58 protein-coding genes and 2 pseudogenes (2 of these 60 only partly in view) are annotated in these 56,979 nt (G+C 64.9%); 42 read left to right on the top strand and 18 right to left on the bottom strand.

Annotation, left to right across the window (positions count from 1 at the left end; all coding sequences use genetic code 11):
* Both AOT83_RS10375 and AOT83_RS28150 read left to right on the top strand, forming a co-directional pair.
* Window positions 1-123, top strand: a pseudogene (locus tag AOT83_RS10375) (nitrilase-related carbon-nitrogen hydrolase); its annotated part reaches 774 nt to the left of the window's first position; the annotation flags it as partial.
* Window positions 124-222: 99 nt separating this feature from the next.
* Window positions 223-405: a hypothetical protein gene (locus tag AOT83_RS28150; RefSeq protein WP_030093635.1), complete on the top strand. Its 183-nt coding sequence runs from the start codon at window positions 223-225 to the stop codon at window positions 403-405.
* Between the two features lie 26 nt (window positions 406-431).
* On the opposite strand, the gene AOT83_RS10370 is transcribed toward AOT83_RS28150, so the two are convergent.
* Both AOT83_RS10370 and AOT83_RS10365 read right to left on the bottom strand, forming a co-directional pair.
* Window positions 432-743, bottom strand: a complete 312-nt coding sequence (locus tag AOT83_RS10370; RefSeq protein ID WP_057965995.1) for a hypothetical protein — start codon at window positions 741-743, stop codon at window positions 432-434.
* A 234-nt stretch (window positions 744-977) separates the two neighbouring features.
* Window positions 978-1,475 (bottom strand): DUF1990 domain-containing protein, encoded by a 498-nt coding sequence (locus tag AOT83_RS10365; protein WP_057965994.1) that lies wholly within the window; start codon window positions 1,473-1,475, stop codon window positions 978-980.
* A gap of 19 nt (window positions 1,476-1,494) precedes the next feature.
* On the opposite strand from AOT83_RS10365, the gene AOT83_RS28145 reads away from it, so the two are divergent.
* Complete coding sequence (locus tag AOT83_RS28145; RefSeq protein WP_057965993.1) at window positions 1,495-2,124, top strand: PaaI family thioesterase; 630 nt, start codon at window positions 1,495-1,497, stop codon at window positions 2,122-2,124.
* Window positions 2,121-2,534, top strand: a complete 414-nt coding sequence (locus AOT83_RS28140; RefSeq protein WP_030093631.1) for a TIGR02611 family protein — start codon at window positions 2,121-2,123, stop codon at window positions 2,532-2,534. Before AOT83_RS28145 ends, AOT83_RS28140 begins: the two co-directional genes overlap by 4 nt.
* On the opposite strand, the gene AOT83_RS10350 is transcribed toward AOT83_RS28140, so the two are convergent.
* A complete protein-coding gene (locus AOT83_RS10350; RefSeq protein WP_057966049.1) occupies window positions 2,517-3,251 on the bottom strand; it encodes a DJ-1/PfpI family protein in 735 nt (244 codons plus the stop codon). The two genes, AOT83_RS28140 and AOT83_RS10350, sit on opposite strands and share 18 nt — an antisense overlap.
* A 93-nt stretch (window positions 3,252-3,344) precedes the next feature.
* Between AOT83_RS10350 and AOT83_RS10345 the strand changes: the two genes are divergently transcribed.
* The 10 genes from AOT83_RS10345 (at window position 3,345) to pdxT (ending at window position 13,296) form a co-directional block, all read left to right on the top strand.
* The gene (locus AOT83_RS10345; RefSeq protein WP_078284541.1) at window positions 3,345-4,352 is read left to right on the top strand and encodes a helix-turn-helix domain-containing protein; all 1,008 of its coding nucleotides are present in this window, start codon (window positions 3,345-3,347) and stop codon (window positions 4,350-4,352) included.
* A gap of 91 nt (window positions 4,353-4,443) precedes the next feature.
* Entirely contained in the window at window positions 4,444-6,498 is a 2,055-nt protein-coding gene (gene thrS / locus AOT83_RS10340) for a threonine--tRNA ligase (RefSeq protein ID WP_030093628.1), read from the top strand.
* Complete coding sequence (locus tag AOT83_RS10335) at window positions 6,491-7,039, top strand: HIT domain-containing protein (RefSeq protein WP_057965992.1); 549 nt, start codon at window positions 6,491-6,493, stop codon at window positions 7,037-7,039. The genes thrS and AOT83_RS10335 overlap by 8 nt, the downstream gene beginning before the upstream one ends.
* A complete protein-coding gene (pgsA, locus tag AOT83_RS10330; RefSeq protein WP_057965991.1) occupies window positions 7,036-7,698 on the top strand; it encodes a phosphatidylinositol phosphate synthase in 663 nt (220 codons plus the stop codon). Before AOT83_RS10335 ends, pgsA begins: the two co-directional genes overlap by 4 nt.
* The gene (locus AOT83_RS10325; protein WP_081343743.1) at window positions 7,695-8,708 is read left to right on the top strand and encodes a phosphatidylinositol mannoside acyltransferase; all 1,014 of its coding nucleotides are present in this window, start codon (window positions 7,695-7,697) and stop codon (window positions 8,706-8,708) included. Before pgsA ends, AOT83_RS10325 begins: the two co-directional genes overlap by 4 nt.
* A complete protein-coding gene (locus tag AOT83_RS10320; RefSeq protein ID WP_030093624.1) occupies window positions 8,708-9,835 on the top strand; it encodes a glycosyltransferase family 4 protein in 1,128 nt (375 codons plus the stop codon). Before AOT83_RS10325 ends, AOT83_RS10320 begins: the two co-directional genes overlap by 1 nt.
* On the top strand, window positions 9,832-10,854 hold the full coding sequence (locus AOT83_RS10315; protein ID WP_030093623.1) for an NUDIX domain-containing protein: 1,023 nt from the start codon (window positions 9,832-9,834) through the stop codon (window positions 10,852-10,854). Before AOT83_RS10320 ends, AOT83_RS10315 begins: the two co-directional genes overlap by 4 nt.
* An 85-nt stretch (window positions 10,855-10,939) precedes the next feature.
* Entirely contained in the window at window positions 10,940-11,854 is a 915-nt protein-coding gene (gene pdxS / locus AOT83_RS10310) for a pyridoxal 5'-phosphate synthase lyase subunit PdxS (protein ID WP_030093622.1), read from the top strand.
* A gap of 9 nt (window positions 11,855-11,863) precedes the next feature.
* Window positions 11,864-12,718, top strand: coding sequence for an acyl-CoA thioesterase II (locus tag AOT83_RS10305; RefSeq protein WP_030093621.1), 855 nt, complete (start codon window positions 11,864-11,866; stop codon window positions 12,716-12,718).
* A gap of 8 nt (window positions 12,719-12,726) precedes the next feature.
* The gene (gene pdxT / locus AOT83_RS10300) at window positions 12,727-13,296 is read left to right on the top strand and encodes a pyridoxal 5'-phosphate synthase glutaminase subunit PdxT (RefSeq protein ID WP_057966047.1); all 570 of its coding nucleotides are present in this window, start codon (window positions 12,727-12,729) and stop codon (window positions 13,294-13,296) included.
* A 70-nt stretch (window positions 13,297-13,366) separates the two neighbouring features.
* On the opposite strand, the gene AOT83_RS10295 is transcribed toward pdxT, so the two are convergent.
* Window positions 13,367-13,894, bottom strand: coding sequence for a hypothetical protein (locus AOT83_RS10295; protein ID WP_057965990.1), 528 nt, complete (start codon window positions 13,892-13,894; stop codon window positions 13,367-13,369).
* A 79-nt stretch (window positions 13,895-13,973) separates the two neighbouring features.
* Here AOT83_RS10295 and AOT83_RS10290 point away from each other — a divergent pair, with 79 nt between their 5' ends.
* Window positions 13,974-14,729, top strand: a complete 756-nt coding sequence (locus AOT83_RS10290; RefSeq protein WP_030093618.1) for a YebC/PmpR family DNA-binding transcriptional regulator — start codon at window positions 13,974-13,976, stop codon at window positions 14,727-14,729.
* Here AOT83_RS10290 and AOT83_RS10285 read toward each other — a convergent pair.
* Entirely contained in the window at window positions 14,675-15,286 is a 612-nt protein-coding gene (locus tag AOT83_RS10285) for a phosphatase PAP2 family protein (RefSeq protein ID WP_109365239.1), read from the bottom strand. The two genes, AOT83_RS10290 and AOT83_RS10285, sit on opposite strands and share 55 nt — an antisense overlap.
* Before the next feature lie 172 nt (window positions 15,287-15,458).
* Here AOT83_RS10285 and AOT83_RS10280 point away from each other — a divergent pair.
* Window positions 15,459-15,920: pseudogene (locus AOT83_RS10280) on the top strand (methyltransferase); the annotation flags it as partial.
* Between the two features lie 89 nt (window positions 15,921-16,009).
* Here AOT83_RS10280 and AOT83_RS10275 read toward each other — a convergent pair.
* Window positions 16,010-16,582 carry a TetR family transcriptional regulator gene (locus AOT83_RS10275; protein WP_030093615.1) on the bottom strand — a complete coding sequence of 191 codons (573 nt, stop codon included), beginning with the start codon at window positions 16,580-16,582 and terminating at the stop codon, window positions 16,010-16,012.
* A 120-nt stretch (window positions 16,583-16,702) separates the two neighbouring features.
* Here AOT83_RS10275 and ruvC point away from each other — a divergent pair, with 120 nt between their 5' ends.
* The 9 genes from ruvC to AOT83_RS10230 all read left to right on the top strand — a co-directional run bounded on the left by ruvC (window position 16,703) and on the right by AOT83_RS10230 (window position 27,103).
* Window positions 16,703-17,260, top strand: a complete 558-nt coding sequence (gene ruvC, locus AOT83_RS10270) for a crossover junction endodeoxyribonuclease RuvC (protein WP_044103943.1) — start codon at window positions 16,703-16,705, stop codon at window positions 17,258-17,260.
* Complete coding sequence (ruvA, locus tag AOT83_RS10265; protein ID WP_057965989.1) at window positions 17,257-17,856, top strand: Holliday junction branch migration protein RuvA; 600 nt, start codon at window positions 17,257-17,259, stop codon at window positions 17,854-17,856. Before ruvC ends, ruvA begins: the two co-directional genes overlap by 4 nt.
* A complete protein-coding gene (gene ruvB / locus AOT83_RS10260) occupies window positions 17,853-18,923 on the top strand; it encodes a Holliday junction branch migration DNA helicase RuvB (RefSeq protein ID WP_044103942.1) in 1,071 nt (356 codons plus the stop codon). The genes ruvA and ruvB overlap by 4 nt, the downstream gene beginning before the upstream one ends.
* A 149-nt stretch (window positions 18,924-19,072) precedes the next feature.
* A complete protein-coding gene (gene yajC / locus AOT83_RS10255) occupies window positions 19,073-19,411 on the top strand; it encodes a preprotein translocase subunit YajC (protein ID WP_030093611.1) in 339 nt (112 codons plus the stop codon).
* A gap of 67 nt (window positions 19,412-19,478) precedes the next feature.
* Window positions 19,479-21,239 carry a protein translocase subunit SecD gene (gene secD / locus AOT83_RS10250; protein ID WP_030093610.1) on the top strand — a complete coding sequence of 587 codons (1,761 nt, stop codon included), beginning with the start codon at window positions 19,479-19,481 and terminating at the stop codon, window positions 21,237-21,239.
* A 17-nt stretch (window positions 21,240-21,256) separates the two neighbouring features.
* A complete protein-coding gene (gene secF, locus AOT83_RS10245; protein WP_057966046.1) occupies window positions 21,257-22,501 on the top strand; it encodes a protein translocase subunit SecF in 1,245 nt (414 codons plus the stop codon).
* The gene (locus AOT83_RS10240; protein ID WP_030093608.1) at window positions 22,501-24,177 is read left to right on the top strand and encodes an ABC transporter substrate-binding protein; all 1,677 of its coding nucleotides are present in this window, start codon (window positions 22,501-22,503) and stop codon (window positions 24,175-24,177) included. The genes secF and AOT83_RS10240 overlap by 1 nt, the downstream gene beginning before the upstream one ends.
* Window positions 24,174-24,707, top strand: coding sequence for an adenine phosphoribosyltransferase (locus AOT83_RS10235; RefSeq protein WP_030093607.1), 534 nt, complete (start codon window positions 24,174-24,176; stop codon window positions 24,705-24,707). The genes AOT83_RS10240 and AOT83_RS10235 overlap by 4 nt, the downstream gene beginning before the upstream one ends.
* 29 nt (window positions 24,708-24,736) lie before the next feature.
* Complete coding sequence (locus AOT83_RS10230; protein WP_030093606.1) at window positions 24,737-27,103, top strand: RelA/SpoT family protein; 2,367 nt, start codon at window positions 24,737-24,739, stop codon at window positions 27,101-27,103.
* A 25-nt stretch (window positions 27,104-27,128) separates the two neighbouring features.
* On the opposite strand, the gene blaMAB is transcribed toward AOT83_RS10230, so the two are convergent.
* Together blaMAB and AOT83_RS10220 are read right to left on the bottom strand one after the other, a co-directional pair.
* Window positions 27,129-27,998: an MAB family class A beta-lactamase gene (gene blaMAB, locus AOT83_RS10225; RefSeq protein WP_057965988.1), complete on the bottom strand. Its 870-nt coding sequence runs from the start codon at window positions 27,996-27,998 to the stop codon at window positions 27,129-27,131.
* A 1-nt stretch (window position 27,999) separates the two neighbouring features.
* On the bottom strand, window positions 28,000-28,920 hold the full coding sequence (locus AOT83_RS10220; RefSeq protein WP_030093604.1) for a peptidylprolyl isomerase: 921 nt from the start codon (window positions 28,918-28,920) through the stop codon (window positions 28,000-28,002).
* A 101-nt stretch (window positions 28,921-29,021) separates the two neighbouring features.
* Here AOT83_RS10220 and AOT83_RS10215 point away from each other — a divergent pair, with 101 nt between their 5' ends.
* From AOT83_RS10215 to AOT83_RS10205, 3 genes are read left to right on the top strand one after another with little or no spacing between them, the layout of a single operon-like run.
* A complete protein-coding gene (locus AOT83_RS10215) occupies window positions 29,022-29,693 on the top strand; it encodes an MBL fold metallo-hydrolase (RefSeq protein WP_057965987.1) in 672 nt (223 codons plus the stop codon).
* A complete protein-coding gene (hisS, locus tag AOT83_RS10210) occupies window positions 29,690-30,964 on the top strand; it encodes a histidine--tRNA ligase (RefSeq protein ID WP_057965986.1) in 1,275 nt (424 codons plus the stop codon). Before AOT83_RS10215 ends, hisS begins: the two co-directional genes overlap by 4 nt.
* A 5-nt stretch (window positions 30,965-30,969) precedes the next feature.
* Window positions 30,970-31,392, top strand: coding sequence for a hypothetical protein (locus AOT83_RS10205; RefSeq protein WP_030093601.1), 423 nt, complete (start codon window positions 30,970-30,972; stop codon window positions 31,390-31,392).
* Window positions 31,393-31,396: 4 nt separating this feature from the next.
* Here AOT83_RS10205 and AOT83_RS10200 read toward each other — a convergent pair whose 3' ends face one another.
* On the bottom strand, window positions 31,397-31,747 hold the full coding sequence (locus AOT83_RS10200; protein WP_057966045.1) for a gamma-glutamylcyclotransferase family protein: 351 nt from the start codon (window positions 31,745-31,747) through the stop codon (window positions 31,397-31,399).
* 43 nt (window positions 31,748-31,790) lie between these two features.
* Entirely contained in the window at window positions 31,791-32,222 is a 432-nt protein-coding gene (locus tag AOT83_RS10195; RefSeq protein WP_030093592.1) for a VOC family protein, read from the bottom strand.
* Between the two features lie 101 nt (window positions 32,223-32,323).
* Here AOT83_RS10195 and AOT83_RS10190 point away from each other — a divergent pair, with 101 nt between their 5' ends.
* Both AOT83_RS10190 and AOT83_RS10185 read left to right on the top strand, forming a co-directional pair.
* Window positions 32,324-32,692, top strand: a complete 369-nt coding sequence (locus AOT83_RS10190; protein ID WP_057965985.1) for a cupin domain-containing protein — start codon at window positions 32,324-32,326, stop codon at window positions 32,690-32,692.
* A gap of 77 nt (window positions 32,693-32,769) precedes the next feature.
* Window positions 32,770-33,777: an Rv2578c family radical SAM protein gene (locus tag AOT83_RS10185; protein ID WP_057965984.1), complete on the top strand. Its 1,008-nt coding sequence runs from the start codon at window positions 32,770-32,772 to the stop codon at window positions 33,775-33,777.
* Between the two features lie 16 nt (window positions 33,778-33,793).
* Here the strand turns inward: AOT83_RS10185 and AOT83_RS10180 are convergent, their stop codons facing one another.
* Window positions 33,794-34,681 carry a neutral zinc metallopeptidase gene (locus AOT83_RS10180; protein WP_030093590.1) on the bottom strand — a complete coding sequence of 296 codons (888 nt, stop codon included), beginning with the start codon at window positions 34,679-34,681 and terminating at the stop codon, window positions 33,794-33,796.
* A 160-nt stretch (window positions 34,682-34,841) separates the two neighbouring features.
* Between AOT83_RS10180 and AOT83_RS10175 the strand changes: the two genes are divergently transcribed.
* From AOT83_RS10175 to AOT83_RS10165, 3 genes are all read left to right on the top strand, one after another.
* Entirely contained in the window at window positions 34,842-36,344 is a 1,503-nt protein-coding gene (locus AOT83_RS10175; RefSeq protein WP_234797135.1) for a carboxylesterase family protein, read from the top strand.
* Between the two features lie 102 nt (window positions 36,345-36,446).
* Entirely contained in the window at window positions 36,447-38,237 is a 1,791-nt protein-coding gene (gene aspS, locus AOT83_RS10170) for an aspartate--tRNA ligase (RefSeq protein WP_030093588.1), read from the top strand.
* 5 nt (window positions 38,238-38,242) lie between these two features.
* Entirely contained in the window at window positions 38,243-39,151 is a 909-nt protein-coding gene (locus AOT83_RS10165) for a DUF389 domain-containing protein (protein WP_030093587.1), read from the top strand.
* Here the strand turns inward: AOT83_RS10165 and AOT83_RS10160 are convergent.
* Genes AOT83_RS10160 through AOT83_RS10150 form a run of 3 tightly spaced genes read right to left on the bottom strand, consistent with a single transcriptional unit; the run spans window position 39,148 to window position 41,545 of the window.
* Window positions 39,148-39,825 (bottom strand): haloacid dehalogenase type II, encoded by a 678-nt coding sequence (locus tag AOT83_RS10160; protein WP_030093586.1) that lies wholly within the window; start codon window positions 39,823-39,825, stop codon window positions 39,148-39,150. The genes AOT83_RS10165 and AOT83_RS10160 overlap by 4 nt on opposite strands.
* Window positions 39,826-39,836: 11 nt before the next feature.
* Entirely contained in the window at window positions 39,837-40,559 is a 723-nt protein-coding gene (locus tag AOT83_RS10155; protein ID WP_057965983.1) for a TIGR03943 family protein, read from the bottom strand.
* A complete protein-coding gene (locus tag AOT83_RS10150; protein WP_057965982.1) occupies window positions 40,556-41,545 on the bottom strand; it encodes a permease in 990 nt (329 codons plus the stop codon). The genes AOT83_RS10155 and AOT83_RS10150 overlap by 4 nt, the downstream gene beginning before the upstream one ends.
* Window positions 41,546-41,602: 57 nt before the next feature.
* On the opposite strand from AOT83_RS10150, the gene AOT83_RS10145 reads away from it, so the two are divergent.
* The 5 genes from AOT83_RS10145 (at window position 41,603) to AOT83_RS10125 (ending at window position 50,136) form a co-directional block, all read left to right on the top strand.
* Window positions 41,603-42,049 (top strand): nitroreductase family deazaflavin-dependent oxidoreductase, encoded by a 447-nt coding sequence (locus tag AOT83_RS10145; RefSeq protein WP_030093583.1) that lies wholly within the window; start codon window positions 41,603-41,605, stop codon window positions 42,047-42,049.
* 122 nt (window positions 42,050-42,171) lie between these two features.
* The gene (locus AOT83_RS10140; RefSeq protein ID WP_057965981.1) at window positions 42,172-45,498 is read left to right on the top strand and encodes a transglutaminase family protein; all 3,327 of its coding nucleotides are present in this window, start codon (window positions 42,172-42,174) and stop codon (window positions 45,496-45,498) included.
* Between the two features lie 90 nt (window positions 45,499-45,588).
* On the top strand, window positions 45,589-48,192 hold the full coding sequence (locus AOT83_RS10135; RefSeq protein ID WP_030093581.1) for a circularly permuted type 2 ATP-grasp protein: 2,604 nt from the start codon (window positions 45,589-45,591) through the stop codon (window positions 48,190-48,192).
* Window positions 48,189-49,118 carry a transglutaminase family protein gene (locus tag AOT83_RS10130; protein WP_057966043.1) on the top strand — a complete coding sequence of 310 codons (930 nt, stop codon included), beginning with the start codon at window positions 48,189-48,191 and terminating at the stop codon, window positions 49,116-49,118. The genes AOT83_RS10135 and AOT83_RS10130 overlap by 4 nt, the downstream gene beginning before the upstream one ends.
* A complete protein-coding gene (locus tag AOT83_RS10125) occupies window positions 49,111-50,136 on the top strand; it encodes a putative zinc-binding metallopeptidase (protein ID WP_057965980.1) in 1,026 nt (341 codons plus the stop codon). The genes AOT83_RS10130 and AOT83_RS10125 overlap by 8 nt, the downstream gene beginning before the upstream one ends.
* Here AOT83_RS10125 and AOT83_RS10120 read toward each other — a convergent pair whose 3' ends face one another.
* The 3 genes from AOT83_RS10120 to AOT83_RS10110 are packed head-to-tail and all read right to left on the bottom strand — an operon-like array spanning window position 50,137 to window position 52,278.
* Entirely contained in the window at window positions 50,137-50,385 is a 249-nt protein-coding gene (locus tag AOT83_RS10120; RefSeq protein ID WP_046253928.1) for a F0F1 ATP synthase subunit C, read from the bottom strand.
* Complete coding sequence (locus AOT83_RS10115; protein ID WP_057965979.1) at window positions 50,375-51,658, bottom strand: glycosyltransferase; 1,284 nt, start codon at window positions 51,656-51,658, stop codon at window positions 50,375-50,377. The genes AOT83_RS10120 and AOT83_RS10115 overlap by 11 nt, the downstream gene beginning before the upstream one ends.
* On the bottom strand, window positions 51,655-52,278 hold the full coding sequence (locus AOT83_RS10110; RefSeq protein WP_057965978.1) for a TetR/AcrR family transcriptional regulator: 624 nt from the start codon (window positions 52,276-52,278) through the stop codon (window positions 51,655-51,657). The genes AOT83_RS10115 and AOT83_RS10110 overlap by 4 nt, the downstream gene beginning before the upstream one ends.
* Before the next feature lie 138 nt (window positions 52,279-52,416).
* On the opposite strand from AOT83_RS10110, the gene AOT83_RS10105 reads away from it, so the two are divergent.
* Both AOT83_RS10105 and AOT83_RS10100 read left to right on the top strand, forming a co-directional pair.
* On the top strand, window positions 52,417-53,565 hold the full coding sequence (locus tag AOT83_RS10105) for a hypothetical protein (RefSeq protein WP_057965977.1): 1,149 nt from the start codon (window positions 52,417-52,419) through the stop codon (window positions 53,563-53,565).
* A gap of 203 nt (window positions 53,566-53,768) precedes the next feature.
* Window positions 53,769-54,179 (top strand): hypothetical protein, encoded by a 411-nt coding sequence (locus tag AOT83_RS10100; RefSeq protein WP_232785237.1) that lies wholly within the window; start codon window positions 53,769-53,771, stop codon window positions 54,177-54,179.
* Between the two features lie 17 nt (window positions 54,180-54,196).
* Here the strand turns inward: AOT83_RS10100 and AOT83_RS10095 are convergent, their stop codons facing one another.
* Entirely contained in the window at window positions 54,197-55,060 is an 864-nt protein-coding gene (locus AOT83_RS10095; protein WP_057979800.1) for a hypothetical protein, read from the bottom strand.
* 418 nt (window positions 55,061-55,478) lie between these two features.
* On the opposite strand from AOT83_RS10095, the gene AOT83_RS10090 reads away from it, so the two are divergent.
* Window positions 55,479-56,321, top strand: a complete 843-nt coding sequence (locus AOT83_RS10090; protein WP_057965975.1) for a DUF3097 domain-containing protein — start codon at window positions 55,479-55,481, stop codon at window positions 56,319-56,321.
* 31 nt (window positions 56,322-56,352) lie between these two features.
* Window positions 56,353-56,979, top strand: partial view of a replication-associated recombination protein A gene (locus AOT83_RS10085; protein ID WP_044103938.1) — the 5' end (the start) only. Its footprint extends 729 nt past the window's final position; only the first 627 of its 1,356 coding nucleotides appear in the window; the start codon lies at window positions 56,353-56,355; its stop codon lies off the right edge, out of view.

Raw genomic sequence — 56,979 nt, 5'->3', positions numbered from 1 at the left:
GAGCATCCGGTCGACATCGCGGGCGGCAACGGTCACATTGTGGACTACTACGGGCACGTCATCGGGCAGGCGTCCTCGGGAGCGAACGCGATTATCGCGGCGCCGGTGGATGTCGAGGCTCTGCGCCAGTTCCGCGCCATGAATCTGAACTCAAATTGGCTCAAAGATATTCGGACAGAACTGTTCCGGCGCATGTACGACCGACCGATCCATCCGGCAAATCTGTGGCTGCACCGGGAGCCGGGCCGCCACGCCGAGGTTGACGATATTTATCGATCCAACATCGCCAGGCTTGTTGACGCGGGAACATATACCGAACCGGCTCATCGGTTTCCGGGCGCTCGTCATCTGCCGGGGCCCGGAGATGGCGATATGGACGCGGTCCTGGCGAACTGGTCGCCGTAGCACGGCGCGCACAGTCCCGAAATCGTTTACTGCAGAACGGTCGTGGTGTTCGTGCCGTAGGGAACCTGCGGGTTGGTGCCCAGTGGAGTGCGCGGGTTGGCGCCCTCATGGGTGGGCTCGTGAAATCCTCGGTCGTACAGATTGGTGCCGGGCTGAGTGCAGGCCCCGCCAACGCGCGGTGCACTGCCCGCGCACGCGGTCCGGCAGCTGTGGTTGTACGGCGTCTCGCCGGCCGAACACACCGGGAGGTCTGCAGCCGCCACCGGGGCTATGAACATCGCGACCGAGGCGCCCAGGGCTCCGGCGAACAGCGCGATGCCAGCGGGCAGGGAAACCATGAGGCTCAGAGCTCCTAAAAAAGCATGAATCGAAGTTGAACAAAAGGTTACACATCATAACGATTCGAATGCTCAGAAGATTTGCTGAACAATGCGTCTGTTTGATTCCTGGCGCTAAAAGACCAAGACACGCCCGCTTATTCGACGCGCCAGCGATGTAGCTGCATCGGCCAGTCAGCTAATATGTAGGTTACCGGGGGAGGGTTATGTGTATAGCAACTGGTCGCGCGGCATTCACAGCGCGTGCAGGTAGCGCTGAGTTACCACACGTTGTAGCTGCTTGACCACCAGATTGCCCACCCGGACCCACCAGTACGACGGCCTGGAGAATGCGGTTATCTCTACGGAGACAACGTCATTGGATGGATCAAAGCACACGATGAAGACCTCTTCGCCGGTTTCCGGGTGTCCTCGAAGCGTCCCGTATGCGAAACCGTGCCGATTTGGCTCGTCTACCACGTACACGATGCGGCACAGCGCCCAGAACGGCCACAGCCGCGTCATCACGTTCACGCCGACGGCGGCCTCCGGTGCCGACGTCTGAACCGGCAGCCCGATCCCACGTTGGATACCGAATCGCATGAGGCTTGCGGCAGCCTCGTCGAACCGCGCCCTACCCGTTCCGATCTGCCGAGATTCGCGTACATGGTGATATCCGGCGGGTAACTCGGTGGCCGTCGCGCCGATCTCGGAGTAGGTGAACGGGAGCTGGCTCAGCCGTGCAATATCCACCCCAATAACGTAGGGGAGTATGACCACCGAGGAAGCAGTAACAGCGCATGAGGGTGGCGGGTTCAATCTGCCCGACCCCACCCTCAAGGGCGGCCCCGACTACGGCCGTTTCATCGATGCACTGCGGACTCTGCAGGATCGCGCTCGCGCCGCCCTTCCACCCGATGAGGTGATTACCAATCTGGCCAACCAGCTCGAGGCCATGAACGAGCTGCTGGACCCGTACGAGGTTTCGGAGTGGGACTCGCCCTCGGGCCGTCGCACCGATCTTCCGCTGCGTGGAAACATCCTGCTGGTCCCGATGACAATCGATAGCTTCGACAACGGAGTGCTCACCGGCACAGCCACTTTCGGGCGCTACCACCTGGGGCGAAACGGGGCGGTGCATGGCGGATGCCTCGGCCTGCTCTTCGACACGATCATCGGCACCGGCACGATGCTGCTCACGGACCTACGCAAGCTGCGTACTGCGTACCTGAACATCAACTACCGCAAGGTCACGCCGATCGAGAAGGAGCTGCAGTTCGACTGCACCCTGGACCGCGTCGAGGGCCGCAAGGTGTACCTGACCAGCAGATTGCTCGACGGCGACGATGTGCTCGCCGAGGCCGACGCTCTCTTTGTGAAGCTCAATCCCGGTCAGCCGTGAGCGGCGGTACCCGTCGGTGGGCCCGATGGCGCGACGGGGTGCGGGACCGTCCGGCACTGAACGTCTTCTACCGCATGGCGGTTGCGATCATCGGTCTGGCAGTGCTGGGTGCGGGCATCATTGCAATCCCCTATCCGGGGCCCGGCTGGGCGATCGTCTTCCTCGGCCTGGCGATTCTTGCCTCCGAGTTCTCTTGGGCAAGAAAGCTTCTTCACGCAGTCAGGGCCCGGTACGACAGGTTCATGGCCTGGTTTTCCACTCAACCTCAGTGGTTGCGGGGGATCGGGGTGCTGTTCACCGCGGCGTTGGTGGTGGTCACGCTGTGGGTGTTGGGTGCGGTCGGCTGGGTCGCCGCGCTGGTCGGAATCGAGGCGCACTGGCTGAAGAGCCCGCTAGGGCTTGGCGGCTGACCTCCGCCTCACCCGGTCGATGACGGTCGCCCACAGCACCTTCGAGCCCGCCACGGCCTCCGCGCCGGCATCGCGTGCCGAGATCATGCCCTTCATCATCAGCACCGCGTCTGCCTTGTTGCGGGTCGAGGCCTTGCTGATGTGGCCGGTATCGAATGGCGGCCGCGGGTCGTACTCGATGCACAGCTGAGTGGCCTCGGCGCGCGGCCGTCCGGCGATCTCGCCGACGAGCCACAGACCAAGATCGAGCCCTGCGGACACCCCTGCGGCGGTAATCACCTTGCCGTCTCGGACGATTCGCTTGTCCCGCTGGGGATTGGCCCCAAAGGTCGTGAGCACCCGCTGCCCGGCCCAATGGCAGGTGGCGTCCTTTCCCCGCAAGATCCCGGCGGCACCGAGAATGAGCGACCCGCTACATACCGATGCGGTCCACGTCGTGCCCAGGTGAACCTTCCGCAGCCAGGTGAGAACGCCGTCGTCGGCGGCGGTGCTCATGGTGGCCGGTATCGAGCCGCCGATCAGGACGATGTCCGGTGCCGGGGTCTCCTGGAAGGAATGCGTCGCGCCGACCGCCAGGACACCGCTATCGGTCACTATCGGCCCCGGCTCGTGCCAGACGAATCGAAACTCGGCATCGGGCAGCCCCCTCAGCATTTCGTAGGGGCCTATGGCGTCGAGCGCCGTCATGCCCGGGTACGCCAGGATCGCTATCTGCATGATTGCCATGGTTGTCGACCGATCACGGCGGCAGAAGTGGCCAGATAGACAGTATCCAACGAGATATTGCCAACAACGAGTTACGCTCGCCGCATGCATTCCGTTCCGGGCTGTTCGGGCGAGCCTCACTCGGTGCTCTTGGGTCATTCGGGCGAGCCTCACTCGGTACTCGTCCTCGCCCTTCCCGACACCATCGGGTTCGACCTGGCGACCGCTGTGGAGGTGTTTCGCCGCGTGCACCTCGCCGACGGCACTCGGCCCTACCGGGTGCGGGTGTGCGGCACGGCACCGGTCGTCTCTGCCGGACCGTTCGGCATCGCCACAGATCTTGGGCTTGAGGCTCTTTCGAACGCCGACACGATCGTGGTGCCCGCGCGCAACGACGTGACCGCGCCCACGCCCGACGGCGTCATCGAGGCACTGCAGGCAGCGCACGCCCGCGGTGCGCGCATCGCTTCCATCTGCGCCGGAGCCTTCACGCTCGCCGAGGCCGGAATTCTGGACGGCAAGCGTGCCACCACGCACTGGCTCGCCGCTGACCTGTTTCGGCAGATGTATCCGGACGTACGCCTGGATGCCGATGTGCTGTACGTGGACGAGGGCCAGGTGCTCACCTCCGCCGGGGCTTCGGCCGGGCTCGATCTGTGTTTGCACATGGTCACGTGCGATCACGGCACGGCGGTCGCTGCCGAGGCGGCCCGGGTGGCCGTGGCGCCGCTGCACCGGGACGGCGGTCAAGCTCAATACGTCATCCGGAACCGTCAGCGCACCGAGGCAGGCCTCGGCGAGATGCTGGCGTGGATCGAGCACAACGCCCATCGAGAACTTTCCCTGGAGGACCTCGCGGTCCAGGCATCAACCAGCGTGCGCAGCCTCAACCGGCGATTTCGGGCCGAAACGGGACAGACGCCGATGCAGTGGCTCACCGGCGTGCGTGTCCGTCATGCCCAGCAGCTGCTGGAATGTTCGGCGGACTCCGTGGAGTGGATCGGGCGCGAGGTGGGGTTCGGTTCACCTGCGAATTTCCGGGAGCAGTTCCGTCGGCTCACCGGGGTCTCCCCGCTCGCTTACCGGAATACCTTCCGGGCGCGCTCGGCCTGAGTGCTCTCGGTGCCCATCGGCTGGGAAGGCGCTGGTGTGGACCGATAGCATGAGTTCGCAAACCCCCCGTCTCTGAAGTGGAGAACTGCTGATGACTGCGCCCAACCCGTCTTCCCCTGTGCCCCCTATCCGGGTGCCGGCCGGGACGACGGCGGGGACTGCGGTGCGCGAGGCTGGTCTGCCGGGCAAGGGCGAGGACGCCATCGTCGTCGTCCGGGTGGACGGTGGGTTGAAGGATCTGTCGTGGACTCCTGAGGTCGACACCGAGGTAGAGCCGGTCGCGGCCAACACTGAGGACGGGCGCAGCGTCATCCGGCACTCGGCCGCCCACGTGCTGGCGCAGGCAGTGCAGGACCTCTTCCCGAAGGCCAAGCTTGGTATCGGTCCGCCGATCACCGATGGCTTCTACTACGACTTCGGGATCGATCACGCCTTCACGCCTGAGGACCTGGCGGCCCTCGAAAAGAAGATGAAGCAGATCATCAAGGAGGGGCAACGCTTTTCACGCCGGGTGTACGGCTCGGTGGAAGAGGCGCAGGCGGAATTGGCCAACGAGCCGTTCAAGCTGGAGCTTGTCTCCGATAAGTCGGGCGCCGACGACCCCGAGGTGATGGAGGTAGGTGGCGACGAGCTGTCCGCCTACGACAACCTGAATCCCCGTACCGGGGAACGGGAATGGTTCGACCTGTGCCGTGGCCCGCACATTCCCACCACCAAACACATCCCTGCGTTCCGGCTCACCCGCAGCTCGGCCGCCTACTGGCGCGGCAATCAGGCCAACGCCAGCATGCAGCGCGTCTACGGCACCGCCTGGGAGTCGCAAGAGGCGCTCGACAAGCACCTCGAACTGCTGGAAGAGGCGCTGCGGCGCGACCACCGCAAGCTCGGTGTGGAGCTCGATCTGTTCAGCTTCCCCGACGAAATCGGTTCCGGTCTGCCGGTTTTCCACCCCAAGGGTGGCATCATCCGCAAGGAACTTGAGGACTACTCGCGCGCCAAGCACACCGCCGCCGGGTACGAATTCGTCAACACTCCGCACATCACCAAGGAAAACCTGTACCAGACCTCCGGGCACCTGGACTGGTACTCCGACGGCATGTTCCCGCCCATGCACATCGACGCCGAACTCAATGACGACGGCACCGTGCGCAAGCCGGGGCAGAACTACTACCTCAAGCCCATGAACTGCCCGATGCACCACCTGATCTACCGGGCGCGGGGCCGTTCATACCGTGAATTGCCTTTGCGGCTCTTCGAATTCGGATCGGTGTACCGATACGAGAAATCCGGTGTTGTGCACGGTCTGACCCGGGTGCGGGGCATGACGCAGGACGACGCGCACATCTACACCACCCGCGAGCAGATGCACGAAGAGCTGACGTCGCTGCTGCGGTTCGTGCTGGATCTTTTGTCCGATTACGGGCTCGACGACTTCTACCTGGAGCTGTCGACCAAGGACGAGACGAAATTCGTTGGATCCGATGAGGACTGGGAGCAAGCGACCAAGACCCTGGAACAGGTGGCGCTCGACTCCGGGCTGCAGCTGGTCCCGGATCCGGGTGGCGCGGCGTTCTACGGTCCTAAGATCTCGGTACAGGCCAAGGACGCGCTGGGCCGGTCCTGGCAGATGTCGACCATCCAGCTCGACTTCAACATGCCGGAGCGATTCGAACTGGAGTACACCGCTGCCGACGGAACCCGTCAGCGTCCGGTACTCATCCACCGCGCACTGTTCGGGTCTATCGAGCGGTTCTTCGGTGTGCTCACCGAGCACTACGCGGGTGCCTTCCCGGCCTGGCTATCGCCGGTGCAGGTTGTTGGTATCCCGATTGCCGACGCCCACGCGCCGTACCTGAGCGACATTGTCTCGCAGCTCAAATCGCAGGGCATTCGGGCCGAGATCGATGTCAGCGATGACCGCATGAACAAGAAGATCGTCAACCACACCAACCAGCGTGTGCCGTTCCTGCTGCTGGCCGGCGATCGTGACGTGGAGGCGGGCGCGGTGAGCTTCCGCTTCCGCGACCGTACCCAGGTGAACGGAGTGCCCCGTGATGAGGCCGTGGCCGCCATCATCGATTGGGTGAACAGACACGAGAACGTTTCTCCGACCGCCGAACTGATGAAGCTGGGGACCCGTGACTGACGAGGACTCGACCATCACCGACCGGGGAGTGGGCGACCCCGATCACCTGCAGCGGCTCTGGACCCCGCACCGGATGACCTATCTGGTGGAGGCGGTGAAGGCGAGTGGGGCGGAGTCCGCTCCGTTCACCGACATTCCCGAGATGGCCGACGAAGACGGTCTGGTGGTGGCGCGCGGGGAGCACGTGTACGCGGTGCTCAACCTGTACCCGTACAACCCGGGACATCTCATGGTGGTGCCGTATCGGCAGGTCGCCGAGCTCGAGGACCTCACCGAGAATGAGAGTCGCGAGCTGATGGCGTTCACCCAGAAGGCGATTCGGGTGATCAAAAAGGTGTCACGCCCGCACGGTTTCAACGTGGGACTCAACCTGGGCACGGCGGCAGGTGGATCGCTGGCCGAACATTTGCATCAGCACGTGGTGCCGCGCTGGGGCGGCGACGCCAACTTCATCACCATCATCGGCGACTCCAAGGTGCTGCCACAGCTCCTGCGGGACACCCGCCAGCTACTCGCCAGCGCCTGGGAGCAGCTGCCATGAGCGGCTTCTTGTCCCGGGAGACGTTCGCGAAGATCATCAACCCGCTTGCCGGCGCGGTGCTGCGCGCCGGATTCACCCCGGACACCGTCACCATCTTCGGGACCGCGGCGACGGTCGTCGCCGCGCTCACCCTTTTCCCGACGGGCCACCTGTTCTGGGGTGGCATGGCGGTCTGGCTGTTCACCATGTTCGACATGCTCGATGGAGCGATGGCGCGAGCCCGTGGTGGTGGCACCAGATTCGGCGCGGTGCTGGATGCCACATGTGATCGTGTGGCCGATGGCGCGGTGTTCGCCGGACTGCTGTGGTGGGCGGCATTCGGTTGGGGATCAACGTCTTTGGTCGTGGCCACACTGATCTGCATGATCACCTCGCAGGTGATCTCGTACGTGAAGGCGCGGGCCGAGGCCTCCGGGCTGCGTGCTGACGGCGGGCTGATTGAGCGCCCGGAACGGCTCATCATCGTGCTTGCCGGAGCGATCTTCAGCGGCGGGTTCGGGTTACCGGAACCGCTGCATGTAGCGATGTGGGTGCTCGCGATCGCGAGCCTGGTGACGGTGGCGCAGCGCATGCATGCGGTGCGCGCATCTCCCGGCGCACTTGATCTGCTGCCCAATTCCGATGCCGGACAGGACACCGCGGAGACGAATCAGTCATGAGTGTGTGGGGCGAACGTGCTGCTGACTGGGGGTATGCCGCCGGCTGGAATCTGACGCAGATGACGCCAGATCTGCTCGCCCGCGCCATATTCGATGTCGGTGCCATGGTGGGTGCCCGCAACGGTGGACCCGAACAGCTGCGTAAGAACCTGGCCCGCGTGCTTGGCGTGCATCCGCGCGAGGTGCCCGACCGGCTGATGATCGACTCGATGCGTTCCTATGCCCGGTACTGGCGTGAAGCATTCCGGCTGCCGTCGCACAACATGGAGCGCCTGGCGGCTCGTCTGGATAGTTCCCTGTTCGGTCGCCGGTATCTCGATGAGTCGCAGGCCCAGGGACGGGGCACGATCATCGCCCTGCCGCACAGCGGAAACTGGGATATGGCGGGGGTGTGGCTGGCCCAAACCTACGGGACCTTCACCACGGTGGCCGAGCGTCTCAAACCCGAGTCGCTGTACCGCCGGTTCCTGGATTACCGGGAAACCCTGGGCTTCGAGGTGCTCGCATCCAGCGGCGACTCCACCGGGCCGTACGAGACGCTGGCAACGCGGCTGCGGGAAAACCGCGTCGTCTGTCTCATGGCCGATCGCGATTTGAGCCGCAGTGGTGTCCCGGTCGACTTCTTCGGCGCAGAAGCTCGGATGCCCGCGGGCCCGGCCCGGTTGGCGATCGACACCGGAGCACGCCTGCTGCCGGCACACTGCTGGTTCGAGCCGCACGGTCAATGGGGCGTGCGGATCCAGGCGCCCATTGATACGTCATCGGGCGATGTCGCGGTCGTCATCCAGGCGCTCGCCGATGAGTTTGCCGCCAATATCGCCGAGCGTCCCGCGGATTGGCATATGTTGCAGCCGCTGTGGCTTGACGACCTGTCCGAAGAGCGTCGAACTAGGTTGCGGACCTCGCCGGCCCAACCGGCGCCGGAGAAGAATCTCGAGGCCGCCCCGGAATCGGACACTGATGGTCGGGCGGCCCCCCGGGAGACTGATCCCGTTGGTGGGCAGGCGTAATGCGCATCGGGATGGTCTGCCCGTACTCCTTTGATGTACCGGGTGGCGTCCAGTCCCATGTGGTGCAGCTGGCGGAGGTCATGAGGGACCGCGGACACCACGTCAGCCTGCTCGCACCGTCCTCGTCGGACGTTGAGCTGCCCGAGTTCGTGGTGTCCGGCGGTAAGGCCGTCCCGATTCCGTACAACGGCTCGGTGGCGCGGCTGCGGTTCGGCCCAGCCACCTATGCCAAGACCCGGCGCTGGCTGGTCGACGGCGACTTCGATGTATTGCACCTGCATGAACCGAACGCGCCGAGTCTGTCCATGCTGGCGCTCATGGTGGCCGAGGGCCCGATCGTCGCCACCTTCCACACGTCTACCACGAAGTCGTTGACGCTGAGCGTGTTTCAGGCGGTGCTGCGCCCGTGGCACGAAAAGATCGTCGGCCGGATCGCGGTCTCGGAGTTGGCCCGGCGCTGGCAGATGGAAGCACTCGGATCTGACGCGGTCGAGATTCCCAACGGCGTCGATGTCCGGTCCTTTTCCGGGGCGCCGATGCTGGAGGGCTACCCGCGGGCAGGTAAGACGGTGCTTTTCCTGGGCCGCTATGACGAGCCACGCAAAGGCATGGACGTGTTGATGGGCGCGCTGCCGAAGATCGCGGCCAGCTTCTCCGATGTTGAGATCCTGATCGTCGGTCGGGGCGATGAGGCCGAACTGCGCACGCAGGCAGGGCCGTTGGCGAAACATCTGCGCTTCCTCGGGCAGGTGGACGATGCCACCAAGGCCTCGGCCATGCGCAGTGCCGACGTCTACTGCGCCCCCAACATCGGCGGCGAGAGCTTCGGCATTGTGTTGGTGGAGGCGATGGCGGCGGGTACCGCGGTGGTCGCCAGCTCGCTGGACGCCTTCCGCCGTGTGCTCCTGGACGGCTCGGCGGGACGGTTAACACCCACCGGTGATGCGGATGCCTTGGCGGCGGCCATCATCGACGTGCTCGGCGACGACGAGGGGCGCGCGAAGCTGGTGACGGCAGGCACCGAGGCAGTGCAGCGGTACGACTGGTCGGTGGTCGCGCAGCAGATCATGCTCGTCTACGAGACTGTCACCGCGTCCGGTGCGCGTGTGAAGGTCGACAGTTGGTGACCTTCTCGGCGTTGACCGTCATCGTCATCGCCCTCATCGGCACGCTGGTCGCGCTGGGCCTGTTGTGGGCCTATCTGGTAGCCAACCGGCTGGACCGACTGCACGTGCGCAGCGACCTGTCCTGGCAGGCCCTCGATGCCGCGCTGGCACGCCGCGCCGTCGTCGCACGGGCGGTCGGAGATGCGCTCAAGGACGACCAACTGATCAAACTCGCCGCGAAAGCCGAGCGGGCCGAACGTGACCGGCGCGAGTATGCGGAGAACCAGCTGGCCTCAGCGTTGTCCACCGTCGACTCCGAGCGGCTGCGCCCCGCGCTGGTGGCCGAGCTCGCTGACGCCGAGACGCGGGTGCTGATCGCGCGGCGCTTCCACAACGACGCGGTACGCGACACTCTGGCCCTGCGGGTGCGCAGACCAGTGCGCTGGTTGCGTCTGGGCGGAACCGCGCCGATGCCAACGTATTTCGAAATCATCGACCGTCAGGGCGCGGGCACCGAAGACCCGGCCCTGGCCAACTTCCGCACCTCGGCGCGGATCATCCTGCTCGATGAGGATGGCCGGGTGCTGCTGCTGCGCGGCTTCGATCCGGCCGCCCCCAGCCCGGCAGTGCATTGGTGGTTCACGGTGGGCGGACAGACCTTGCCGGGGGAGAAGCTGTGCGACGGCGCGGTGCGCGAGCTGGTCGAGGAGACCGGATTATCGGTTCCCTCCGGGCGCCTGGTGGGCCCACTGTGGCGTCGGGTAGCCGTCTTCGACTTCAACGGAACCACCATCCGCTCCGAGGAATTGTTCTTCGTGCACCGGACCAAGAGGTTCGAACCGGCGACGGACGGCCGCACCAATTTGGAGCAGCGCTACATCACCGGGCACCGCTGGTGCGACGCCGAGGAGATCGCCGCACTCGCGGCCTCGGGGGAGCAGGTGTTCCCGAATCAGCTGGGAGAGCTGCTCGGAGAGGCCGCCACTGCCGCGGATGCGGTGGCCGCCGGTGGGCGCCGCGACCCGATCCTCATCGGGTGAGGCCGGTCACCGCACCTCCCGGGACAAAATCGCTGGTGTGGCCGCATTAGACTGGTGGCAGAAACCGACATCCAGGAGCCCTCAGTTGACTAGCACGACCAATGGAACGTCCCCCGAGACCGGAACCGGCACTGCGCGCGTCAAGCGCGGCATGGCCGAGATGCTCAAGGGCGGCGTCATCATGGACGTCGTTACGCCGGAACAGGCGAAGATCGCCGAAGACGCCGGTGCTGTCGCTGTCATGGCGCTGGAGCGCGTACCCGCGGACATTCGCGCGCAGGGCGGCGTGTCCCGCATGAGCGACCCGGACATGATCGACGGCATCATCAGCACCGTCAGCATCCCCGTCATGGCCAAGGCCCGCATCGGGCACTTCGTCGAGGCGCAGATCCTGCAGAGCCTGGGCGTGGACTACATCGACGAGTCGGAGGTGCTGACCCCGGCCGACTACACCAACCACATCGACAAGTGGAAGTTCACCGTGCCGTTCGTGTGCGGTGCCACCAACCTGGGCGAGGCGCTGCGCCGCATCACCGAGGGTGCGGCCATGATCCGTTCCAAGGGTGAGGCCGGTACCGGCGATGTGTCCAACGCGACGACGCACATGCGCAAGATCGGTGGCGAGATCCGTCGGCTCACCTCGCTGTCCGAGGACGAGTTATACGTTGCCGCAAAGGAACTGCAGGCACCGTACGACCTTGTGGTCGAGGTCGCGCGCGCCGGCAAGCTGCCGGTTACGCTGTTCACCGCCGGCGGCATCGCCACCCCGGCCGATGCCGCGATGATGATGCAGCTGGGCGCCGAGGGTGTGTTCGTCGGATCGGGAATCTTCAAGTCCGGCAACCCCGAGCAGCGCGCCGCGGCGATCGTGAAGGCCACCACCTTCTACGACGACCCGGATGTGCTGGCCAAGGTGTCGCGCGGACTGGGTGAAGCGATGGTCGGTATCAATGTGGAGGACATCGCGCAGCCGCATCGGCTCGCCGAGCGCGGCTGGTAAAACCATCTGATGGCCGATATCGAAGAGATCCTGACGCTCGAGCAGCTCGAAAAGGACATCTTCCGAGGCAACGTGACCCCGAGCAGCCTGCGCCGTACCTTCGGTGGCCAGGTTGCGGGGCAATCGTTGGTCTCGGCAGTCCGCACCGTCGAGCCTCAGTACCTGGTGCATTCCTTGCACGGATACTTCCTGCGGCCCGGAAATCCCAACGAGCCCACTGTGTTTCTCGTTGATCGGGTACGCGACGGCCGCTCGTTCAGCACCCGCCGGGTCACCGCGATCCAGGACGGGCAAGCGATCTTCAGCATGTCGGCCTCCTTCCAGACGCTGGACACCGGCATTGAGCATCAGGATCTGATGCCGCCCGTCCCGGCGCCCGAGGACCTGCCCGATGTGCAGGACGCGGAGGGGTCGTTCAGCCACGATCTCTTCCGGCAGTTCGCCGAATGGGACATCCGGATCGTGCCCGACGAGCTGATGGACCGGAACCCGCGGCTGGCCGCGCAGCAGCGGGTATGGTTCCGCTGCCGCAAGCAGCTTCCGGATGATCCGGTGCTGCACATCTGCGCGCTGGCCTACATGAGCGATCTGACGCTGCTGAGTTCTTCCAAGGTGCCGCACCGGGACGCGGTACTGCAGACCGCTTCCCTGGATCACGCGCTGTGGTTCCTGCGTCCGTTCCGTGCCGATGAATGGCTGCTGTACGACGAGACGTCGCCGTCGGCCGGATACGGACGCGCGCTGACTCAGGGCCGGATTTTCGATCGCGAGGGCCGGATGGTCGCGGCGGTGGTGCAGGAGGGGTTGACCCGGTACGAGCGCAACCCCGACGAGGCGTCGATCGCCAAGGGGAACATGGCGTGAGCCCGTTGATCGGCGTGCTGGCATTGCAGGGCGATGTCAGGGAACATGTTGCTGCTCTGGAAGATTCGGGTGCGGACGCGCTTGGCGTGCGCCGTCCCGAGGAACTCTCCAAGATAGACGGGCTAGTCATTCCCGGCGGGGAGTCGACCACCATGAGCAACTTGCTGCGCGTGTTCGAACTGCTGGACCCGCTCACCGAGCGTCTGCGTGGTGGTCTGCCGGTTTACGGGTCCTGCGCGGGCATGATCCTGTTGGCCAGCGAGATACTCGATACCCGCCCGGATGCGGTGGCGCTGGGCGCGATCGATATGACGGTGCGGCGCAATGCGTTCGGTCGCCAGGTGGACTCATTCGAGGGTGATCTGGATTTCGTGGGGCTCGATGGTGGGCTGCACGCGGTGTTCATCAGGGCGCCGTGGGTGGAGCGGGTCGGCAGCGATGTCGAGGTGCTGGCCACCGCGCAGGGGCATCCGGTCGCGGTGCGCCAGGGCAGCGCGTTGGCGACGTCGTTTCACCCCGAGGTCACCGGGGACCGGCGAGTGCACCAGCTGTTCGTCGACATGGTGCGCGAGGCCTGACGCCGAGCGCATACCAGGCGCAGCGATTCTGCTCGATTCACCTGCCTGCGGTATGCGCTCGACGCGGTGGTTACCAGCGCAGCATGGGCATCGGGCGTGACGGGTGCTTGAGCGTCCACTTTCCGGCGGTTCGCAATAAAAACCCGTGAAAACCGCCGTAGGGCAGTGCCTCGACCACCTCGCGCACATCGGCGCGTTCCAGTCCGGTCCAGGCGTACAGGCCGCGGAAAGCGTCGATCCGATCGCCCAGCCGGAAGGTCTCGACCCACAGATCGTCGGCCGACCTGAGCTTGTGGTGGTCGGCCACCATTGCCTTGAGACGATCGATGTCGGTGATACCGAACTCCGGTGCCAGCTGCTCGGCCAGTGCCACCGAGGGATCCAGATAGTCCCAGGTCCCCGCCGTCCAGATGCCGATATCGTGCGTCGCCCACGCCAGCGCGATCTCGGGCGGGGCTTGCGTCATGCCGAGAAGACGGAGCTGGTAGTTCATGCCCCGGTACAGGTGATTGCGGTAATCGGTGAGGCTGTCTCCGACGGTTGACGCGTATCGGTCCAGGACAGTGTCGACAATCGGGTCGGCTACCAGGACAGTCATGTGATTCACCCTAGGTGCGCGAGTACACTCGGGCAGCGCAGAAGTGCGACAGAACCTAGAGAAAGTAGTACAGGGGTACATGAGCGGCCATTCCAAGTGGGCCACCACCAAGCATCAGAAGGCCGTCAAAGACGCGCGCCGTGGCAAAGAGTTCGCCAAGCTGATCAAGAACATCGAGGTCGCCGCGCGTACCGGCGGCGGTGATCCGGCTGGTAACCCGACGCTCTACGACGCCATCCAGAAGGCCAAAAAGACCTCGGTGCCCAACGACAACATCGAGCGGGCCCGCAAGCGCGGCGCCGGCGAAGAGGCTGGCGGTGCCGACTGGCAGACCATCATGTACGAGGGCTATGGCCCCAACGGCGTCGCGGTGCTTATCGAGTGCCTGAGTGACAACCGCAACCGCGCTGCCGGTGAGGTTCGGGTTGCGATGACCCGCAACGGTGGCAGCATGGCCGATCCGGGATCGGTGTCGTACCTGTTTTCCCGCAAGGGTGTTGTGACGCTGGAGAAGAACGGTCTGTCCGAGGACGACGTGCTCACGGCCGTGCTGGAGGCGGGCGCCGAGGAGGTCAACGACCTGGGCGAGACCTTCGAGGTCATCTCCGAGCCCACCGACTTGATCGCGGTCCGGCAGTCACTGCAAGAGGCCGGGATCGACTACGAGTCGGCGGAGGCCAGCTTCCAGCCGTCGATGAGCGTGCCGGTCGATGTCGATACCGCCCGCAAGGTGTTCAAACTGGTCGACGCACTGGAAGACAGCGACGACGTGCAGAACGTCTACACCAACGTGGATTTGTCCGACGAGGTGCTCGCCGCGCTCGACGAAGACTGACCTGCAGCCCAGAACGCCAGGGTCACGACCGCGGTGGTGACCAGGACGGCACCGATAGTGTCGGTGAAGTAGTGATACCCGCAGGCGACCTGCCCGAGTAGTCCGAGCATGCTGACAATCGCTGCCGCGATGTACGCCCAGAGGGCGCCTCCGGCGACCAGCACCAGCATCCCCGTCACGGCCACCACGAAGGTGGTGTGGCCGCTGGGATACGCGAGGTATCCGCCCTTCTCGCGCCCGACGAGCATCTTGGTGGCCTGGGTGGTCCAGTTCGCGATGAAGGGGCAGACGAGGACAACTGTCGCGACCCGCCAACGCCGCCGATACAGCTCGAATCCGACGCACACCACGAGCACCGGAACCAGGAACACCCAATCGGTGAAGAACAGCAGCCAGCGTGGCTGCACCCCGAACGCGACCTGGGTCGCATCGAAAAACCACCTGTCGAACGGCGTTGAGCCTTTCCCCACGGAGAACCCGAGTATCAGCATCAAGATCACGCCGAGGGGAGGCCACCACTGAACCGTTTTCTCGCTGGGCAGTTTTCCGACAGACACTCCGACGACAGTAATCGGACCCAGACGGCGGGCCCGAATCGTGCCGATGGCCGGGAATCAAATGTCACTGGACGGCGTTACTGTGACGTCAACAACTGTTGGTCAACATCTGTTGACTTGAATGTCAAGCAGGCGTACATATAAGACATCCACGAGTGAGGGGAGGCCGGTCATGGCCACACAAACAGTCGCCCCGGCGCCTGAAACGACAACCCTGTGGCGCACTGCGCGCGCGGTGCTCGCGCTGCCGGTCACCGTGACGGTTCTGATTCCGTTGGTGATCCTCTACGGATCCGGCATGCAGGTGCCGTCGTGGATGTCGGATCAGATGTCGATGACGGCGACGGTGATCGGGACCCTGCTGGTGGCCGCCGGCCTGTTCCTGGTGACGCGCACCGTTATGCTCTTCCATCAGACCGGCAAGGGCTCCCTGGCGCCCTTCGATCCTCCGGTACGTCTCGTCGTGCTTGGTCCGTATCGCCACATGCGTAACCCCATGATCACCGGCGTCATCGCCATCCTGTTGGGTGAGGCGCTGGCGGTGAACTCCATGGGATTGCTCATCTACGCGGCCGTTTTCGTGGCCGTCAACGCGATCTACTTCCCGCTGGTCGAAGAGCGCGGCCTGCTGCGGCGGTTCGGCCGCGACTATGCGGAGTACGCACAGCACGTACCGCGGTGGGTGCCACGGCTGAGCCCGTGGACGCAGCCCGAGAGCGCGCGTTAAGGCGCCTCGCAATCGCAGTCACAATCCAGGTAAGCCTGGATGGTCGGCGCGATGAGTTCGATGATCTGTTCGTGCGTCATCGCGGGTACGTTGCCGAGCCGGATGACGTAACGGCACATCGCTAGGCCGATCATTTGGGTACCGATCAGCGCCGCGCGTTCCATGGCCCGATCCGCGGTCAATGACTCGATGACCGGAACCATCTGGCAGCTGAAAATCTCCTCCATGCGCGCCCGTGCGGACTCGTGGGACACCGCGGCCCGCAGCAACGCGACCATGGTGTCGTCGGCTTCCCATTGGGTGAGGAAGTGCTGGACCAAGCTCGCTCCGAGCTGATCACGCGGAATCTCGGCTAGTTCTTCGGGAAAATGTATGTCGAAGTTGGCCGCGGCGGTGAACAGTTTGGCCTTGTTGCCGTAGTAGCGCATGACCAGGGACGGGTCGATGCCCGCAGTTGCGGCGATGGCCCGTATGGTTGCCTTCTCGTAGCCGACGCCCGCGAAGTGTTCCTGGGCGGCCTCAAGGATGGCCGCGCGAGTGGCGTCCGATCGCCGAGGTTCGGTAGACATGCGCTGAGCTTAGGCCAACGGATGTTGACATTTGCAGAGCCCTCGCGTGTTGCTATGCCGAATGGGTGACCTCTCTCGATATGCTATCGAACAACTGTTCTACGGCGAGAGGGCTGGCGCGTGCGAGTGATGGGAGTCGACCCGGGGCTCACCCGGTGTGGTCTGTCCATGGTCGAGGCCTCCTCGGGTCGCAAGGTGGTGGCCCTGGATGTCGACGTCGTGCGCACTCCGGCCAATCAGCCTCTGCCGCAACGGCTTTTGGCGATCAGTGAGGTCGTCGAGCATTGGATGGACACCCACCGTCCCGACGTGGTGGCCATCGAGCGCGTCTTCGCTCAGCAGAACGTGTCGACCGTGATGGGTACCGCCCAAGCGGGCGGAATAGTCGCGCTCAGTGCCGCAAAGCGGGGCATTGAGGTGTATTTCCACACCCCGTCGGAGGTCAAAGCGGCCGTCACCGGCAATGGCCGGGCAGATAAATCCCAGGTGACCGCAATGATCACGCGCATCCTGCAGTTGCAGACGGCGCCGAAGCCCGCCGACGCGGCCGACGCCCTGGCCCTGGCAATCTGTCACTGCTGGCGTGCGCCCATGCTGGCGAGAATGGCGAAAGCGGAGGCCGCCGCCGAAGAGCAGCGGAAAGCCTTCGCGGCCCGGATGAAGGCGGTAGCCCGATGATTGCTTCGGTCAATGGCGAGGTCATCGACATCGCGCTCGATCATGTGGTGATCGAGGCCGCCGGAGTCGGATACCGCGTCAACGCCACCCCGGCCACGCTGTCGACGCTTCGGTGCGGCGCCCAGGTGCGGCTGATCACGGCGATGATCGTGCGCGAGGATTCGATGACGTTGTACGGCTTCACCGATACCGATGCGCGTGACCTGTTCCTGACGCTGCTCGGTGTCTCCGGTGTGGGGCCCAAGATCGCGATGGCCACGCTCGCGGTCTACGACGCATCGGCCCTGCGCCAGGCGCTGGCCGATGGCGATGTCAATGCGCTGACCCGGGTGCCGGGGATCGGCAAACGCGGTGCCGAGCGCATGGTGCTGGAACTGCGCGAGAAGGTGGCGGCGGCTCCCGGTGGCGCCACCGAGCTGGGCCGGGGCACCGCATCGCTGGTGCGCACCCAGGTCGTCGAGGCCCTCATCGGCCTCGGATTCGCCGCCAAACAAGCGGAACAGGCCACCGACACCGTTCTGGCTCAAGACAATTCCGAGGGAGACACCTCGACCGTGCTGCGGTCGGCGCTGACGTTGCTGGGTAAGACACGATGAGCCGCTTCGACGAGTTCGACGGCGCGGAGGACGACTTCGATGCCGGTCCCGAGATGTCTGGTGCGCTCACCGTCGGGGAGAACGATATCGACGCCGGACTTCGGCCCAAGTCGCTGCGGGAGTTCATCGGCCAGCCGCGCGTGCGTGAGCAGCTGGATCTGGTGCTGTCCGGTGCGAAAAATCGTGGCGGTACTCCCGATCACATCCTGCTGTCCGGACCGCCCGGGCTGGGGAAGACCTCGCTGGCGATGATCATCGCCGCCGAGCTGGGTTCTTCGCTGCGGGTGACCTCGGGCCCGGCGCTGGAGCGGGCGGGTGACCTAGCGGCGATGCTGAGCAATCTGGTCGAAAACGATGTGCTCTTCATCGACGAGATTCACCGCATCGCCCGGCCCGCTGAGGAAATGCTGTACCTCGCCATGGAGGACTTCCGGGTCGACATCGTCGTCGGTAAGGGCCCCGGTGCGACGTCCATCCCCCTGGAGGTGGCGCCCTTTACGTTGGTCGGCGCGACAACCCGTTCTGGGTCGCTGACCGGGCCGCTACGTGATCGCTTCGGATTCACGGCGCACATGGACTTCTACGAGTCCGAAGAGCTCGAACTCGTGCTGGCCCGATCGGCCGGAATCCTCGGCATTGAGCTGGGAGCCGACGCGGGCGTGGAGATTGCCCGGCGTTCGCGCGGCACCCCGCGCATCGCCAACCGATTGTTGCGCCGGGTCCGTGACTATGCGGAAGTGCGTGCCGACGGCGTCATCACCGTGGACGTCGCGAAGTCCGCTCTAGAGGTCTACGACGTGGACGAACTCGGGCTGGATCGCCTGGACCGGGCGGTGCTTTCCGCGCTGACCCGTAGCTTCGGCGGCGGCCCGGTGGGCTTGTCGACCTTGGCGGTGGCCGTCGGGGAGGAGTCGACCACCGTCGAAGAGGTATGCGAGCCGTTTCTGGTGCGCGCCGGGATGCTCGCGCGAACGCCGCGCGGGCGGGTGGCGACGGCGTTGGCGTGGACGCACCTGGGTCTTACCCCGCCGCCACAAGTGCTAGGGCAGGCCGGGCTGTTCGATTGAGACCACGCTTGAGTCCAGGACGCGCAGGTCCGGGGTTCGCGTCAATTCCACAGAGTCGGATGGCACACTGGTGACTTGTCGCGTGCTTGTTTCACGCTGACCCTGCCTGACCTCGTGAAGACCCAACGGAAAGAATCCCGAAAGCCGCCATGGAATCGATCATCGTCTTTTTGCCGCTCATCCTCGTTATGGGCGCGTTCCTCTTCTTCGCGAACCGGCGGCAGCGCAAAGCTCTGGACGCCACCATCGAGCTGCACGAGTCCCTGGCGATCGGTGACCGGGTGCACACCACCTCCGGCCTGCAGGGCACCATCGCCGCCGTCACCGACGACACCGTGGACCTGGAGATCGCGCCGGGTGTCGTGACGCGCTGGATGAAGCTCGCGATCCGCGACAAGATCGTCGATGAGGCCGAGGACGCCGATGACACCGCTGGCGAGGCATCGCGCGACGTCGAGAGCTCCGGGGTCGAGCTGACCAAGGAGTAACGGCTCCGCCGTTACTCACCCCTGAAAGCCTCCCGACCCGCCCTCGACAAGCAAGGAGACCGGACACGTGGCCTCGCCATCGGCCCCTGTGCACCCCGCGCGTTATTTAGCTGCCTTCCTGGTATTGCTGATTGGCGCTTACCTGCTGGTCTTCCTGACCGGCGACAAGCACGCCAAACCCAAGCTCGGTATCGACCTGCAGGGCGGAACCCGCGTCACGCTGACGGCGCGCACCCCTGACGGTTCCAAGCCGACCAAGGAAGCACTGACGCAGGCGCAGCAGATCATCAATGCGCGCGTCAATGGACTCGGCGTCTCCGGGTCCGAGGTCATCATCGATGGCGACAACCTCGTGATCACCGTGCCGGGTAACGACGGCAGCGAGGCCCGCAACCTCGGTCAGACCGCCAAGCTCTACATCCGGCCCGTCGTTCAGATGGTGCCGGCGCAGCCCAGGGAGAATCCCCAGCCCGGGGCCCCACAGGGCGGTCAGCCGGGCGGCACCGGCCAGGAGGCGACACCACCGGAGCCCGGCGGTGGCAAGCCCGCACCCGCGGCTCCTTCACCGAAACCGCAGCCGCGTCCGTATCCGGCACAAACCACTACACCGCCGCCGCCACCCCCACCGGCAACGCAGCCCGCGACCCCGAATGCCACAACATCTCCGGCCGCTCCTCCCGCCGATCTGCCGCCCAAGCCGGGCAGTGGTGAGGAACGCAAGCAGCTGATCGACTTCGAGAAGCAGATCAGACAGAGCGAGGATCCGCGGATCCAGATGCTGGCCCTCCAGGTCCAGTCCTCGCGCTGCTTCGACCCCGATGACCCGCTCGCGGGCAACGACGATCCGAACCTTCCATTGGTCACCTGCGGTGACGACAGCCAGGGCGGTAAGGCCGCCTACCTGCTGGACAAGTCGATCATCAGCGGGGAAGAGATCAAGGACGCCAGTTCCGGACTCGACCAGCAGCGCGGTATCTATGTGGTGAGCATGGAATTCAAGCCCACCGGCGCGAAGATCTGGGCGGACTACACCTCCGCGCATTGGCAGCAGGGCACCCAAACGGCATTCACGTTGGACTCCAAGGTGATCAGTGCTCCGGCCATCCGCGAACCCATCCCGGGCGGCAAGACCGAAATCAGCGGGCAGTTCACGTCCGACTCGGCCAAGCAGCTCGCCGCGGCGCTCAAGTACGGTTCACTGCCACTGTCGTTTGAATCCTCCGATGCCGAAACCGTTTCAGCCACACTCGGATTGACCTCGCTCAAGGCCGGTCTGATCGCGGGCGCCATCGGGTTGGCGATTGTGCTGCTGTACTCACTGATCTATTACCGTGTGCTCGGCATCCTGACCGCGCTGTCCCTGGTCGCCTCCGGCGCCATGGTGTTCGCCATCCTGGTCCTGTTGGGCCGATACATCTCGTACACCCTGGACCTGGCCGGCATCGCCGGTTTGATCATCGGCATCGGCACCACCGCGGACTCCTTCGTGGTGTTCTTCGAGCGCATCAAAGACGAGATACGAGAAGGGCGTTCCTACCGTTCTGCGGTGCCGCGCGGTTGGGCTCGTGCCCGTAAGACGATCCTGTCGGGTAACGCGGTGACCCTGCTGGCCGCCGTGGTGCTCTACGCGCTGGCCATCGGGCAGGTGAAGGGCTTCGCGTTCACCCTGGGCCTCACCACCATCCTGGACGTCGTGGTGGTGTTCCTGGTGACGTGGCCGCTTGTCTACCTGTCCTCCAAATCCACGACCCTGTCCAAGCCCGTGTACAACGGGCTCGGCGCGGTCCAGCAGATTGCCCGCGAACGTAAGGCGGCGGCACACGCATGAGCACCAGCAACGACACCGTGAGCAACGGCAACGGGACCGAAAAGGATGTCGTGGACGGCACGGACAAGGCCACCGCGACGGACGCCAAGTCCAGCGCGGTGGAAACCACCACTGCGGCACCAGAACACGGGTTCTTCTATCGCCTGTACACCGGAACCGGTGCCGTCGACGTCGTCGGCAAGCGCACCCTATGGTTCGCGATCAGTGGCGCGTTCATGGTGGTCGCGATCTTGTCGATCGCGATCAAGGGATTCGTCTTCGGTATCGACTTCGAGGGCGGCACCAAGGTGTCGTTCCCGAAGGGCCAGGCCACCGTCCAGCAGACCGAGGACGTCTTCAGCCAAACGTTGGGCCGCGACGCCGAATCGATCGTCGTCACCGGAACCGGTGACTCGGCCTCGATCCAGATTCGCACCGAGACACTCGACAACGAAGAATCGGCGAAGCTCCACAAGGCGCTCTTCGACCGGTTCGCGCCCAAGGGATCTGACGGCAAGCCGTCCATCAACGCCATCAGCGATTCGGCGGTATCGGAAACCTGGGGCGGACAGATCACCAACAAGGCGCTGTGGGCGCTGGGTGTGTTCCTGGTGCTGTCCGGTATCTACATCGCCGTACGTTACGAGCGCTACATGGCCATCGCCGCACTGGCCGCGCTGGTATTCGACCTGCTGGTCACCGCCGGTGTGTACTCGCTGGTGGGCTTCGAGGTCACCCCGGCGACAGTGATCGGTCTGCTCACGATCCTCGGATTCTCCTTGTACGACACCGTGATCGTGTTCGACAAGGTCGAGGAAAATACGCACGGGTTCCAGCACACGTCGCGGCGCACCTTCGCCGAACATGCCAACCTGGCCGTGAACCAGACCTTCATGCGTTCGATCAACACCAGCCTCATCTCGGTGATCCCGGTGCTCTCGCTTATCGTGGTGGCCATCTGGCTGCTGGGTGTGGGCACACTGAAAGACCTTGCGCTGGTTCAGCTTGTCGGCATCCTGGTGGGCACGTATTCGTCCATCTTCTTCGCGACTCCGCTGTTGGTGGCATTGCGTGAGCGCACCGAGCTGGTGGCGAGCCACACCAAGAAGGTGCTGAGCCGCCGTAAGCCGGACGCCGCACCCCTGGCCGATACCGGCTCGGGAACCAAGACGGTCAAGGCAGCGGCATCGGCTACCTCCGACACCTCGACAACCACGGTGCGACCCGCGAAACCCAGGCCCGGCGCCCGCCCTCAAGGTAAGCGGAACGTACGGCGGCACTGATGGATTCACGCAGTCCAGCACGGACCGGGGCAAGACGGATCGCTCGAATCGGCGCCATCGCGACCACGGTGCTACTGGCGGCGGGGTTACTGACCTCGTGTTGGACCTCGGCGGCGAAAACGCTTGACTACGCCGTCGATGGCCGCCTGACGACGTACAACGTCAACAGTGTCGCGGGAAATGCCTCGGCGGGGGCACAGGCCTTCAATCGAGTGCTCACCGGGTTCGGCTTTCACGGACCTGACGGTCAGGTGATCGCTGACCACGACTTCGGCAGCGTCGAGGTCGTCGGCCGCATTCCGCTGGTGCTCGACTACACCATCAACGAAAAGGCCGTCTACTCCGACGGCAAGCCGGTGACCTGTGAAGACATGGTGCTGTCCTGGTTTGCGCAATCCGGCAGGCTGCCCGACTTCGATGCGGCAAGCACGGCGGGATACGCCGACATCTCCACGGTGGATTGCAAGCCCGGGCAGAAGACCGCCCGGGTGACCTTCGCGCCGGATCGAGCCTTCACCGACTGGACCCAGTTGTTCGCCGCCACCACGATGTTGCCGTGGCATGTGATCGCCGACAAGCTCGGCGGGGGCGTGGACCTGATCGGCGCCATCTCCGCCAATGACGTTCCGACACTGCAGAAGATCGCCGAGTTCTGGAACAACCAGTGGAATCTCGGCTCCGATCTGGACCTCTCGAAGTTCCCCTCGTCGGGGCCCTACAAGCTCGACGGATACAACGACGATGGTTCGGTTGTGCTTGTCGCCAACGACAAGTGGTGGGGGAGCCCGCCGGTGACCAAGCGGGTCACGGTGTGGCCCAGCGGGATCGACGTGCAAAAGCGGCTGTCCGACGGTGATCTCGAGGTTGTCGACGTCGCTGCCGGATCAGCCGGGACGCTCACCGCGCCTGACGGGTTCGCGCGTACCGAGGAGCCCGGTTCCGGTGTAGAACAACTCATCTTCGGCGCCGGGGGATCGGTCGGAGCTCCCGACCTGCGCCGCGCGGTTGCACTGTGCACGCCGCGTGATGCCATCGCGGGAATCGCCGGGGTGCCGGTGATGAATGCGCGACTGGATACCAGCATCGGGGACTCGTTCGCCTCGGTGGAGGCTGCCGCCGAGGCGGGACGGTTCATGCGTTCGGACCCTGTCGCGGCCCGCGCTGCCGCGGCCAATCGTCCGCTGACGGTCCGGGTGGGATACCAGGCGCCCAACCCGCGCCGCGCGGCCATCGTCTCCGCCATGGCGCAGGCCTGCGAACCTGCCGGAATCACCGTGCAGGATGTCAGCTCGCCCGAGATCACCCCACAGTCGTTGCGGAACAACCAGATTGATGCGCTCCTCAGCTCCATCGGCGGAGCCCCCGGAAGTGGATCGACGGGTTCGTGGCTCATGGATGCTTACGCCCTGCGTTCCCGCGAGGGGAAGAACCCGGCGAACTATGCCAACGGCCAGATCGACGGCATCATCGCGGCCTTGGCGGTGACCACCAACGCCCGGGATCAGAGCAGGCTGCTCGCCGATGCTTCGGCGATTTTGTGGAATGACCTGCCGACGCTGCCGCTGTACCGGCAGCCGCGCGTACTGATCGCACCCAAGACGATGTACGCCGCCACCCCGAGCGTCACCCGGTGGGGCACCGGCTGGAACATGGACCGTTGGGTGTTGCCCGCGTGACCTCGGCCGACGCCGTGACGGCGCTCATCGACGGGCTGACCCGGAAGGTCGCCGACTTCCCCGAGCCCGGGGTCCAGTTCAAGGATCTGACGCCGTTGTTCGCCGACGCCGATGGCCTCTCGCAGGTCACCGATGCGTTGGCGCGGGCGGCCTCGGGTGCCACGCTCATCGCCGGTATCGACGCCCGGGGCTTCCTGCTCGGCGCGGCCGTGGCGATTCGCCTCGGGGTGGGCGTCCTGGCGGTGCGCAAGGCCGGAAAGTTGCCGCCGCCGGTGCATTCTCAGACCTATGAACTCGAGTACGGCACCGCGGCGCTGGAGATTCCCGCTGACGGGGTGGACCTGACCGGCCACCGCGTGGCGATCATCGATGATGTGCTGGCCACCGGGGGCACGCTCGCGGCGACGGTGAAGCTGTTGAGTGCCGCGGGAGCAGAGGTTGTCAGCGCCGGTGTTGTTCTGGAACTCGCTGGTCTGGGCGGCCGTGCGGTCGTGGCGCCGCTGCCATTAACTGCGCTCCGTGTGATCTGAGCGTTAATCTAGGCGGTAGGAGGTGAACCGTGGCTGACGAGCAAGCGCCCAGCGAGAATCAGGTCGCGGTCGAATCCCTGCCTGTCGTGAGCGATCCAGCCACACCGACCTCGGATTCGCTGCGGGTCAGCGGCACCATGAGCGCTTCGCGCCGGGTGCGGGCCCGGCTGGCCCGCCGGATGACAGCCCAGCGTGGCGCCGTCAGCCCGGTCCTGGAACCGCTGCTTGCCGTCCATCGCGAGTTCTACCCTAAGGCCGACCGTTCGGTGCTGCAGCGCGCATACGAGGTGGCAGAGAGCCGGCACGCCGAACAGTTCCGCAAGTCGGGCGATCCCTACATCACCCACCCGATCGCCGTGGCTAATATCCTGGCGGAGCTGGGCATGGACACCACCACACTGGTTGCCGCGATCCTGCATGACACCGTCGAGGACACCGGCTACAGCCTGGAGCAGCTGACCACCGAATTCGGCACCGAAGTTGCCCACCTGGTCGACGGCGTGACCAAGCTCGACAAAGTGGTGCTGGGCAACGCTGCCGAGGGCGAAACCATCCGCAAGATGATCATCGCGATGGCGCGCGACCCTCGAGTGCTGGTGATCAAGGTCGCCGACCGGCTGCACAACATGCGCACCATGCGATTCCTGCCGCCCGAGAAGCAGGCGCGCAAGGCCCGCGAGACGCTCGAAGTCATTGCCCCACTGGCGCATCGCCTGGGTATGGCCACGGTCAAGTGGGAGCTCGAAGATCTGTCCTTCGCGATTCTGCACCCCAAGAAGTACGAGGAGATCGTGCGGCTAGTCGCCGACCGGGCACCGTCGCGCGACACCTATCTGGCCAAGGTGCGCGCGGAAATCGTTGCCACGCTCAATGGTTCGCGAATCAGTGCCACGGTTGAGGGGCGCCCCAAGCATTACTGGTCGATCTATCAGAAGATGATCGTCAAGGGCCGTGACTTCGACGATATCCACGACCTGGTGGGTGTGCGGATTCTGTGCGACGAGATTCGTGACTGTTACGCCGCGGTCGGCGTGGTGCACTCCCTGTGGCAGCCGATGGCGGGCCGGTTCAAGGATTACATCGCACAGCCGCGTTTCGGTGTCTACCAGTCCTTGCACACCACTGTCGTGGGCCCCGAGGGCAAGCCGCTGGAGGTGCAGATCCGCACCCGCGATATGCACCGCACCGCCGAGTACGGCATTGCCGCGCACTGGCGGTACAAGGAAGCCAAGGGCCGCAACGCGGTACCGCAGTCACATGCGGCGGCCGAGATCGACGATATGGCGTGGATGCGTCAGCTACTCGACTGGCAGCGTGAGGCCGCCGACCCGGGCGAGTTCCTGGAATCGTTGCGCTACGACCTGGCGGTGCAGGAGATATTCGTCTTCACCCCCAAGGGTGATGTCATCACCTTGCCCGCCGGATCGACCCCCGTCGACTTCGCGTACGCGGTGCACACCGAGGTGGGACATCGCTGCATCGGCGCCCGGGTCAACGGACGGCTGGTGGCGCTGGAGCGCAAGCTCGAAAACGGGGAAGTGGTGGAGGTCTTCACCTCCAAGGCCGCCAACGCCGGTCCCTCACGCGACTGGCAGACCTTTGTGGTGTCGCCGCGCGCCAAGGCGAAGATCCGGCAGTGGTTCGCAAAGGAGCGCCGCGAAGAGGCGCTCGAGGCCGGTAAGGACGCGATCGCGCGTGAGGTGCGCCGTGGCGGACTTCCGTTGCAGCGCTTGGTCAATGGTGAGGGTATGGCCTCGCTGGCCCGCGAGCTGCGCTACCAGGACACCTCGCAGCTCTACACCGCGGTGGGCGAGGGGCATGTGTCGGCGCGGCATGTCGTGCAGCGACTGGTCGCTCAGCTCGGTGGTGTGGACAGTGCTGAAGAGGAACTGGCCGAACGGTCCACACCGTCGACCATGCCCATTCGCCAGCGGCGTTCCGATGATGTGGGCGTGGCCGTCCCGGGCGCACCGGGTGTGCTGACCAAGCTCGCGAAATGCTGCACCCCGGTGCCCGGGGATCAGATCCTTGGATTCGTCACGCGCGGCGGGGGAGTCAGCGTGCACCGTACCGACTGCACCAACGCCGAATCTCTGCAGCAGCAATCGGAACGGATCATCGAAGTGAATTGGGCGCCGTCGGCATCCTCGGTCTTCCTGGTCGCCATCCAGGTGGAGGCGCTGGACCGGCACCGGTTGCTCTCCGATGTGACGCGCGCCCTGGCCGACGAACGGGTGAACATCCTGTCGGCCTCGGTGACCACTTCGAATGATCGCGTGGCCATCAGCCGCTTCACCTTTGAGATGGGCGACCCCAAGCATCTGGGCCACGTTCTCAACGTGGTACGCAACGTCGAGGGCGTCTATGACGTCTATCGGGTGACGTCAGCCGCCTAACGCCCGTTATCGGCGCGCCAGACGGCTAGGCGCCGAATGCCTTGAGTGCGATGCGGGTGGCCGCCGCGATGGTCGGCTTGCCCTGAGTGGACTTCGGATCATCGGGGACCGTCAGCACGGCGACGACAATCGGCGCACGGCCGGTCGGCCAGATCACCGCGATGTCATTGGTCTCACCTTTGAATCCGCTGCCGGTCTTGTCGCCGACCGTCCATCCCGTCGGGACTCCCGCCCGAATCGACTGGTCGCCGGTGGTGTTGCGCTTCAACCAGTCGGTGAGCAGATCACGGCCCTGCGCATCGAGCCCCTCGTCGAGCACCAGCCTGCGCAGATTGGTCACCAGCTGCTGCGGGGTCGAGGTGTCCAGATCGCCGTCCGGGACGTTCAGCTGATCTTCGGTGCGATCCATGCGAGAGACGTTGTCGCCCAGGCTCCGAACGAATTTCTCCGTCTGCTTCGGACCGCCGAGCTGCGCGATCAACAGGTTGGCGCCGGTGTTGTCGCTGTAGCGCAGGGTTGCATCACACAGTTCCGAGACGGTCATGCCCTCGGCCACATGCTGGGACGTGATCGGTGCCCACTCCATGAGGTCGGACTGTGCGTACTGAATCCGCTTGTCCAGCAGCCCCGGTTCACTCAGGCGGCGGTGCAGGATGGCCGACACGATGAAGGTCTTCACGGTGGAGCACATCAGGAAGCGTTCATCTGCCCGGTGGCCCAGGGTGGCGCCCGAACCGGTATCCAGCGCGAACACGCCGACGCGTCCACCGAAATCCTTTTCGAGGGAGGCTAGTTCGGATGGCGAGGTTCGGCTTTCGGTGCTTCGTGAACAACCAACAGCCGCCAGAGCAACTGCCGACAATCCACCTACGAGTGCTGCGCGACGCGAGATCATGTCAGTCGAGCTGCAAATCGATGATCTTCACTTCTTGCGCGGGTGCGCCATCGCCCGCGCCACGTGGCCCGGGCTTGATCCCGTTCTTGGCGATCTTGGCGAGGGTGTCCATCCCGGTCTTATCGATGGTGCCGAACACCGTGTACTGCGGTGGCAGCTTCGAATCCTTGTAGACCATGAAGAACTGGCTGCCATTGGTCCCCGGCCCCGCATTGGCCATCGCCAACGTGCCGGCCGGATAGACAACGGCTTGCTGGGCGGCTGGATCATCGGCCTTGTACGCAGTGGTCGGGTACTCGTTGTCGAACTCGTATCCCGGACCGCCCGAACCGGTGCCCTTGGGGTCGCCACACTGCAGTACCGACAACCCGCCGCTGGTGATCCGGTGGCAGATGGTGTTGTCGAAGTAGCCGCCCTGCGCCAGGCTCGCGAAGCTGTTCACCGTGCACGGAGCCTTGGCGTTATCGAGAACAAGGCCGATATTGCCCTGGCTGGTCTTCATGCTGGCGGTGAGGGTCGGCGGATCGGTTGGGATCTTGCCGGACCGTGGCATCTGCTTCTCGATGGTCTTGGCGGGCGCATCTGCCGGCCGGTACTGGCAGTTGGCGCCCACCTCCGCGGAGGGTACGAACTTCGGAAGCGCGGGCCCGGTGACGGGCGGCTCATCGGGTGTCGGCAACGAAGAGGTTGGTGGCGCGTCGACCGTGGAGACCGGGGTGGTGGAGGTGTCCAGAGCCGCATCGGTCTTATCGCTCTTGCTGATGGCCAGCCACGCGGTGATGGCCACGGCCACGACGACGGCGACGACCGCGGCACCGCTGATCGCCCAGATCCGCTGCTTACGGGCGCGCTCTGCACGGTTCTCCAGCTGTCGCTCCAGCTTGCGCTTGGCAGTCTGGCGTCGCTGCTCGTTGGTCGGCACCGGGTTCTCCTTTAGGGCTTCCGTTGAAGAATTTGGGTCGCCAGAGAGTGTGCCAGCCACACCTGAGAGATGGGGCAGGACCCGCCGCCTAAGCTGGTCGGGTGCTGATCACCGGTTTTCCCGCGGGCATGTTCGCCACGAACTGCTATATCGTGGCGCCCCACGAGGGCGGCCCTGCCGTCATCGTCGACCCCGGCCAGGAGGCGATTCCTGGCGTCAAGGAGATCCTCGCCGAGCGCGACCTCACCCCTGAGGCGGTGCTGCTCACCCATGGGCATCTGGATCACACCTGGACCGCGCAGCCGCTCGCCGATGAGTACGGGATTCCCGTCTACATCCACCCCGGCGACCGCGTGATGCTCGCCGACCCGCTCGCCGGCATCGGTCCGGGGCTGGCTCAGTTCATCCAGGGCATGGAGTTCACCGAGCCCAAGGAGCTCGTCGAGATCGGTGATGGGGACAAGCTCGAGCTCGCCGGGATCACGCTCACCGTCGACCACACGCCGGGGCACACCCGTGGCTCTGTGGTGTTCGGCATCGAGGTCGACAGTGACAACGGGCCCATCGACGTGGTCTTCAGCGGAGACACCCTCTTCCAGATGTCGATCGGGCGCACCGATCTGCCCGGTGGGAACCATCAGCAGCTGCTCGATTCCATTGCGGCCAAGTTGCTCACCCGCGACGACTCCACCGTCGTGCTGCCGGGGCACGGCAACGCCACCAGCATCGGCGACGAGCGTCGCGCCAATCCTTTCCTCGAGGGAATCCAGTGAGCGAGAAGACTTTTAGCGCCCCCAAGGGCATCCCGGATTATGTGCCGCCGGACTCCGCGCAGTTCCTGGCTGTTCGTGACGGGCTACTGGAGCAGGCGCGGCTGGCCGGGTACGGCTACATCGAGCTGCCCGTGTTCGAGGACACCGGGCTGTTCGCGCGTGGAGTGGGCGAGTCCACCGATGTGGTGAGCAAGGAGATGTACACCTTTGCTGACCGCGGCGATCGGTCGGTGACCTTGCGTCCGGAGGGCACGGCCTCGGTGATGCGTGCGGTCATCGAGCATGGCCTGGACCGTGGCCAGCTTCCGATGAAACTGCGTTACGCCGGTCCCTTTTTCCGGTATGAGCGACCGCAGGCCGGTCGCTACCGTCAGCTGCAGCAGGTCGGCGTGGAAGCCATCGGCGTGGACGATCCGGCCCTGGACGCTGAGGTGATCGCCATCGCCGACGCCGGCTACCGCTCCCTGGGCCTGACCGGCTTCCGATTGGAGATCAGCTCGCTGGGCGACGCCTCCTGCCGCCCGCAGTACCGGGAGCTGTTGCAGGAATTTCTCTTTGGCTTGGATCTGGATGAGGCGACACGAGAGCGGGCCCATATCAACCCGATTCGGGTGCTCGACGACAAGCGCCCCGAGGTGCGAGAGATGACGGCCGATGCGCCACTCATGCTCGACCATCTCTCCGAGGAGTCCAAGGCGCATTTCGATCAGGTTCTGGGCCATCTGGATGCGCTGGGCGTGCAATACGTGGTGAACCCCCGGCTGGTGCGCGGCCTTGACTACTACACCAAGACCACCTTCGAATTCGTGCATGACGGCCTCGGTGCGCAATCCGGGATCGGTGGCGGAGGTCGCTACGACGGCCTGATGGCACAGCTCGGCGGACAGTCGTTGTCCGGTATCGGATTTGGGCTCGGTGTGGACAGAACCCTGCTCGCCCTGCAGGCCGAGGGTGTAACGGTGGGCGATAGCGGTCGCTGCGAGGTGTTCTGCGTGCCCCTTGGGCAGGATGCGAAATCGGCGCTCGTCAAGGTGGCGGCGCAACTGCGCACCGCGGGTATCCGCACCGATATCGCGTACGGCGACCGCGGGCTCAAGGGAGCGATGCGCGGTGCCGATCGCTCTGGAGCCTCGATTGCGCTGGTCGCCGGGGACCGGGAAATCGGTGAGGGAAACATCGAGCTCAAGACGCTGGCGGACGGAGTTCAGCAGCCCGTGCCGATCGGTTCGATTGTCGACGAAGTAACGGCGCGGCTAGCATCGCGGATATGACACGTATGGGACGTATCACAGCAGCTCTGCTCGCCACGGCCAGTACCGCAACGTTGACGCTGGCGTCGATGGCCATGGCTCCGATGGCGGAGGCGGCACCGCACCAGGTGAAGTATGTGATCAGCTCCGACCGTGACTTCCTGTCGCAGACCCTTGTGCTGCAGAACGAGCCGCCGAGCGCATCGGCGTATGACTCGGAGTCGAGCAAGTATCTGGTGCGCGCATCGACCCGCATCGCACCCGATGCTCCATTCGTCGTGGAGACCACGTTGAACGATCCGACTCAGTGGGCATATGTGAGTGCGAGCGCGGCGGCCAAGGCGGTCACCGGCGCACCTGTCTTCCACTGTGAGGTGTACGTGGATGGTGCCCTGGCCACCCAGGCCGATGGCGAAACCGCCGTCACCTGCTCGCTGCGAAAGTGGTAACCCGCTAGCCGGCGAATACGTAGACCCAGGCCGTCGCGCCCGAGCGTAATGGTACCGAAATACGTTGGTAGTCATCGACTTCGTACTCGTCGGCGGCGGCCAGCTGCTCTGCGGTGATCGAGAAGACCGTGCCAGGGACCTGCGCTGCGGAATCAGCCGAGGGGCGCAGGATGGGGTGGCGGTCGCTGCCGCTGGTCGCGATGACATGCGGGTCGGTGATGGTCACGTAGTCCAGATCGAATCCCACGATGGCATCGGCATGGCCGTCCAGTTCCTGCCCGAACGTGGTGCGCTGGACCTCGGCCTGCTGCAGGGTGCCATAGGAGAACAAGAGCTCGGTTGCGGTATCCGTCACGCTGTCAGTCAACCAGGGCACCATCTGGAGTGCATCTGGGCACTCAGCCCCCAAGGTGCACGGTGCCGTCCGGGCCTATCCGCCAGCCGGGGTTATGGGCGATTTCCCAGATCAGCCCGTTGGGGTCCTGAATGTGGGCGTGGAACACCCCGCCGAATTGCCCAGGCTGCGGCGGTTTGAGAACCGTGCCGCCGGCGGCCGCCATGATGCCGGAGAGCGCGGTGACGTCCTCGGCAGAATCGACGTTGTGGGCCAGGGTGATCCCGGAGACTCGCGAATGGTCACCGGGTGCGGCGAGATCCTCGTTGAACTTGTCTGCCAGGAAAAAGCCCAGCAGCTGCCCGGGTGCTGACTGGTAGAAGATAATTTCGCCCTCTACGTCGAGCAGTGGAGTCCACTCCAACGCGCCATAGAAACGTCGGGTCGCATCCAGATCCGTTGCGGCAATGGTGACGAAGTGCAACTGCTGCTTCATGAAAGCCAGCCTAGTTTTGTGTTCCGACACTGTCTGAGGGGCTTGATGTCTTATGTCTTGGCGGGGTTGACCGCGTTTTGTGAGGAAGGCACCATCGGAGTATGTCCGGTGGGGTAGTGGATCTTGGTGAGAAGTTGGCGCTGTTTTCCGAGCTATGGTCGCCGAAGGTGGTGGCTCGGCTCAACGACTACGAGGTCAAAGTCGTGAAGCTAAGCGGGGAGTTTGTGTGGCACAAGCACGACGAGACCGATGAGTTGTTCTTGGTGATCACAGGCGAATTGACCATCCAGTTACGGGATCGGGATGTCACCGTTGGCCCCGGCCAGTTGTTCGTGGTCCCTCGTGGCGTGGAACACCGCCCCCGCGCTCGCGGCGAAGTGCACGCAGTGTTAATCGAGCCTACGGGGGTCGTTAACACCGGTGATGCTGGTGGTGCTCTCGCTGCCGCCTATGACGATTCGTTCGCCTAGCACTTTCCAACTCGAGTTAGTGTTCCGACACGGACGGGGGATTGACAGGGATATCGAACATATGTTCGCATAGAGGTATGCGGTGGGACGGTCAGACGCTGGCGGCCGACGACGGTGCGCTCCCTGGCTTGGACCGTATTGGCTTGGTGCGCAGCGTCCGTACGCCCGAGTTCGAGGGCATCACCTTTCATGAGGTGTTGTGTAAGTCCGCGCTCAACAAGGTGCCCGCGGTATCGATGTTGCCGTTTCGGTTTACTGTCAACGCGTTTCGTGGATGCGCGCATGCCTGTCGCTACTGTTTCGCGCGTCCGACCCACGAATATCTGGAGTTTGACAGCGGTGCTGACTTTGACAGTCAGATCGTCGTGAAGACCAATCTGGTGCCGGTGCTCAGGAAGGAACTGGGGCGCAAGTCCTGGAATCGTGAGACGGTCGCACTGGGTACCAACACCGATCCCTATCAACGGGCCGAGGGGCGCTATGGGATGATGCCGGGAGTTATTGCAGCGCTGGCAGATTCGGGAACTCCGGTGTCGATCCTCACCAAGGGCACCCTGTTGCGCCGGGATCTGCCGCTGCTTGCCGAGGCTGCCCAGCAGGTCCCGGTGAGTCTGGGAATATCGCTGGCCATCGGCGATGAGACGTTGCACCAGGCGGTTGAGCCGGGGGTGCCGACACCGCAGGCGAGGCTGTCGCTGATCGCCGCGGCGCGTGAGGCCGGGTTTGAACCGCACGTGATGGTGGCGCCGGTGCTTCCGTTCCTCACCGACACGGTGGAGCATCTCGACGACCTATTGGGCCGCATCGCCGATGCCGGTGCCTCCGGTGTCACCGTGTTTCCTCTGCACTTGCGCGGGACGACACGCGGCTGGTTCATGTCATGGGTATCGCAAGCGCACCCCGAGCTCGTCGGTCGATACCGGGAGCTGTACCGCAAGGGCGCGTACGTACCCGCCGAGTACCGGGCGTGGCTGCGTGAGCGTGTGGGGCCATTGGTGAGTAAGCACGGGCTGGCGTCGCATCGTGAGGAAACCCCTACGAGGCCAGTTAAATTGACGCCCGCGTTGGAGCCCACACTGTTCTGATCGCCGGGCGCCGGGCCTAGTTCAGGTTGTCGGCGTTGAAGGTGTCGCAGGTGCGGAAGTCGCCGGTGTTGTACCCCTGGGTAAACCACCGCTGACGCTGCTCGGATGAGCCGTGCGACCACGCTTCGGGGTTGACCCGCCCCGTGGCCCGCTTCTGGATCCGGTCATCGCCCACGGAGGACGCTGCCGACAATGCATCCCGAATGTCTTGCTCCGTCAAGGGTTTCAGGAACGGAACGCCGCTGCCTTCCTGGACGGTGGTAGAGGCATGCTTTGCCCAGACGCCGGCGTAGCAGTCGGCCTGCAGCTCGGTGCACACGCCGCCACCTGCTTGCCCCTCGGCACAACGGTGGTTCTTACCCAGCACGCCGAACAGGTTCTGTACGTGATGCCCGAACTCGTGCGCCACCACGTACTCCTGGGCCAACGGGCCACCACTGGATCCGAACTGGTCCACCAGCACCTGGAAAAAGCTGGTATCGAAGTACGCGGTTTGGTCGGCGGGGCAGTAGAAGGGGCCGACCTCCGTGGAGGCGGCGCCGCATCCGGTGTTCACCTGACCGCTGAACAGCTTCACGCCCGGCCGCGGGTACTTGGGCCCGAGGATCTGCGTCCACACGGCATCCACCGAGTTCCCGGTGGCGATGATGCGGCAGTCCAACGACTTGTTCGCGTCGGCGCCGGTCTTGCAGTGGCTGAAGTCCTGCGCCTGTTCCTGCGCGGGGCCTGCCTGCTGCTGGCCTTGTTGTTGCAGAACCTGGCTCGGGTCGCCGCCGAGCAGCAACACCACCACCGCGATCAGCAACCCGCCGACGCCGCCGCCGATGGCCATCTTGGGGCCGCGCCCCATGCCGCCACCCGAGGTGGTGCTGGTGTCGATCTGCATGCCTTCGTTGAAGGTCATTGGTCTGTCACTCCCGTGTCGTAGCTCTGCCACTCAGCTATTGACTGCTGCCGGCTGCCGATACCTTTGCATACTCCACAGACGCACGTACCGCTACATGGCGAAGAGTTCATGTCGGGTCCGGGACTTTCCGGCGGGGCCTATCGGCTCTGGAGCGCTCTTGCGCATTACGATTCGATGCGTGGCCGTTGACGTCGCCCTGCCGACCGTCGTGCGCACGCCGTTGGGGGACCTGCGCGGAACCACCGAAGGCGGTGTTTCGGTCTGGCGCGGGGTGCCGTACGCGCGTCAGCCGGTCGAGCAGCTCAGGTTCCTGGCACCTGTCCCCTTGGAACCCTGGGACGGCGTACGTGACGCCATCGAGCACGCGCCATTACCTCCGCAAGGAAAATCGTTCGTGGGCGCAGGCCGGGACGACCCCAAGGTTCGCGGCGAAGAGTGCCTGACGGTCACGGTCTGGTCACCGGACATCCACGCAAACCTGCCCGTCATGGTGTGGATTCCGGGGGGAGCCTTCGTTTTCGGGGCCGGACAGCTGGAGCTCTACAGCGGGGCGCGGCTCGCGGCCAACGGCAACGTCGTGGTCGTCAACGTCACCTACCGGATCGGAGCCCTGGGCGGGCTGGAACTCAGTGCCCTGGGTGAAGGTTTCGACGACAACCTGGCGCTGCGTGATCAAATCGCGGCGCTGACGTGGGTGCGTGACAACATCGCGGCGTTCGGCGGTGACCCTGACCGCGTCACGATCTTCGGCGAGTCGGCCGGGGCGACGTCGGTGCTGGCATTGCTGGCGACTCCGGCGGCAGGGGGTCTGTTCGGGCGTGCCATCGCGCAGAGCCCGGCATTGCCACTGATTGCCGACAAGGCCCTGCGGGATCGGCGTGCACATCGGTATCTCGAACTGCTCGATGTGACCGACCCCAGTCGGCTCAAGGTCTTGCCGCAACGGGAGCTGCGCCGGGGTGCGGCCAAGTTGCAGATCGAGAGCGCGACCGAGACTCCTGTCCTGGGCTACGGACTGACGCACGGCACCGATCTGCTGCCGCATCACCCGGTTGAGGCTGCGCGACGCGGCGAGGTGCATCAGGTGCCGCTCATCATCGGGTCAAACAGCCACGAGGCGTCGATGTTCGCGCGCGTAAAACCGCCGATGCTGCCCACCACCGAGCCGACCGTCAACGGTTACTTCAATCGGATAGGCCCGGAGTATCAAGACGCGATCATTGCCGCGTACCCGCAGTACCCGAGCCGTTCGGCGCTGGTGGCGGTGGGCTCCGATGCCATGTTCGCCGCGCCCATGTGGGCTTTCGCCGATGCCTACAGCGCCTTTGTCGACACTTACATGTACAGGTTCGACCACACGGCATGGGGCCTCCGGCTCCTGGGGCTCGGGGCCACCCACGGCAGCGAAATCGTGCATGTCCACCACAGCTACGGTTCCTTCGTCGGGATGCTGCTGAGCCCACTGGGCGCACGGATGATGCCCTCGGTCGGGCGCCGCATGCAGCGAGCGTGGCTGGATTTCGCCACCGGGGGCAGCCCCGACGACTGGCCGCTCTACGGCGCGGACGGCAGACGCACCCGAATCATTCGGTCTCGCTCCGACGTCACCATCGAAGATCCCGACTCGGTGCGCCGGATCGCCTGGGCCCAGGTGCACTGAGCCTCGACACGGCGCACCCGACAGGGCAACGAACGCGGGCCGCTAGGCTCAAACCTCTAATACTGGCCTCTTGTAGAACAAGCACTGTCGAAGGGATCTTTTGTGCTGCGCACTCACGACGCGGGGACGTTGCGGGAGTCGGACGCCGGGCAGCGTGTGACGCTTGCCGGCTGGGTGGCTCGACGGCGCGACCACGGCGGCGTCATCTTCATCGACCTGCGTGATGCCTCCGGCGTATCTCAGGTGGTGTTCCGTGACGACGCGGTGCTCGAACAGGCGCATCGTTTGCGCGCCGAATTCTGTGTCGAGGTCACCGGTGTGGTCGAGGTCCGGCCGGAGGGCAACGCCAACGCCGAGATTCCGACCGGCCAGATCGAGGTCAACGCCGCCGAACTGATCGTGCTCAACGAAAGTGCGCCGCTGCCGTTCCAGCTGGACGAGACCGCAGGTGAAGAGGCACGCCTGAAGTATCGCTACCTGGATCTGCGCCGCGAGGGGCCGGGTAACGCAATCAGGTTGCGCTCCAAGGCAAACGCTTCGGCACGAAGCGTGCTGGCACGCCATGATTTCGTGGAGGTGGAAACCCCGACGCTGACGCGGTCGACGCCTGAGGGCGCGCGCGATTTCCTGGTGCCGGCGCGTCTGCAGCCGGGTAGTTTCTACGCGCTGCCGCAGAGCCCACAGTTGTTCAAACAGTTGCTGATGGTCGCGGGTATGGAGCGGTACTACCAGATCGCGCGCTGTTACCGGGATGAGGACTTCCGGGCGGACCGTCAGCCCGAGTTCACTCAGCTCGATATCGAGATGAGCTTCGTGGACCAGGACGACATCATCACCCTGGCGGAGGAGATTCTGGTCGCGCTGTGGGATCTGATCGGCTATCACGTGCCGACCCCGATCGCCCGCATCACCTACGCCGAAGCAATGCGCCGCTATGGCAGCGACAAGCCGGATCTGCGATTCGGACTGGAGCTGGTGGAATGCACGGAGTACTTCTCCGACACCAGCTTCCGGGTATTCCAGGCGCCCTATGTGGGTGCGGTGGTGATGCCCGGCGGCGCAGATCAACCGCGCCGCACCCTGGACGGCTGGCAAGAGTTTGCCAAGCAGCGCGGGCATAAGGGTCTGGCCTACGTGCTGGTGGGGGAGGACGGCACCCTCGGCGGTCCCGTCGCCAAGAACTTGACCGACGCCGAACGCGACGGATTAGCGGCCCACGTCGGCGCCAAACCCGGCGACTGCATCTTCTTCTCTGCCGGCGGGGTCAAGTCCTCGCGCGCGTTGTTGGGCTCGGTGCGTGGCGAGGTCGCGCAGCGTCTCGGATTGATCGATCCGGACGCCTGGGCATTCACTTGGGTGGTCGACGCCCCACTGTTCGAGCCTGCCGACGAGGCGACAGCGGCCGGTGATGTGGCTGTCGGTTCGGGCGCCTGGACCGCCGTACACCACGCCTTCACCTCACCGAAGCCGGAGTCGGAGAACACCTTCGACACCGATCCGGGAACAGCCCTCGCCTACGCCTACGACATCGTGTGCAACGGACACGAAATCGGCGGCGGATCGATTCGTATCCATCGCCGCGACGTGCAGGAACGCGTGTTCAAGGTGATGGGCATCAGCAATGAAGAGGCGCAGGACAAGTTCGGCTTCCTGCTGGACGCCTTCGCCTTCGGCGCGCCTCCGCATGGCGGCATCGCCTTCGGGTGGGACCGGGTGACCGCGTTGTTGGCGGGTACACCCTCGATCCGGGAAGTCATCGCCTTCCCGAAGTCCGGTGGCGGTGTCGATCCGCTCACGGATGCTCCGGCGCCGATCACGGCGGCCCAGCGCAAGGAATCGGGCATCGACGCCAAACCCGAGAAGGCGGACAAACCGACTACGCCGGACGCGTAGCGCACGTGCTGCACGTTCGGGTCATCGCACCCGCCGATCTCTCCGATCAGGTGGTGGAGTTCCTCGCCACCACAGCGGGAGTCGCGCACATCGTGCGGGTGACCGGCGCGGCGATCAGCCCGGCGGGTGACGTGATCACCGCCGACGTGGCTCGGGAGACGGCCAACGACGTGCTCAACGGGCTCAAGGCAGTCGATATCGACAAGCGGGGATCGATCACCGCCGAAGTGCTCGATACGGTGATCTCGCAGACCGCCTACGAGGCCGAGGACGACGCCGAAGGCGACCCCGCCGACGCAGTCATCTGGGATGAGCTGATTGGGCGCACGCGCGAGGAATCCACCCTCAATCTGACCTTTCTGGCCTTCTTGTGTCTGGCCTGCCTGATTGCCGCGGTCGGCGTGGTTACTGATTCGCCGGTCACCATCGTCGGTGCCATGGTGGTCGGTCCAGAGTTCGGTCCGCTTGCCGCGCTGGCGGTTTCGATTGTGCGCCGGAAATGGTCGCTTGCCCGCCGGTCGCTGCTGGCGTTGGTGGTGGGATTCCCGGTGGCGATGGCGGTGACTGCCGTCGGGGCGCTGGCCGCCGAGGGTGCAGGGTGGGTGACCTTGAAGAGTGTGCGTGAGCTGCAGCAGGTCGACTTCATCTTCCAGGTGGGGCCGTTCTCATTGGTCGTCGCGCTGCTGGCGGGTGCGGCCGGCATGCTGTCGTTGATGTCTGCGAAATCGGCCGCGCTGGTGGGTGTCTTCATCTCGGTGACCACCGTGCCCGCCGCCGGTTTCGCTGTGGTGGCGGCGACCGTGGGGGAATGGGAGATCGCGGGACTGTCCGCGCTGCAACTGGCGGTCAACCTCTTCGGCATCGTCCTGGCCGGGGTGATGGTCCTGCTGGTGCGGCCGCGCCGATTGCGCTAGGCGATAGCGCCGATATCGGTGACCCGCTGATCGAATTCCCGGTCGGGGTCGTCGTGAGCCAGCGCGGGATCTCCGTACTCGTAAGGCCGCGAGACGAAGACGGTACCCATGCCGATCTCTTGTGCGGCACGCAGGTCGTACGGATGCGCGGCCACCATCGCGGCCTCGTGGGGCTCCACCCCGAGGTAACGGAGCGCGCGCCGGTAGACCATCGGGTCCGGTTTGAAGCTGCCGAATACCTCTGCGGTGAGCACCGCATCCCACGAAATGCCCAGGCGTTTGAACAGATTGACCATGGTGGCCATGTCGGTGTTGGACAACGTGGCGATAACGGTCTGCGAACGCAGACCAGACAGTCCGATGGGTACGTCCGGCCAGGGAACGAGGCGCTGCCAGCCCGATGCGACTACCTCGGCAGTCGCAGAGTCGGGGCGCCGCAGCCCGAAGCTCTCACAGACATCGGCAAAGCCGTGTGCGTACAGATCCTGTACCCGCGTCCAGCCATCGACCGACTGTGCCAGGTTGGCGACGCGGTCGAAATAGTCAGCGCGCCAGGCACGGGTGAAGGCGGCAGCGTCGATGTCGGGGTCGTACTCGGCAACCGCGTGCGACACCGGCTCAAAGAAGTCCAGCAGCGTGCCCTGCACATCGAACAGGTATGCCTTGTACCGCAACGTGACTCCGTTCAGTAGGTGCTCTTGGGCGGGTCGGTGCGGGTGATGCCTGCGACCTCGATCGCCGGAATCGACGACGGGTCGCGATAGCTCTGTCCGCCGGGTACGGTGCCGGTCACCGAGATCCAGGTGTTCTCGGGAAGCGCCGATGCCGATGCGGCAGCGGGTCCCGTCATGTGCAGCCGGGCCAACTGGGCGTCGGCGGCACAACAGACGATGACTATCTTGGCCAGGTCGGTGCGTTCACCGTCCTTGAAGGTGAAGCCAGTAACAGTGATTGTGCGTCCGCTCAACGTGTCCGAGGACCCTGCGGCGATGCGCATCAGAATCTCTGGCAGCGGCACCGACGGTGCGTCGCCGGGTGGCAGTGGGGGAAATGCTCGCCGGGGCGTGTTGGCCGAGGCGGAGATGTTGGCCGGCGCGATGGATCGAGCGCTCAGGGCCGGCGGCACGATGAAGATCAGCAGGACGATTGGTAACACCAGAAACCATGTGGCGCCGTGCTTGTGGCTGTGGTCTCCGTGACCCTCGTGGTCGTGGTCATGCTCGGTGTGGCCGCGGCGCACATCGCGGATGATCGCGGCCAGACCTAGTCCGATCACGATGACCGCCGAACAGGCGAGCCACGGCAGCAGCCCGGGTTTGACGTAGCGCGTGAAGGTTCCGGTCACCGCGATCATGGCCACACTGACCCCCAGCAGGATCAGCAGGGTGTTCTCCGTATCGCGCCTCATGAGGTTCCCAGCACAGCCAGTCCGACGGCTGTCGCGACGGCGGTGGCCACCACGAATGTCACCGGTGCGAACCGAGCGGCGAACGCGCGCCCGAACATCCCCGACTGCATCGCGATCAGCTTCACATCGACAGCCGGTCCGACCACGAGGAACACCAAGCGCGGGATCAGCGGCATCATCGTGATGCTGGCGGCGACGAAGGCGTCGGCTTCCGAGCACAACGCCAGCACCACGGCCAGCAGCGCCATGGTCACCACACCGACGACAAGGTTGCCCGCCAGATGCTCGAAAACCCAGGCCGGTACCAGCACGTGCAAGGCCGCCGCGGCCACCGCCCCGATCGCCAGGTACGAGGCCGCCTGTAGAAAGTCGTGGCGGGCCGCCTCGGTGAATGTCGTCCAGCGGGAGCCGGATCCGGCGTGGGCCGTGGGCAGCTTGCGGGTGACCCAGCTGTCCCGCCCCCACCGCGACCACACCATCCCCATGATTATCGCGGTGAGCAGTGAGGCCACCGCACGCGCCAGCACCATCTTCGGCTGGCCGGGGAACGCGACCGCGGTAGCGACCAGTACTACCGGGTTGATCGCCGGCGCCGACAACATGAAGGTCAGTGCGGCGGCACCGACCGATCCCGGCCCGTACAGCCGGCGTGCCACCGGCACCGATCCGCATTCGCAGCCGGGCAGCGCGGCGCCACTGACTCCCGCCACCGCCACCGCGGCAACGGACCGGTTCGGCAGCCAGCGCGCCAGACGTTCCGGGGTGACGAACGTCGCGACGAGCCCGCTCACGATCACGCCGAGTGCAAGGAAGGGGACGGCCTGGACGAACACCCCACAGAACACCGTTCCGGCGGTGGCCAGCTTCTCGTTGGCGTCGACGATCCCGCGTAACCGGCTGGCAGCCAGGGCCATCAGGATTAGAGCCACCACCAAGACCTCGGTCGAGCCGAACCAGCGTCGTTCCCGGGAGGCGGCCACCGTCATCCAGTCATCCTGACAGTGCATCCTGAGAACCCGGCGCAGCGGTGGCACTCTGGTGAGGTGACTGATGACACACCCTTCAATGAGCAGCCCGCCGCGGTGATCAACGAATTCAATGACGGCGTAACTCAGGAATTCCGCGCCAACGGTGGACAGGTCGGTGGTCAATTCGCCGGCGTTCCGATCCTGCTGCTGACCAACACCGGTGCCAAGAGCGGAAAGGAGCGTCTGAATCCGCTGGCCTACTTCGATATCGACGGCAAGATCTACATCGTCGGTTCCTTCGGCGGTGCGGACAAGGACCCCGCATGGGTGCATAACTTGCGGGCACATCCGCATGCGCATATCGACATCGGAACTGACGGTTACGACGTGGTAGCCCATGAGCTTTCACTCAGCGAGCGCGATGCGCTGTACCCGAAGGTTGTTGAGCAGGTTCCCGTGTTCGCCGACTATCAGGAGAAGACCGACCGGGCGATTCCGATCTTTGAACTGCGACGTCACTAGCCGAGAGCGGTCGCCGATGAGCTACCGGTAGAGCGTCCGCGCGGCCTCTGCGGGCCTGCGGGTTGGTTGTGTGCCGATTCGCAGGCCATGCGGGTGGGGCCAGGTTATGGTGGGATCAGCCGATGGGCATCAAGGTGGCGCTGGAGCATCGGACCAGCTACGCATTCGACAGACTCGTGCAGGTGCATCCGCACGAGATTCGATTGCGCCCCGCGCCGCATACCAGGACACCGATCGAGGCGTACTCGTTGCGTATCGCCCCCGATGATCACTTCATCAACTGGCAACAGGATGCCTTCGGGAATTTCCTTGCCCGCGTGGTCTTTCCGAACCGGACCCGTCGATTGTCGATTACCGTGGGGCTCATCGCCGACCTGAAATCGGTCAATCCGTTCGACTTCTTCATCGAGGAGTGGGCCGAACACATCGGTTTCGCCTACCCGCCCGCGTTGGCCGCCGATCTCGAGCCTTATCTCAAGCCGGTGGACGAATCGATTCCCGGCTCGGGGCCCGGTGAGCTGGCCCGCGCGTGGGTGGCCAATTTCACGATGGCGCCCGACACACGCATCATCGACTACCTCGTCACCATCAATCAGGCGCTGTGCTCGGATGTCGGCTACGCCGTGCGCTTGGAGCCCGGGGTCCAGAGCCCCGACACCACCCTGGCGGTGGGTATCGGTTCTTGCCGTGACACCGCCTGGTTACTTGTCTCGATTCTGCGGCAGAAGGGTCTTGCCGCTCGCTTCGTGTCCGGGTACCTGGTCCAGCTGACGTCGGATATCGCCGCAATCGACGGGCCTTCCGGTCCGGTGGCCGACTTCACCGATCTGCACGCCTGGGCTGAGGTCTATATCCCCGGCGCGGGGTGGGTCGGTCTGGACCCCACATCGGGGCTGCTCGCGGGGGAAGGGCACATTCCGCTCTCGGCGACACCGCATCCGTCGACATCGGCCGCAATCTCCGGCGCCACCGACGTGTGCGAGTCCACGCTCGACTTCTCCAACACGGTCACTCGCGTGCATGAGGACCCCCGAGTCACGCTGCCCTACACGGCATCGGCGTGGGAGGCGGTCACCGCGCTGGGTGCGGAGATCGATGTCCGGCTTGATAGCGCTGGGGTGGGGTTGACGATGGGCGGCGAGCCGACCTTCGTCTCGGTCGATGACCAGGTTGCCGAGGAATGGAACACCGCGGCCGACGGACCCCAGAAGCGGGTCCGTGCCTCCGATCTGACTGCCCGCCTGAAATCGCTCTGGGCGCCAACCGGTTTGGTGCAGCGCAGTCAGGGGAAGTGGTACCCGGGTGAACCGTTGCCGCGATGGCAGATCGGCTTGTACTGGCGCCGCGACGGCCAGCCGCTGTGGTCCGACCCCGATCTGCTGGCGGACCCGTGGGCCGAGGACCGGGAATGGTCCACGCCGGACGGTGCCGACCGTGCGTTGTTGATCGCGCTGGCCGGCGATCTTGGGCTGCCCGAGAGTCAGGTGCGCGCGGCATACGAGGATCCGCTGACCCGACTGGCCGCGTCGGTTCGGCGCCCGGCCGGAGATCCGGTATCAACGGCCGATGACATAGCGCCGCAGGAAGATTCGGAAGAGCGGCGTTCGGAGCTGCTGGTAGGCCTAGACGAACAGGTGACCCGGCCGGCCGCGCACCTGCTGCCCCTGCACCGCGGGGAGGACGGCAGCGGCTGGGAAAGCGCAGACTGGCAACTGCGTCGCGGCCGGATCGTGCTGACGGAAGGACGGTCTCCGGCAGGTCTGCGGCTCCCACTGGCCGCCGTCTCCTGGAAGCCGGCCCCACACCCGACCGAGGCGGATCCGCTCAGCGCTACAGCCGAACTCGATACGCAGCGATCCGGTACCGCGGCCGTCGTGCCCGCGGACGGTGTACCCACCACAGCCATGGTTGCCGAGATCCGCGACGGGCTGCTGTACCTGTTCCTGCCGCCCCTGGAGAGCCTCGACGATTTCGTAGATCTCATCGCCCGCGTCGAGGCGGCAGCCACCTGCCCACTGGTGATCGAAGGTTATGGGCCGCCGCCGGACCCTCGGCTCGAAGCCATGAGCGTGACTCCCGACCCGGGTGTCATCGAGGTCAACGTGACACCCACCGGCAGCTTCGCCGAACAGTCCCGCCAGCTCGAGGTGTTGTACGAGGAGGCACGGAAAGCCCGGCTGACCACCGAATCGTTCGACACCGACGGCACCCACACCGGGACCGGAGGGGGTAACCACATCACGTTGGGGGGCCGGACCCCGGCGACGTCGCCGTTGTTGCGGCGGCCCGATCTACTGGTCTCGCTGCTGACCTACTGGCAGCATCACCCCGCGTTGTCGTATCTGTTCTCGGGACGATTCGTCGGCACCACCTCGCAGGCCCCACGTGTCGACGAGGGGCGCGAAGAGGCGTTGTACGAGTTGGAGATCGCCTTCGCGGAGATCGAGAGATTGACGACATCGCCCGGCCCCGACCGTGCTGCGGACGCCGCGCCGTGGCATGTGGACAGGGCGCTGCGGCACCTGCTCACCGACATCACCGGGAACACCCACCGTGCGGAGTTCTGCATCGACAAGCTGTACAGCCCCGACAGTGCGCGCGGACGTCTGGGCCTGTTGGAGCTGCGGGGATTCGAGATGCCTCCGCATTTCCAGATGGCGATGGTCCAGTCTCTGTTGGTGCGCGCGCTGGTCGCCAAGTTCTGGGAACAACCCCTACGGGCGCCGCTGATACGACACGGTGCAAATCTTCATGGCCGTTACTTGTTGCCACACTTCATCATTCACGACATCGCTCAGGTTGCCGCCGATCTGCGCGCGCACGGCATCGCTTTCGAGACAAGCTGGCTCGATCCCTTCACCGAGTTCCGGTTCCCACGAATCGGCACCGCGGTGTTCGACGGTATCGAGGTCGAACTGCGCGGGGCCATCGAACCGTGGCGGGTGCTGGGGGAGGAGGCGACCGCAGGAGGCACCGCGCGCTACGTCGATTCCTCCATCGAACGCGTGCAGGTGCGGGTCATCGGCGCCGACCGATCCCGGTACGTCATCACCTGCAACGGTCAGCCCATCCCGCTGCTCTCGACGGCAAACCCGGATGTGCAGGTGGCCGGAGTCCGTTATCGGGCCTGGCAGCCGCCCAGCGCTCTGCACCCGAGCATCACCGTCGATGACCCGTTGCGATTCGAGCTCATCGACACCGCTAACGCCCTGTCTCGCGGAGGCTGTACGTACCACGTATCGCACCCGGGCGGCCGCGCGTATGACGATCCTCCGGTCAATGCGGTGGCGGCCGAAGCACGCCGCGGTCGGCGTTTCGATGCCACCGGTTACACCACCGGTCGTGTTGATTTGTCAGACTTGCGCGAGAAACAAGCCCGCATGTCCACCGATGCGGTCGCGCCCGGCATCCTGGATTTACGCCGTGCGAGGACGGTGGGGCGCAGGTGAGAGAGCGGAACAGGAAGGAAGGTAGCGACGGTGGCAGCACCTGCTTCGGGGGCTCCCGCCGGACCCGGCTACCCGTTGACCGATAACCCGCTGATCGCGCAGTACCGCAGCGCGCGCGCCCAGGGAGCACTGTTCGAGGTCGGCCGGCGGGGCAGTCAGGCTGGGTACGACGAGTTCCTGGCGCCCGACGGGAACGTCCGCCCGGCGTGGACCGACTTGGCCGACGCCATCGCGCAACGCGGCCGTCCCGGTTTGGACCGTCTGCTGGATCGCGTCCGCACTCTGATCGACAGCGACGGCATCACCTACATGGATCCCCGGCGCGTCGCGGGATCTGCATCCGGGCCCGATGCGCCCACCCATCCGGTGCCGTGGCGTCTGGATGGGCTCCCGTTATTACTCGACCCCGCTGACTGGAACGTGCTGGAGGTTGGTCTCACCCAGCGGGCCACGCTGCTGGACGCCGTTCTCAGCGACCTGTATGGGCCTCAGGAACTGATCAGATCCGGCGCGTTGCCACCGCAGCTGCTCTTCGCCCATCCCGGTTATGTGCGGGCCGCCCACGGCATGGCCCTGCCCGGCAGGCATCAGCTCTTCCTGCTCGGATGCGATATCGGCCGCACGAGCGTTGGCGACTTCCGGGTGAACGCCGACTGGACACAGGCGCCCTCGGGTGCCGGGTATGCGATGGCGGATCGCCGCGTGGTCGCGCACGCCGCTCCCGATCTCTACGAGAAGGTCGCGCCAAGGCCGACCTCATCATTCGCGCAGGCGCTGCGCCTGGCGCTCATCGATGTCGCTCCCGAATCGGTCGAGGATCCGACGGTGGTCGTGCTCAGCCCAGGCATCCACTCCGAGACATCATTCGACCAGGCCTACCTCGCGTCGGTACTGGGTTTTCCACTGGTCGAGTCCGCGGATCTGGTGGTACGCGACGGCAAACTCTGGATGAGATCGCTGGGCACCCTGCGCCGCGTGGATGTGGTGCTGCGCCGCGTCGACGCCGGCTACTCCGATCCGCTGGACTTGCGGGCAGACTCGCGTCTGGGAGTTGTTGGCCTGGTCGAGGTGCTGCGCCGGGGTGCGGTCACCGTCGTCAACTCGTTGGGCAGCGGGATCCTGGAGAACCCGGGCCTGGCCCGTTTCCTGCCGGAGTTGTCGTATCGCCTGCTTGAAGAGCCGCTCGCGTTGCCGGGCGTCCAGACCTGGTGGGGCGGCATCGATGCGGAGCGCTCGCACCTGCTCGCCAACCTGGGCACGCTGTTGGTCAAATCAACAGTGGCGGACGAGGTATATACCGGACCGTTGCAGTCCTCGGAGACACTGGAGACATTGCGGGCACGTATCGAGGCGGCACCCTGGCGCTGGGTCGGTCAGGAACTTCCCGAACTGTCGGTGGCCCCCACCTATCTGCGGCCGGGCGCCCTCACCGCGGCACCGATCGGCATGAGGCTGTTCACCGTCGCACAGCGCGGCGGGTATGCGCCGATGATCGGTGGTCTCGGTTATGTCGCTGCTTCCGGGTACTCGGGGTCGACACTCAACAGCCTTGCCGCCAAAGATATCTGGGTCCAGCAGCCGGATCGCGATCAGACCGAGCGGGCACTGACCGTCGCGCCGCTGGATTTGCCCGCCGGGCGATTGGCGGGCGCCGACGCGGTCAGCTCGCCGCGCGTGTTGTCCGATCTGTTCTGGCTCGGGCGATACGGAGAGCGTGCCGAGAATCTCGTTCGGCTGTTGTCTGTTACCCGGGAACGGTTCCACGAGTATCGGTATCGGCAGTTCATGGAGGCCAGTGAATGCGTCCCGGTGCTGCTGAAGGCGCTCGGCGATATCACCGGCACCGACACCGGATCCGAAGATCTGGGAACCCAACTGTGGTCGCTGACGGTGGACAAGGAGCGGGTCGGTTCCCTGGCCCAATCGGTGGAGCGCCTCGGCCTGGCCGCCCGCGCAGTTCGCGACCAGATGTCCAACGACACCTGGATGGTGCTCGGTGGCATGGACCGGGCCATCGCCGCGGCGGCGGCCGAGTACGACGACAGCACGCGTTCGGGAGGCAACTCCACTCGCGCCGATGACACGGTGCTCGCCGCCACCCAAACGCAAGTATTGGCAGGGCTTCTCGCGCTATCAGGCCTGGCGGCGGAGTCGACAGTTCACGACATCGGCTGGACGATCATGGATATCGGCAAGCGCATCGAGCGTGGCCTCGGCCTGACGGCGCTGTTGCGTTCCACGCTGACGGCGGTCCGCGGCCGCGCGGCCGAGCAGTCGGTCACTGAATCCACGCTGGTGGCTTGCGAGTCCTCGGTGATGTACCGCCGCCGCACCCGCGGCAAGATCAGCCTGGAGGCGGTGGCCGACCTGCTGCTGTTCGATGCTGTGAACCCGAGATCGCTTCTGTATCAGGTGGAATCGCTGCGCACCGACCTCAAGTCACTGCCGAGCGCCTCGGGGACCTCGCGTCCCGAGCGGCTGGTGGAGGATCTGGTAACGCAGTTGCGGCGGATTGATCCGGCCGATCTGGATGCCGCCGGTGAGGATGGGCAGCGCGATACGCTTGCTGAAACCCTCGACAACGTGCATCAGGCATTGCGCGAGTTGTCCACCGTGGTCACGAGGACACACTTGTCCATGCCGACCGGAATGCAGCCACTGTGGGGACCCGACACGACGCGGAGGTTGCCGTGACCGACGGTCTTGGCCCAAGCGGCTCAGCGGTCACCCGGTATCAGGTGACGCATCGCACCCTGTACCAATACTCCGACGACGTCACAAGCTCCTATGGCCGTGGCTATCTCACGCCACGTGACACCGATTGGCAGCGTTGCGAATCAAACGAGCTGATCGTCGAGCCGGAACCCTCGGACAGTTCCACCGGTAGAGATCTCTACGGAAACCTCAGTTCGTACTTCCACGTCACCACGCCACACCGCGAGCTGAGCGTGACAGCCCGCTCCATCGTCGACGTCAGTGTCCCGTCACCTCCCGGCGCGGGGTGGGAGCAGGCATGGGAGCTGGCCCGTCCGGCCTATGCGGAATCGTCGGGGGCGGGAGCGCTGGCCACCGAGTTCGTGCTGGATTTGGTGCCTCCGGAGATTACCGACGACGTAGAGGCCTACGCCGCAGTGAGTTTCACAGCAGGACGTCCGCTCGGGGAGGCTGTCGTGGATCTGATGGGCCGGATCTATCGCGATTTCCAGTACCGGTCGGGATCGACCACCATTTCCACGAAGGTCAGCGAGGTGCTGGCCGCGGGGGAAGGCGTCTGTCAGGATTTCGCGCGCATGGCGGTCACGGCGCTGCGCACCCAGGGACTCGCGGCACGTTACGTCTCCGGCTATCTGGCGACGAATCCGCCGCCGGGGCAGCCCCGCCTCGTCGGTGCCGACGCCACCCATGCCTGGGCGGCGGTGTGGGTTCCACCCGACGGATGGGTCGCGTTCGACCCGACGAATGACACCGTCGCCGATGAGCGGTACGTCACCGTCGCGTGGGGTCGCGATTACGCCGATGTACCGCCGCTGCGCGGCATCATCTACACCGACTCCGAAAGCAGCACGATCAAAGTGTCGGTGGACGTCGCACCGTGTGAGGAGAGCCCAGCGCATGCGTGACTTCATCTGCCCGCAGTGTGGTCAGCATCTGGCATTCGAAAATTCGGTGTGCCTGTCCTGTGGCAGTCACGTCGGGTTTTCGCTTCAGGACAAGGCGCTGTTGGTGATCGCCAACGACGACGGACCCGGGTTCGTCGACTCCGATGATCACCGCCTGTGTGCGAACCTTCATGTGGCCGAATGCAATTGGCTGGTGTACGGCACGGCGTCGGGCACGTTATGCGCATCCTGTGAGCTCACACGCACCCGGCCCAACGACTCTGACAGCACGGCCCTGCCTGCGTTCGCGGAGGCGGAAAAGGCCAAGCGCCGGCTCATCGCCGAACTCGCGGAGCTGCGGCTACCGGTGACGGGGCGTGATGTCGATACCGAGTTCGGGCTGGCCTTCGATCTGCTCTCCAGCGAGCAGGAACCGGTGATGACGGGACATCACAACGGGGTGATCACCCTGGATCTCGCCGAGGGTGATGACGTGCATCGCGAGCAGCTTCGCATCTCCATGGACGAGCCGTATCGCACCCTGCTCGGACATTTCCGTCACGAGATCGGGCATTACTTCTACTACCGGCTCGTCGGGGTTTCTGCGGACTATGCCGAGAGATTCCGTGCACTGTTCGGTGATGCGGATGCCGACTACCAGGCCGCATTGGATCGCCACTATCAGCAGGGCGTGCCCGAGGGGTGGGAGGCCAATTTTGTCTCCTCCTATGCCACCATGCATCCCGCCGAGGACTGGGCGGAGACCTTCGCGCACTATCTGCATATCCGCGACACGTTGGACACCGCAGCTTCCTTCGCGCTGGCGCCGGCGGGCGGCACCTTCGATCGCCGGGTTCTAGGTCCCAGCGGATTCGACACCATCATCGAGATGTGGCTGCCGCTGGCGTGGTCGCTCAACATGGTTAACCGCTCCATGGGGCGCGATGACCTGTACCCCTTCGTGCTGCCCGGTCCGGTGCTGGAGAAGATGCGGCTGATCCACGAGGTTGTCGTGGCGGCGGGGGATGCTGCCGCCTAACTACCCACCAGGGGTGGCAAATACGAAGAGTGCCATGAACGCCACGTTGATGAAAAAGGTGGCTTCCACGAGGCTCACCGTAATGAAAAATGGTGTAAACAAACGGTTCTGAGATTCCGGCTGGCGCGCTACCCCGGCAATGAGCTGTGCACCAGCCATGCCGTCACCGATACCGGCGCCGATCGCGCCGCCGGCGAGCGTTATCGCTCCGGCCAGTAGCGCGTTGCCCATGAGTAGATCAGTAGCCATGATGTGCACCTTTCATCGTTGTGGCGTCCAACATCGCAGCGATGATCTTCACCGCTGGCCCGATACCGTCCTCATCGTTAATCAGTCGCGAGAGGCGTTGGGCTTCTTGGCGATACCGTGATTCGGTGATGGCTTGTGTAATCGATGCCGACAGCTCCTCGGCGCGAAGCGACACGCGCGGTAGCGGAGTGGTGGCTGCACCGGCTTGAGACAGGCGGGCGGCCCAGAAGGGTTGGTCCATGATGCCGGGCACGGGAACTGAGGGGACACCGGCGCGCAGCGCAGCCGCGGCCGTACCGGCGCCACAGTGGTGGATGACAGCGGCCATCCGCGGAAACAGCCAGGAGTGTGGAAGATCGTCGATGGTGAGGACGTCATCGCTCAAACCGGCAAGTCCGGCCCATCCGCGTTGCACGACCGCTCGGACCCCAGCGGTATGTGTCGCGGTGGCAATGATCTCCGAGAGTTCGGGCCCCCGGGACGTGGCAGTACTACCGAAACCGAAAAACACGGGTGCGGGTCCGTCCTTCAGAAATTCGTCCAGCTCTGTTGGCGGTAGCCAGGTTTCGTCAGGGGCGGGCCACCAGTAGCCGGTTTGGTGCCAGTGCGCGCGCCAATCACGGGGACGTGTGACGACATGCCGGCTATATCCGTGCACGATGGGCCAGCTGTTGGCGCGGGCCCCGTGATATCGACGCAGCGACGCCGGGGCCAGTCCGAGGTGGCGGCGCAGATCGTTGATGACTGGGGTGTAGATCCGTTCACCCGACTGGGCAAGACGCCATATCAACCGATTGCCGTACCCACCGAACGAGCGGGTGGTGAGTGGTGGGGGTGCAAATTCGGCAGTGGGGCAAGCTGGTTGGAGTGCGAGCCCTGCACTGGGTATGCCCAGGGCCTCGGCGACGTGATACCCGAGCAGGGTGCCCACGGGGCCCTCTGCCAACAGGAGATCGGCGTCGTGTGCGGTGCTGGCCATCGCCTCGCCGACGCCCACAAGTCCGGCGCGCATCTCGGCGAGAGCCGCACCCGAGGGGCGCATCCGGTCGCCGTCCACGAGCGCCTGACCATGTTGGGAGTCTCGCGTTGCTGTCTCGGTATCGCCGGGCAACGGTCGAAATTCCAGGCCGGAGGCGCGCACCAGCTGTGCATAGGGATGTTGCGCGGCGATGACCACATGCGCAGACAGGCTGTCGCGCAGCCGAGTTCCCAGCCCGGTCAGCGGTGCGACATCTCCGCGGGTGCCATACGCGAAGATCACGATCGTCGTCATCGCGCTGCACCGACGGCTTTGGTGAACATGTCGACCAGTTGCTCCCCGTATCCGATCGCGTCGTAGTTCACGTCGCGGCCCAGCTCCCATACGGCGCCATCCAGTGCGGCTCGTAAGGCGTTCTTCATGAACCGGGGTGACACTCGCTGGAACTCGCCGGTCGCGATGCCGTCGACGAAGATCGCCTCGGGGTCCATGGCGGCGAACTCGGCAGGCGGCGCTGTGCCGGACGCGGCCTGGTCGAACCGGAGGCCGTCGGCGCTGCGATAACCGGTGATGATCTCTAACAGGGCTATCGCGGCCACCCGATTGCTCACGATGAACGCGATGTTGGCTCTGATGTAGGCGGCGAGGCGTGCGGTCGCGGTGGACTCTGCGTGTACGGCGGGCACGATTGCGGTGGCTGCCCGGGTGAAGACCTCAACCATCACGGATTCGATGACCTCGGTTTTCGACGTGAAGTGGTAGAGCACCGCGCTCTTGGCCACCCCCACGTGTTCGGCGATTTTCGCCAGCGATGTCTGCGGATAGCCGGCACCGGCGAGCACCTCGATGGCCCCGGCCACTATCTGTGCTCGTCGGGCCCGTTCTGTGAACGTCAACGTCTCTTCAGACCGCATGGTCTTAAATTAGACCGATCGGTCAGAACGCGCAAGGGTGATACCCGCCGCGTTGATCGGCAAATGCGTGGAGGTGAATACCGGGAGGAATGTGTGCCGCCCCACAGTCTTATAAAGACGAGGTAAGGTGAGGCGGTAATGACGACACTATTGGCAGACCCCGTCGCGCAGGTTATCGCCACAGCCGAGGAGTTGCTCTCCAAGCGCGCGGGGGCAACCGTCACGTTGGCTGAACCCGAGGATCTCGGTGGCAGCGGGCCTGCGATCGTCCTTCGGGTCCGCGCGGTGCAGAACCCTTTCGCGTTGCCCAAGTCGATGGTGATCAAGCAGGTCCCCGAAGGCGGATCCGAGGCCGCCGTGCTCCGCGAGGTTGTGTCGTATCAGTTCGCAAACTCCTTGACGGCCAAGCATCGGCCCGGCCCCGAGCTGGTTGCCTACTCGATTGCCGAACGACTCATAGTGCTTACCGATCTGGGTTCCGCGCCGACCATGTCAGAGCTGTTGGCAGAGCGTAATCGTGCCGCGATCAACCATGCGCTGATGGCGTGGGCGCAAGCCCTGGGGCGGATGCACGTAGCCACCGTGGGGCGTGAAGGTGACTTTGCTGCGCTACTCAGGCGCATCGATGTGAAGAAGACCGATGTTGACCCGTCGCAGCAGCGCATCGGTGGGGCGGAGGCCATTGACCCACTGCAGCAGATCCTGAGAAGCGAGTACGCCCTCGAAGTGCCGCCTGCACTGATTTCTCGTTTACAGCAAACAGCTGAGCTTTTCGGAAAGGGCGGCGTTCGCGCCTTCAGCCCCTCCGAGGTCGCCCCCGACAATATCCTCGTCACCGAACATGGTGTCCGGATTCTTGACTACGAATGGGGCGGATTCCGCGACATCGTGCTGGACATCGCCCACGCACTCACCGTCTACCCGGAGTTTCTCGGTGCCGCCGAGCGTGAGGAAGTCGCCGAGCTCGATGATGCGATGACCGAAGCCTGGCGCTCCGATGTGGTGTCGATCGCCCCCGGGCTGGCCGACGACGAGACGCTTGCGCGGCGCCTCCTGGATGCACGACTGATGTGGGTGTGGCTCGCCACGCACGAGTACTTCACCATCGACGTCGATCTCGACGACGACACTGTGGCCTTCGGGAATCCCGCGCCCAGCCATGCCGCGCTGCTGGGGCGATGGGTAGCGCTGCATGCGGCCGCTGAGCGTGTGGGCGACCCTGTTGTCGCCGGTCACGCCACCGACGTCATCGCGGCGCTGCGCGGCGAATCTCTCATGGAGGACTGAGTTCTCAGGGCCTCTGTATGGAGGTAGCGGATATGCCATGTCTTGCTGGGTGAGTCGAGGATTGTTATTTTCTGCGGATGCATAGTCGGCGGGGTTTAGGCATATCCCGTTTTGGCGTGCTTGCACGCCGGTCGAGAAACGCAGAGATCAAAACCGCTGTCGATGGAGTGTTCGCTGTTGCGCCGGCAGGCACATCCTCGCTGATGACGCTCGTCGAGACGTGGGGCCTGCAGCGCGGCAGACCAATTGCGATCGAGGACGGGCGGTTGCCGGTCGGGGTTTTTGGGCAGTGGTTATCTTTCCCGGACCGGGACGTGCTGAAGGTTCGATCAGAGGAGTTGTCGCGAGAGCGGACCATTGCTCATGAACTCGGTCATATGGTCCTAGGTCACCGTGGGCAGGCGATCACCGAGTACGCGACAGCGCACATGGAGGCTGCCTCGATAGATCTGGTGGCCTTCATGCTGCAGCGATCGTGTGACGAAACCCGCGCGTGGCCCGATGAGGAAATCGATGCCGAACGTTTCGCGGGTCTGGTTTTACGCCGTCTGGAACGAGCGGATGCGGCCGGGGAGCCTTCGTCTCGGCGTCGCATTGACGACATATTCTGCTGAATGGTTCTGGCGCTTGGCTATTGAACTGGGCGCCTCGGCATAAATGCATCGGCGAGGACCTGGATCCACTCGGTGTTCGTCAGCTGTGGTGGCGCGTGAAGCCATACGGTGCTCATGCCTAATGGCGATTGTCCATGGATCCAATCAATAACTGCCTGAATATGTTTCGTGCGATTTTCAGGTGGTGAAGAAGCTTCACGTGGCAGATCGCGGTACTGCGCGAGTAGGCTTAGTCCATCCTGAATTTGGCCAATCCATTCCGGTGGCACCGCCGTCAGGCCTACCCGGAACTGCCGGGGCGGAGCCAGCCCGGGGAACAGTTCGATCAATGCATCACGTAAGGGCTGAAGTCGGCGCAGCGTGTGGCGCACCTGGCGGCGTAGCGCTGCGGGGGGCCACGTCAAGGCCGAAATGGCAAGTACCGCACCTGCCGTGATGGCGCTCGTCTGCACGGTTAGCCCACACCATGTCGGAGGTGGATATCCATTCCACTGGAAAAGCTCGGCGCAGATTCCGCGAGTTACGACCGCAATCGCGACCGCACCGCCGGCCGCTCCAAGCAAGCCCAGGCCTTGGCCGGCCGGCGTGTGGTCCATCCGTCGCATCGCGAGCAGGGCGAGATGGGCTAACACGGCGGCGGCAAAGAGGTGGCCGATAAGGGTGGCTGCTAAAAGGCTGAGTGAGTCGCGGCGTGGCTCAGTCAGGTAGGTGAAGAAGTCACTCCCTCCCGGTGTTGATACCGTCGAAACGGTTAACGCTGCAACGGCTACGAACGTAATCGTCGCTCCCGCAACGAGTCTCTGGATCTTCTTCCGACGGATCGGGCGATCGGCCTGACCGCATGCCTCAACCACAAGCACCCAGGCGCTCGCCGACGCCACGACACCGATCCCTCCCGCGGCGTGAAAGGCCTGTGCTTGCGGCGATAACGCCGCCCATATTGGTTCGATATCGCACAGCGCCCACGGCCATATGGACACTGCAAAAATCGCACTTGCCGCTAACGCGAGTGATGGTCTACCTGTCCACCATCGCCACCCGCGGTACAGAACAGCTGGTGCGGCAAAGGCAAGGACCAGAAGTTCCACCGCTTGGCAGTGATCCCAAAACCAACGCGCAGCCATCTCGTGCACTATGAATCAGCAAATGAAGAATGTCCACCGAAAGTTGCCTTTAAACGGTGTACGCCGCACGACTTGCTGGTGCTCTCCGCCGTGCGCCCGCCGGTCCTGGTCACGGTCTAATCACGCGGGCGAGTCGTAACGCACTGGGATCTCGACGCGTTCCTACGATCGCCGGGTGGCTGATCGCTATGGCACCGACATCTTGTCCAACAACCCGCACGCTCCGCGGCGTCCGCAATCCACCGAGGTCGCGGCGATAAAAGGCTTGGTCGTGGAGGATGCCCAGACGGGTTTTGTGGGGGCGGTGGTGCGCATCGAGTACGGCCGGATGGACTTGGAGGACCGGCACGGGCGTGTTCGCGGCTTCCCGGTAGGTCCTGGATATCTCATCGACGGTAAGCCGGTGATTCTCAAGGAGCCGTTGCGGCACACCCCCACCAAGGCAACCCGGAGCGCGTCGGGATCGGTTGCGGTTCACGGGCTCAAGGCGCGCACGGCGTTGGCCAGCCGGATCTACGTCGAGGGTCGTCACGACGCCGAGCTCGTCGAACAGGTGTGGGGTCATGACTTGCGCGTTGAAGGCGTGGTCGTCGAATACCTCGGCGGGGTGGATGACTTGGCCGCCATCGTGAAGGAATTCCAGCCGGGGCCGGGCCGTCGACTCGGCGTTCTGGTCGACCACCTCGTGAAGGGGTCGAAGGAGTCACGTATCGCCGAAACGGTACAAAAGGGTCCCTATGGCGAGCACACCCTGGTGGTGGGGCATCCGTTCGTCGACATCTGGCAGGCGGTCAAGCCCGCGCGGATCGGACTGCATGCCTGGCCCAGCGTGCCGCGGGACATCGAGTGGAAACACGGCATCTGCCAGGCGCTTGGCTGGCCGCACGGCAGCCAGACCGAGATCGCCGAGGCATGGCGGCGGATCCGCGGCAAGGTGCGCACCTGGACCGACCTGGAGCCGGCCCTGATCGGCCGTGTTGAGGAGCTGATCGATTTCGTGACCCAACCGGCGGGCTGAACCCGTCGGCCCGACGTGGTAAGCCTGAGACGTGTCAGACAGCCTGTTCGACGTGCCCGGGGGCGCTTTCGAGTCGGCCCCGGCGGATGCCGGGGTGCCGCCCAACGCGCCCCTGGCTGTCCGAATGCGTCCCGCCACGCTCGATGAAGTGGTGGGGCAGGGGCACCTGCTCAAACAGGGTTCGCCGTTGCGCCGCCTTGTCGACGGCTCGGGTGCGGCCTCGGTCATCCTGTACGGACCTCCGGGCACGGGGAAAACCACTCTCGCATCCTTGATTTCGGGTGCCACCGGGCGCCGGTTCGAGGCGTTGTCCGCTTTGTCCGCCGGCGTCAAAGAGGTGCGGGCCGTCATCGATGATGCACGCCGCGCGGCCGTTCACGGCCGCCAGACGGTGCTCTTCATCGACGAGGTGCACCGGTTCTCCAAGACGCAACAAGACGCTCTGCTTGCGGCCGTGGAGAACCGGGTGGTGCTGTTGGTGGCCGCTACCACCGAGAATCCCTCCTTCTCCGTGGTGGCGCCGCTGCTGTCGCGCTCGCTGATCCTTCAGCTGCAGCCATTGGGCGACAACGATATTCGGGAAGTGCTTACGCGTGCGATCGCCGATGAACGTGGACTCGGCGGCGTGGTGGCCGTCGATCCCGAGGCGCTGAGTCTG

The organism is Mycobacteroides sp. H001 (genome assembly GCF_001440005.1).
GTDB lineage: Bacteria > Actinomycetota > Actinomycetes > Mycobacteriales > Mycobacteriaceae > Mycobacterium > Mycobacterium gwanakae.
The sequence above is the reverse complement of the archived record's forward strand: the minus strand, read 5'-3'. Positions and strand labels throughout refer to the sequence as shown.

Excerpts from the sequence above, each read along its gene's own strand:
- AOT83_RS10370 (WP_057965995.1), bottom strand. The coding sequence starts at position 743 with ATGGTTTCCCTGCCCGCTGGCATCGCGCTGTTCGCCGGAGCCCTGGGC.
- AOT83_RS28145 (WP_057965993.1), top strand. The coding sequence starts at position 1,495 with ATGACCACCGAGGAAGCAGTAACAGCGCATGAGGGTGGCGGGTTCAAT.
- AOT83_RS10350 (WP_057966049.1), bottom strand. The coding sequence starts at position 3,251 with ATGCAGATAGCGATCCTGGCGTACCCGGGCATGACGGCGCTCGACGCC.
- AOT83_RS10345 (WP_078284541.1), top strand. The coding sequence starts at position 3,345 with ATGCATTCCGTTCCGGGCTGTTCGGGCGAGCCTCACTCGGTGCTCTTG.
- thrS (WP_030093628.1), top strand. The coding sequence starts at position 4,444 with ATGACTGCGCCCAACCCGTCTTCCCCTGTGCCCCCTATCCGGGTGCCG.
- pgsA (WP_057965991.1), top strand. The coding sequence starts at position 7,036 with ATGAGCGGCTTCTTGTCCCGGGAGACGTTCGCGAAGATCATCAACCCG.
- AOT83_RS10325 (WP_081343743.1), top strand. The coding sequence starts at position 7,695 with ATGAGTGTGTGGGGCGAACGTGCTGCTGACTGGGGGTATGCCGCCGGC.
- AOT83_RS10320 (WP_030093624.1), top strand. The coding sequence starts at position 8,708 with ATGCGCATCGGGATGGTCTGCCCGTACTCCTTTGATGTACCGGGTGGC.
- AOT83_RS10305 (WP_030093621.1), top strand. The coding sequence starts at position 11,864 with ATGGCCGATATCGAAGAGATCCTGACGCTCGAGCAGCTCGAAAAGGAC.
- AOT83_RS10295 (WP_057965990.1), bottom strand. The coding sequence starts at position 13,894 with ATGACTGTCCTGGTAGCCGACCCGATTGTCGACACTGTCCTGGACCGA.
- AOT83_RS10290 (WP_030093618.1), top strand. The coding sequence starts at position 13,974 with ATGAGCGGCCATTCCAAGTGGGCCACCACCAAGCATCAGAAGGCCGTC.
- AOT83_RS10275 (WP_030093615.1), bottom strand. The coding sequence starts at position 16,582 with ATGTCTACCGAACCTCGGCGATCGGACGCCACTCGCGCGGCCATCCTT.
- ruvA (WP_057965989.1), top strand. The coding sequence starts at position 17,257 with ATGATTGCTTCGGTCAATGGCGAGGTCATCGACATCGCGCTCGATCAT.
- ruvB (WP_044103942.1), top strand. The coding sequence starts at position 17,853 with ATGAGCCGCTTCGACGAGTTCGACGGCGCGGAGGACGACTTCGATGCC.
- yajC (WP_030093611.1), top strand. The coding sequence starts at position 19,073 with ATGGAATCGATCATCGTCTTTTTGCCGCTCATCCTCGTTATGGGCGCG.
- AOT83_RS10240 (WP_030093608.1), top strand. The coding sequence starts at position 22,501 with ATGGATTCACGCAGTCCAGCACGGACCGGGGCAAGACGGATCGCTCGA.
- blaMAB (WP_057965988.1), bottom strand. The coding sequence starts at position 27,998 with ATGATCTCGCGTCGCGCAGCACTCGTAGGTGGATTGTCGGCAGTTGCT.
- AOT83_RS10205 (WP_030093601.1), top strand. The coding sequence starts at position 30,970 with ATGGGACGTATCACAGCAGCTCTGCTCGCCACGGCCAGTACCGCAACG.
- AOT83_RS10195 (WP_030093592.1), bottom strand. The coding sequence starts at position 32,222 with ATGAAGCAGCAGTTGCACTTCGTCACCATTGCCGCAACGGATCTGGAT.
- AOT83_RS10190 (WP_057965985.1), top strand. The coding sequence starts at position 32,324 with ATGTCCGGTGGGGTAGTGGATCTTGGTGAGAAGTTGGCGCTGTTTTCC.
- AOT83_RS10185 (WP_057965984.1), top strand. The coding sequence starts at position 32,770 with ATGCGGTGGGACGGTCAGACGCTGGCGGCCGACGACGGTGCGCTCCCT.
- AOT83_RS10180 (WP_030093590.1), bottom strand. The coding sequence starts at position 34,681 with ATGACCTTCAACGAAGGCATGCAGATCGACACCAGCACCACCTCGGGT.
- AOT83_RS10155 (WP_057965983.1), bottom strand. The coding sequence starts at position 40,559 with ATGAGGCGCGATACGGAGAACACCCTGCTGATCCTGCTGGGGGTCAGT.
- AOT83_RS10150 (WP_057965982.1), bottom strand. The coding sequence starts at position 41,545 with ATGACGGTGGCCGCCTCCCGGGAACGACGCTGGTTCGGCTCGACCGAG.
- AOT83_RS10140 (WP_057965981.1), top strand. The coding sequence starts at position 42,172 with ATGGGCATCAAGGTGGCGCTGGAGCATCGGACCAGCTACGCATTCGAC.
- AOT83_RS10125 (WP_057965980.1), top strand. The coding sequence starts at position 49,111 with ATGCGTGACTTCATCTGCCCGCAGTGTGGTCAGCATCTGGCATTCGAA.
- AOT83_RS10120 (WP_046253928.1), bottom strand. The coding sequence starts at position 50,385 with ATGGCTACTGATCTACTCATGGGCAACGCGCTACTGGCCGGAGCGATA.
- AOT83_RS10115 (WP_057965979.1), bottom strand. The coding sequence starts at position 51,658 with ATGACGACGATCGTGATCTTCGCGTATGGCACCCGCGGAGATGTCGCA.
- AOT83_RS10110 (WP_057965978.1), bottom strand. The coding sequence starts at position 52,278 with ATGCGGTCTGAAGAGACGTTGACGTTCACAGAACGGGCCCGACGAGCA.
- AOT83_RS10105 (WP_057965977.1), top strand. The coding sequence starts at position 52,417 with ATGACGACACTATTGGCAGACCCCGTCGCGCAGGTTATCGCCACAGCC.
- AOT83_RS10100 (WP_232785237.1), top strand. The coding sequence starts at position 53,769 with ATGACGCTCGTCGAGACGTGGGGCCTGCAGCGCGGCAGACCAATTGCG.